General features: G+C 71.4%; 47 protein-coding genes, 1 tRNA gene, 2 pseudogenes and 2 riboswitches (2 of these 52 only partly in view). Of the genes and pseudogenes, 24 read left to right on the forward strand and 26 right to left on the reverse strand.

The window, feature by feature from the left end; genetic code table 11:
- The 4 genes from aceB to ABD259_RS19345 form a co-directional block, all read left to right on the forward strand.
- Window positions 1-792: the final stretch of a malate synthase A gene (aceB, locus tag ABD259_RS19330; RefSeq protein ID WP_344164344.1), read on the forward strand. The gene continues 813 nt to the left of window position 1, outside the view; the window shows 792 of its 1,605 coding nt (coding positions 814-1,605); the start codon falls outside the window, past its left edge; the stop codon is at window positions 790-792.
- 98 nt (window positions 793-890) lie between these two features.
- Complete coding sequence (locus ABD259_RS19335; RefSeq protein WP_344164347.1) at window positions 891-2,354, forward strand: FAD-linked oxidase C-terminal domain-containing protein; 1,464 nt, start codon at window positions 891-893, stop codon at window positions 2,352-2,354.
- Between the two features lie 108 nt (window positions 2,355-2,462).
- Complete coding sequence (locus ABD259_RS19340) at window positions 2,463-3,728, forward strand: FAD-binding oxidoreductase (RefSeq protein WP_344102613.1); 1,266 nt, start codon at window positions 2,463-2,465, stop codon at window positions 3,726-3,728.
- A gap of 220 nt (window positions 3,729-3,948) precedes the next feature.
- On the forward strand, window positions 3,949-5,319 hold the full coding sequence (locus ABD259_RS19345) for a (Fe-S)-binding protein (protein ID WP_344164351.1): 1,371 nt from the start codon (window positions 3,949-3,951) through the stop codon (window positions 5,317-5,319).
- A 106-nt stretch (window positions 5,320-5,425) separates the two neighbouring features.
- Here ABD259_RS19345 and ABD259_RS19350 read toward each other — a convergent pair whose 3' ends face one another.
- The 3 genes from ABD259_RS19350 to dapF all read right to left on the reverse strand — a co-directional run bounded on the left by ABD259_RS19350 (window position 5,426) and on the right by dapF (window position 9,300).
- Entirely contained in the window at window positions 5,426-7,132 is a 1,707-nt protein-coding gene (locus tag ABD259_RS19350) for an ABC transporter family substrate-binding protein (RefSeq protein WP_344164354.1), read from the reverse strand.
- Between the two features lie 354 nt (window positions 7,133-7,486).
- The gene (locus tag ABD259_RS19355; RefSeq protein ID WP_344102619.1) at window positions 7,487-8,479 is read right to left on the reverse strand and encodes an ABC transporter permease; all 993 of its coding nucleotides are present in this window, start codon (window positions 8,477-8,479) and stop codon (window positions 7,487-7,489) included.
- A complete protein-coding gene (gene dapF, locus ABD259_RS19360; RefSeq protein WP_344102621.1) occupies window positions 8,476-9,300 on the reverse strand; it encodes a diaminopimelate epimerase in 825 nt (274 codons plus the stop codon). The genes ABD259_RS19355 and dapF overlap by 4 nt, the downstream gene beginning before the upstream one ends.
- A gap of 49 nt (window positions 9,301-9,349) precedes the next feature.
- On the opposite strand from dapF, the gene miaA reads away from it, so the two are divergent.
- Complete coding sequence (miaA, locus tag ABD259_RS19365; protein ID WP_344102623.1) at window positions 9,350-10,342, forward strand: tRNA (adenosine(37)-N6)-dimethylallyltransferase MiaA; 993 nt, start codon at window positions 9,350-9,352, stop codon at window positions 10,340-10,342.
- 21 nt (window positions 10,343-10,363) lie between these two features.
- Here miaA and ABD259_RS19370 read toward each other — a convergent pair whose 3' ends face one another.
- Window positions 10,364-11,044, reverse strand: a complete 681-nt coding sequence (locus ABD259_RS19370; protein ID WP_344164357.1) for a class III extradiol dioxygenase subunit B-like domain-containing protein — start codon at window positions 11,042-11,044, stop codon at window positions 10,364-10,366.
- A gap of 147 nt (window positions 11,045-11,191) precedes the next feature.
- On the opposite strand from ABD259_RS19370, the gene ABD259_RS19375 reads away from it, so the two are divergent.
- Window positions 11,192-11,947: a TetR/AcrR family transcriptional regulator gene (locus tag ABD259_RS19375; RefSeq protein WP_344164360.1), complete on the forward strand. Its 756-nt coding sequence runs from the start codon at window positions 11,192-11,194 to the stop codon at window positions 11,945-11,947.
- A 19-nt stretch (window positions 11,948-11,966) separates the two neighbouring features.
- Window positions 11,967-13,238 carry a cytochrome P450 family protein gene (locus ABD259_RS19380; protein ID WP_344164363.1) on the forward strand — a complete coding sequence of 424 codons (1,272 nt, stop codon included), beginning with the start codon at window positions 11,967-11,969 and terminating at the stop codon, window positions 13,236-13,238.
- A 243-nt stretch (window positions 13,239-13,481) separates the two neighbouring features.
- On the opposite strand, the gene ABD259_RS19385 is transcribed toward ABD259_RS19380, so the two are convergent.
- The 4 genes from ABD259_RS19385 to ABD259_RS19400 form a co-directional block, all read right to left on the reverse strand.
- Complete coding sequence (locus tag ABD259_RS19385) at window positions 13,482-14,642, reverse strand: cobalt-precorrin-5B (C(1))-methyltransferase (RefSeq protein WP_344164366.1); 1,161 nt, start codon at window positions 14,640-14,642, stop codon at window positions 13,482-13,484.
- Window positions 14,639-15,535 (reverse strand): precorrin-4 C(11)-methyltransferase, encoded by an 897-nt coding sequence (gene cobM, locus ABD259_RS19390; RefSeq protein ID WP_344164369.1) that lies wholly within the window; start codon window positions 15,533-15,535, stop codon window positions 14,639-14,641. The genes ABD259_RS19385 and cobM overlap by 4 nt, the downstream gene beginning before the upstream one ends.
- Complete coding sequence (gene cobI, locus ABD259_RS19395) at window positions 15,532-16,389, reverse strand: precorrin-2 C(20)-methyltransferase (RefSeq protein WP_344164372.1); 858 nt, start codon at window positions 16,387-16,389, stop codon at window positions 15,532-15,534. The genes cobM and cobI overlap by 4 nt, the downstream gene beginning before the upstream one ends.
- Before the next feature lie 98 nt (window positions 16,390-16,487).
- Window positions 16,488-16,730, reverse strand: a complete 243-nt coding sequence (locus ABD259_RS19400) for a hypothetical protein (RefSeq protein ID WP_344164375.1) — start codon at window positions 16,728-16,730, stop codon at window positions 16,488-16,490.
- 1 nt (window position 16,731) lies between these two features.
- Here ABD259_RS19400 and ABD259_RS19405 point away from each other — a divergent pair.
- From ABD259_RS19405 to ABD259_RS19415, 3 genes and pseudogenes are all read left to right on the forward strand, one after another.
- A pseudogene (locus ABD259_RS19405) lies at window positions 16,732-17,142 on the forward strand (FAD-dependent oxidoreductase); the annotation flags it as partial.
- Between the two features lie 540 nt (window positions 17,143-17,682).
- A complete protein-coding gene (locus ABD259_RS19410) occupies window positions 17,683-19,110 on the forward strand; it encodes a cobyrinic acid a,c-diamide synthase CobB (protein ID WP_425573544.1) in 1,428 nt (475 codons plus the stop codon).
- A complete protein-coding gene (locus ABD259_RS19415) occupies window positions 19,092-19,718 on the forward strand; it encodes a GNAT family N-acetyltransferase (RefSeq protein ID WP_344102643.1) in 627 nt (208 codons plus the stop codon). The genes ABD259_RS19410 and ABD259_RS19415 overlap by 19 nt, the downstream gene beginning before the upstream one ends.
- A 24-nt stretch (window positions 19,719-19,742) precedes the next feature.
- Here the strand turns inward: ABD259_RS19415 and cobO are convergent, their stop codons facing one another.
- Together cobO and ABD259_RS19425 are read right to left on the reverse strand one after the other, a co-directional pair.
- The gene (gene cobO, locus ABD259_RS19420) at window positions 19,743-20,345 is read right to left on the reverse strand and encodes a cob(I)yrinic acid a,c-diamide adenosyltransferase (RefSeq protein ID WP_344102645.1); all 603 of its coding nucleotides are present in this window, start codon (window positions 20,343-20,345) and stop codon (window positions 19,743-19,745) included.
- Between the two features lie 48 nt (window positions 20,346-20,393).
- Window positions 20,394-22,439: a putative cobaltochelatase gene (locus tag ABD259_RS19425; RefSeq protein ID WP_344164377.1), complete on the reverse strand. Its 2,046-nt coding sequence runs from the start codon at window positions 22,437-22,439 to the stop codon at window positions 20,394-20,396.
- Window positions 22,440-22,495: 56 nt separating this feature from the next.
- Window positions 22,496-22,625: riboswitch (cobalamin riboswitch) on the reverse strand.
- A gap of 180 nt (window positions 22,626-22,805) precedes the next feature.
- On the opposite strand from ABD259_RS19425, the gene ABD259_RS19430 reads away from it, so the two are divergent.
- The gene (locus ABD259_RS19430) at window positions 22,806-23,825 is read left to right on the forward strand and encodes an LLM class F420-dependent oxidoreductase (protein WP_344102649.1); all 1,020 of its coding nucleotides are present in this window, start codon (window positions 22,806-22,808) and stop codon (window positions 23,823-23,825) included.
- A 61-nt stretch (window positions 23,826-23,886) separates the two neighbouring features.
- Here the strand turns inward: ABD259_RS19430 and ABD259_RS19435 are convergent, their stop codons facing one another.
- Window positions 23,887-24,084 (reverse strand): zinc ribbon domain-containing protein, encoded by a 198-nt coding sequence (locus ABD259_RS19435; RefSeq protein ID WP_344164422.1) that lies wholly within the window; start codon window positions 24,082-24,084, stop codon window positions 23,887-23,889.
- Entirely contained in the window at window positions 24,014-24,277 is a 264-nt protein-coding gene (locus ABD259_RS19440; protein WP_344164431.1) for a hypothetical protein, read from the reverse strand. The genes ABD259_RS19435 and ABD259_RS19440 overlap by 71 nt, the downstream gene beginning before the upstream one ends.
- Window positions 24,278-24,442: 165 nt before the next feature.
- Here ABD259_RS19440 and ABD259_RS19445 point away from each other — a divergent pair.
- A pseudogene (locus tag ABD259_RS19445) lies at window positions 24,443-24,706 on the forward strand (amino acid permease); the annotation flags it as partial.
- A gap of 24 nt (window positions 24,707-24,730) precedes the next feature.
- On the opposite strand, the gene ABD259_RS19450 reads toward ABD259_RS19445, so the two are convergent.
- Window positions 24,731-25,000 carry a DUF6504 family protein gene (locus ABD259_RS19450; protein ID WP_344100851.1) on the reverse strand — a complete coding sequence of 90 codons (270 nt, stop codon included), beginning with the start codon at window positions 24,998-25,000 and terminating at the stop codon, window positions 24,731-24,733.
- Window positions 25,001-25,274: 274 nt separating this feature from the next.
- Here ABD259_RS19450 and ABD259_RS19455 point away from each other — a divergent pair, with 274 nt between their 5' ends.
- Complete coding sequence (locus ABD259_RS19455; RefSeq protein WP_344164383.1) at window positions 25,275-27,548, forward strand: serine/threonine-protein kinase; 2,274 nt, start codon at window positions 25,275-25,277, stop codon at window positions 27,546-27,548.
- 94 nt (window positions 27,549-27,642) lie between these two features.
- Window positions 27,643-28,611 (forward strand): quinone oxidoreductase family protein, encoded by a 969-nt coding sequence (locus ABD259_RS19460; RefSeq protein ID WP_344164386.1) that lies wholly within the window; start codon window positions 27,643-27,645, stop codon window positions 28,609-28,611.
- A 4-nt stretch (window positions 28,612-28,615) separates the two neighbouring features.
- On the opposite strand, the gene ABD259_RS19465 is transcribed toward ABD259_RS19460, so the two are convergent.
- From ABD259_RS19465 to cobN, 4 genes are all read right to left on the reverse strand, one after another.
- A complete protein-coding gene (locus tag ABD259_RS19465; protein WP_344100855.1) occupies window positions 28,616-29,725 on the reverse strand; it encodes an SPFH domain-containing protein in 1,110 nt (369 codons plus the stop codon).
- Window positions 29,726-29,798: 73 nt separating this feature from the next.
- Window positions 29,799-30,239, reverse strand: a complete 441-nt coding sequence (locus tag ABD259_RS19470) for an NfeD family protein (protein WP_344100857.1) — start codon at window positions 30,237-30,239, stop codon at window positions 29,799-29,801.
- A 192-nt stretch (window positions 30,240-30,431) separates the two neighbouring features.
- Window positions 30,432-33,383 (reverse strand): penicillin acylase family protein, encoded by a 2,952-nt coding sequence (locus ABD259_RS19475; RefSeq protein WP_344164389.1) that lies wholly within the window; start codon window positions 33,381-33,383, stop codon window positions 30,432-30,434.
- Window positions 33,384-33,677: 294 nt separating this feature from the next.
- Entirely contained in the window at window positions 33,678-37,469 is a 3,792-nt protein-coding gene (gene cobN / locus ABD259_RS19480; RefSeq protein WP_344164392.1) for a cobaltochelatase subunit CobN, read from the reverse strand.
- 62 nt (window positions 37,470-37,531) lie between these two features.
- Window positions 37,532-37,674, reverse strand: a riboswitch (cobalamin riboswitch).
- A 134-nt stretch (window positions 37,675-37,808) separates the two neighbouring features.
- Here cobN and ABD259_RS19485 point away from each other — a divergent pair.
- The 5 genes from ABD259_RS19485 (at window position 37,809) to ABD259_RS19505 (ending at window position 42,455) form a co-directional block, all read left to right on the forward strand.
- Window positions 37,809-38,366 carry a hypothetical protein gene (locus tag ABD259_RS19485; protein ID WP_344100863.1) on the forward strand — a complete coding sequence of 186 codons (558 nt, stop codon included), beginning with the start codon at window positions 37,809-37,811 and terminating at the stop codon, window positions 38,364-38,366.
- 330 nt (window positions 38,367-38,696) lie between these two features.
- Window positions 38,697-39,353, forward strand: a complete 657-nt coding sequence (locus ABD259_RS19490) for an ABC transporter permease (protein ID WP_344100865.1) — start codon at window positions 38,697-38,699, stop codon at window positions 39,351-39,353.
- Window positions 39,346-40,665: an ABC transporter ATP-binding protein gene (locus ABD259_RS19495; protein WP_344164395.1), complete on the forward strand. Its 1,320-nt coding sequence runs from the start codon at window positions 39,346-39,348 to the stop codon at window positions 40,663-40,665. The genes ABD259_RS19490 and ABD259_RS19495 overlap by 8 nt, the downstream gene beginning before the upstream one ends.
- Window positions 40,662-41,477 (forward strand): ABC transporter permease, encoded by an 816-nt coding sequence (locus ABD259_RS19500; protein ID WP_344100869.1) that lies wholly within the window; start codon window positions 40,662-40,664, stop codon window positions 41,475-41,477. The genes ABD259_RS19495 and ABD259_RS19500 overlap by 4 nt, the downstream gene beginning before the upstream one ends.
- On the forward strand, window positions 41,478-42,455 hold the full coding sequence (locus ABD259_RS19505; RefSeq protein ID WP_344164398.1) for a glycine betaine ABC transporter substrate-binding protein: 978 nt from the start codon (window positions 41,478-41,480) through the stop codon (window positions 42,453-42,455). It begins immediately after the preceding gene.
- A 110-nt stretch (window positions 42,456-42,565) separates the two neighbouring features.
- On the opposite strand, the gene ABD259_RS19510 is transcribed toward ABD259_RS19505, so the two are convergent.
- From ABD259_RS19510 to ABD259_RS19520, 3 genes are all read right to left on the reverse strand, one after another.
- Window positions 42,566-43,054, reverse strand: coding sequence for a hypothetical protein (locus ABD259_RS19510; protein ID WP_344100873.1), 489 nt, complete (start codon window positions 43,052-43,054; stop codon window positions 42,566-42,568).
- 346 nt (window positions 43,055-43,400) lie between these two features.
- Entirely contained in the window at window positions 43,401-44,939 is a 1,539-nt protein-coding gene (locus ABD259_RS19515; RefSeq protein WP_344100875.1) for a cobyric acid synthase, read from the reverse strand.
- Complete coding sequence (locus ABD259_RS19520; protein WP_344100877.1) at window positions 44,936-45,964, reverse strand: cobalamin biosynthesis protein; 1,029 nt, start codon at window positions 45,962-45,964, stop codon at window positions 44,936-44,938. Before ABD259_RS19520 ends, ABD259_RS19515 begins: the two co-directional genes overlap by 4 nt.
- 639 nt (window positions 45,965-46,603) lie before the next feature.
- Here ABD259_RS19520 and ABD259_RS19525 point away from each other — a divergent pair.
- From ABD259_RS19525 to ABD259_RS19545, 5 genes are all read left to right on the forward strand, one after another.
- Window positions 46,604-46,676, forward strand: a tRNA-Arg gene (locus ABD259_RS19525).
- A 279-nt stretch (window positions 46,677-46,955) separates the two neighbouring features.
- Window positions 46,956-47,228 (forward strand): hypothetical protein, encoded by a 273-nt coding sequence (locus ABD259_RS19530; RefSeq protein ID WP_344100879.1) that lies wholly within the window; start codon window positions 46,956-46,958, stop codon window positions 47,226-47,228.
- A 387-nt stretch (window positions 47,229-47,615) separates the two neighbouring features.
- Window positions 47,616-47,954, forward strand: a complete 339-nt coding sequence (locus ABD259_RS19535) for an SdpI family protein (protein WP_344100882.1) — start codon at window positions 47,616-47,618, stop codon at window positions 47,952-47,954.
- A 486-nt stretch (window positions 47,955-48,440) separates the two neighbouring features.
- Window positions 48,441-50,099, forward strand: coding sequence for a BCCT family transporter (locus ABD259_RS19540; RefSeq protein ID WP_344164425.1), 1,659 nt, complete (start codon window positions 48,441-48,443; stop codon window positions 50,097-50,099).
- A 30-nt stretch (window positions 50,100-50,129) separates the two neighbouring features.
- The gene (locus ABD259_RS19545; protein ID WP_344100884.1) at window positions 50,130-50,597 is read left to right on the forward strand and encodes an Hsp20/alpha crystallin family protein; all 468 of its coding nucleotides are present in this window, start codon (window positions 50,130-50,132) and stop codon (window positions 50,595-50,597) included.
- Between the two features lie 105 nt (window positions 50,598-50,702).
- On the opposite strand, the gene ABD259_RS19550 is transcribed toward ABD259_RS19545, so the two are convergent.
- From ABD259_RS19550 to rbfA, 6 genes are all read right to left on the reverse strand, one after another.
- On the reverse strand, window positions 50,703-52,037 hold the full coding sequence (locus tag ABD259_RS19550) for a M16 family metallopeptidase (RefSeq protein WP_344100886.1): 1,335 nt from the start codon (window positions 52,035-52,037) through the stop codon (window positions 50,703-50,705).
- 111 nt (window positions 52,038-52,148) lie between these two features.
- Window positions 52,149-54,458: a polyribonucleotide nucleotidyltransferase gene (locus tag ABD259_RS19555; protein ID WP_344100888.1), complete on the reverse strand. Its 2,310-nt coding sequence runs from the start codon at window positions 54,456-54,458 to the stop codon at window positions 52,149-52,151.
- A gap of 399 nt (window positions 54,459-54,857) precedes the next feature.
- On the reverse strand, window positions 54,858-55,127 hold the full coding sequence (gene rpsO, locus ABD259_RS19560) for a 30S ribosomal protein S15 (protein ID WP_344100890.1): 270 nt from the start codon (window positions 55,125-55,127) through the stop codon (window positions 54,858-54,860).
- A 241-nt stretch (window positions 55,128-55,368) separates the two neighbouring features.
- Entirely contained in the window at window positions 55,369-56,343 is a 975-nt protein-coding gene (locus ABD259_RS19565; RefSeq protein WP_344100892.1) for a bifunctional riboflavin kinase/FAD synthetase, read from the reverse strand.
- A 219-nt stretch (window positions 56,344-56,562) separates the two neighbouring features.
- Window positions 56,563-57,456 carry a tRNA pseudouridine(55) synthase TruB gene (gene truB, locus ABD259_RS19570; RefSeq protein WP_344100894.1) on the reverse strand — a complete coding sequence of 298 codons (894 nt, stop codon included), beginning with the start codon at window positions 57,454-57,456 and terminating at the stop codon, window positions 56,563-56,565.
- A 97-nt stretch (window positions 57,457-57,553) separates the two neighbouring features.
- Window positions 57,554-57,671: the final stretch of a 30S ribosome-binding factor RbfA gene (gene rbfA, locus ABD259_RS19575; RefSeq protein WP_344100896.1), read on the reverse strand. The gene runs 329 nt beyond the window's last position; only the last 118 of its 447 coding nucleotides appear in the window; the start codon falls outside the window, past its right edge; the stop codon is at window positions 57,554-57,556.

Consider the following 57,671-nt stretch of genomic DNA (forward strand, 5'->3'; position numbering starts at 1 on the left):
AACGCCGGGCGCTGGGACTACCTCTTCAGCATGATCAAGGTCCACCGCACCCGCGGCCGCCGCTTCCTGCTGCCCGAGCGCAACGCCGTCACCATGACCGCCCCGTTCATGCGCGCCTACACCGAGCTGCTCGTCAGCACCTGCCACAAGCGCGGTGCCTTCGCCATCGGCGGCATGGCCGCCTTCATCCCCAGCCGCCGCGACCCCGAGGTCAACGAGCGCGCCCTGGCCAAGGTGCGCGACGACAAGGCCCGGGAGTCCGGCGACGGCTTCGACGGCTCCTGGGTGGCCCACCCCGACCTGGTCCCGGTCGCCATGGAGATCTTCGACGGCGTCCTGGGCGACCGCCCCAACCAGCTCGACCGGCTGCGCGACGACGTCAGTGTCAAGGCCGACGACCTCCTGGCGGTCGACGCCACGGAGGGCGGCATCACCGAGGCCGGGCTGCGCTCCAACATCGAGGTGGCGCTGCAGTACCTGGCCGCGTGGATCGGCGGGAACGGCGCCGTCGCCATCCACAACCTCATGGAAGACGCCGCCACCGCCGAGATCTCCCGCTCTCAGATCTGGCAGTGGCTGCACAACGACGTCACCCTCGACGACGGCCCCAAGGTCACCCGCGAGCTCGTCGACCGCATCATCGACGAGGAGCTGGCCAAGCTCCGCGAGGCGAGTGGGGCGGCGTTCGACGCCGAGCTCTACGAACGCGCCCGGGAGCTGTTCAAGGAGGTCGCCCTGGCCGACGATTACGCCGACTTCCTGACCCTTCCGGCCTACGAGCGGATGCCGTAACGTCAGGAGACATCCACCGTCGGTGGGGCGGCCGGACCTGTGGGTGACCGGCCGGCCCACCGGCACCCGGTGCCATCGGACGGGGAGGGGCGACCCCCATGCCGGAACCGGTTAACGCGCTGGTCCCGCGACTCCGCGCGATCTGCGGCGACGACGGTGTCATCAGCGACACCGCGCAGCGCCGCACCTACGAGAGCGACGCGCTCACCTACCACGCCGAGGTGCCGGGGGTGGTCGTCCTGCCCACCAGCGCCGAGCAGGTCGCCGACGTCGTACGGCTGTGCGCCGACTCGGGGGTGCCTTTCGTCCCCCGAGGCGCCGGCACCGGGCTTTCGGCGGGGGCGCTGCCGCGCGGCGACGGTGTCCTGATCACCACCTCCCGGATGCGCCGCATCATCGACATCGACATCGGCAACGAGTGCGCCGTCGTCGAGCCGGGCGTGGCCAACCTCGACATCACCAGGGCCGTGGCGCCGCACGGCTACTACTACGCGCCCGACCCCTCCAGCCAGCAGGTGTGCTCGGTCGGCGGCAACGTCGCGGAGAACTCGGGTGGGGCGCACTGCCTCAAGTACGGCTTCACCGTCAACCACGTGCTCGGCCTGCGGATCGTCACCCCGCGGGGGGAGATCGTGCGGCTGGGAGGCACGGCCCCCGACACCCCCGGATACGACCTCATCGGCGCGTTCGTCGGCTCCGAGGGGACGCTGGGCATCGCCACCGAGATCACCGTGCGGCTCACGCGGGCGCCGCAGCGGGTGAACACCGTGCTGGCCGCCTTCGAGACCATGGACGCGGGGGGCGCCGCCGTGTCGGCGATCATCGCCGCCGGTGTGCTGCCCGCCGCCGTGGAGATGATGGACGCGCTGTCCATCGAGGCCGCCGAGCAGGCGGTGGCCTGCGACTACCCCCCGGGCGCCGGGGCCGTCCTGATCGTCGAGCTCGACGGCCCGGCCGCCGATGTGGAGGCCTACGCCACCGTGGTGGAGCGGCTGTGCCGGGAGGCCGGGGCGTTCGAGATCCGGGCCGCGGACGACCCCGCCGAGCGTGCCCGTATCTGGAAGGGCCGCAAGTCGGCGTTTGCCGCCGTGGGGCGCATCAGCCCCGCCTATATCGTCCAGGACGGCGTCGTGCCCCGCACCGCCCTCCCCGATGTGCTGCGCCGCATCGCCGAGCTGTCCGCGCGCTCCGGAATCCGGGTGGCCAATGTCTTCCACGCGGGGGACGGCAACCTGCACCCCCTCGTGCTGTTCGACGACGCCCAACCGGGCGCGGCCGAGCGCGCCGCCGAGGTGTCGGGCACCATCCTCGACCTGTGCATCGAGCACGGCGGCTCGATCACCGGCGAGCACGGCGTGGGCGTCGACAAGGCGTGCCAGATGCCGACCATGTTCGGCCCGGCCGACCTGGACACCTTCGACCGCTTCCGGCGGGCCTTCGATCCGCAGGGCATCGCCAACCCGGAGAAGCTGCTGCCCACGCCGCGCCTGTGCGGCGAGCGCCCGGCGGTCCGGAAGGGCGAACACCCGCTGGTTACCGAAGGGGCGGCCGAGCTGTTCTGACCCCTCCCCGTTGATCTCGGCGAAAAGTACCGGAAAACCGCTGGAATTCGGTCCGCTTCGCCGAGATCAACGGAGGGACCGACGGGGCGATGAGGAGGTAGCGAACCGGTGGAATCGCGACAGGACGCGCCTGCGGTGGCCGACGACCTCAGGGCGAGCGGGTCGGCACTGCGCGCGGGCGGCCCGGACGACGCCGTGGGCGGGCGCGTCCCGCGCTACCCCCGCTTCGTGGCCACACCGCCCGACCCCGAGTCAGTGTCGGCGCTGATGGCGGCCGCGGCCCGCCACGGCCTGGCGATGGTGCCGCGCGGCAACGCCACCAAGACGGGCTGGGGCGGCCCGCCCGAGCGCTGCGACCTGGTCATCGACACGCGGGAGTTGAACGGCGTCGAGCACGCCACCGGCGACCTGGTCGTTCAGGTCGGGGCCGGGACGCCAATGGCGGAGCTGGAGACGGCCCTGGCCAAGGCCGGACAGCGGTTGTCGGTGGACACCGTCGTGCCGGGGTCGACGGTGGGCGGCGTCGTGGCGACCGGGCTGTCGGGGCCGCTGCGGATGCTGCACGGACCGGTACGCGATCTGATCATCGGAATGACGATCGTGCGCTCTGACGGCGTCACCGCGTCGTCCGGCGGCCGGGTGGTGAAGAACGTTGCAGGATATGACCTGGGCAAACTGCACACTGGAGCGTTGGGGACGCTCGGCCTCATCACGTCGGTGACCTTCCGGCTGCATCCCATCCCCCCGGCCCGCCGTTTCGTGTGCCTGACCACCGCGGGGGACGACCCCGACGGCATCTGCGCCGGGGCGCGGGCACTGCGGGCGACCCAGGTCGTCCCCTCCGCTGTCGAGCTGGAGTGGCCGGTGGACGGCCCTCCCGTGCTCCAGGTGCTGCTGGAGGGGGCGGAGAACGGAGTCGAGCAGCGCGCCGCCGAGGTCGGGACGCTGTTCGGCGATCGCACCGAGGTCGCCGCTGAGCCGCCGGACGGCTGGGGGACGCTGCCCGGCGCGCCCGACGACCTCCTGCTCAAACTCGCCTACCCGGTCACCGGCCTGCCCGCGGCACTCGCCGCGCTGCGCTCCACCGCCGCACGCGCCGGAACAACGGTGGCCCTGCGCGGATCGCTCGGGTCGGGCGTCGTGTACGCGGCGCTGCCCGCCGCGGCCGAGGACGCCGCCGTCGATGCCGTCACCCGGCTGCGCGCCGCGCACGGCGACGGCTGGGTGACCTTCCCGGACGCCAGCCGGGCGCCGCGTGTGGATCGTCGGGAGTCACGGGGCGAGGTCCCCGGCCTGTCCCTCATGCGTGCCGTGAAGGACCGCTTCGACCCCGACCACCTGTTGGCGCCCGGCCGTATCGCGGGAGGTGTGTGACCGCCGGACGATCCCCGCCCGCACCCGAGTCACTCGCCCAGTGGTGGACGGGAAGCCCGTCACCCAGCCGGAAGGAGGACGGCGATGGGTCCGCACGTCGCGGCCGACTACCCCTCGGCGACAGCGCTAGACACCCCGATGCCACGCTGGCGCCACCTCGACTGATCACGGCCCCCCGCAGCTCGCTCACCACCGGCATCACGAGGAAGGTGGAGGAACCTTGAACAACGGTCACACCACCCATGGGACCCAGCCACCGCAGGGAGCCGGGGGCACCGCCGAGCGCTCGTTCTCAGAACTGCTGGGCGACTGCGTGCACTGCGGGTTCTGTCTCCCCACGTGCCCCACCCACGTGCTCTGGGGCCAGGAGATGGACTCACCGCGCGGACGCATCCACCTGATGGGGCAGGTCGAACACGACGACGTGCTGACGGACGCGGCCGTCCAGCACTTCGACAACTGCCTGGGCTGCCTGGCGTGCGTGTCGTCCTGCCCGTCGGGGGTGGCCTATGACGCGCTGCTGGAGTCCACGCGCGCCCGGGTCGAGCAGGAGTATCCGCGGAGCCGGGGCGAACGGCTGCTGCGCGCGGCGATTTTCGCGCTGTTCCCCTACCGTCGGCGGCTGAACCTGATGCGCGGCCCCCTGCGCGCCTACCAGGCGTCCGGCCTGTCCGGGCCGCTGCGGCGCTCGGGGCTGCTCGACCGGCTGTCACCGGTGCTCGCCACGATGGAGCGCGTCGCGCCGCCGCTGCGGGGCGGCGTCCCCCGCCTTCCGGAGTTCGTGTCGGCCCGGGGGCGGCGCCGGGCGGTGGTGGGGATGCTCACCGGATGCGTGCAGGGGTCGTTCTTTCCCCAGGTCAACACCGCGACAGCGCGGGTGTTGGCGAGCGAGGGCTGCGACGTCGTGATCCCCCGCGCGCAGGGCTGCTGCGGAGCGCTCTCGGCGCACGCGGGGCGGGCGGCGGAGGCCGCGGGGTTCGCCGCGGCCACGGTCGCGACGTTCGAGCGCGCCGGGGTGGAGGCAGTCGTGGTCAACTCCGCCGGGTGCGGCAGCACCATGAAGCACTACGGGCGGGTGCTGCGCGAGGTCGGCGCGCCCGACGCGCGGGTGGGCCAGGCCGAGGCGCTGGCGTCGCGGGTCGTGGACCTCACCGAGTTCCTGGCCGACCTCGGACCCCGTGCGCGGCGGCACCCGTTGCGCGTCCGCGCCGCCTACCACGACGCATGCCACCTCTCCCATGGGCAGGGCATCACCGCCGAGCCCCGGTCCCTGCTGAGCGCGATCCCGGAGCTGGACCTGTGCGACCTGCCCAACGCGGACATCTGCTGCGGCTCGGCGGGCGTGTACAACCTGCTGCGCCCTACGGCCGCGGCCGAGCTGGGCGACCGCAAGGGCGAGGATGTGCGCTCCACCGGGGCCGACCTGCTGATCGCGGGGAACCCCGGATGCTCGCTGCAGATCGCCTCGGCGGTGGAGCGCTCCGGCGCGTCGATCGCCGTGGCCCACACGGCCCAGGTCCTCGACGCCTCGATCCGCGGTCTCCCGGCCTCGGCGCTGATCGGCGACACCGCGAGCGGCGGACACCACTGACGGCGACCGACAGCGGAGGGAGGGACGCCGCGCCGCCCGGAGCGGGATAGCGCCGACCACCGCACGACCGGCGTCGGGCCGCGGTGGGCGGCGGTGGGCCCCGTGCCTAGGCCTGGCTGGTGAAGCCGATGTCGGCGTAGTCGAGGCTCCCGACGCCGGCCGCGCCGAGGTTGCCGATGTCGGTGCGCACGGCCACCAGGTCGGGCCGCTGGTAGAGGGGGAGGGTGTGTCCGGCCTCCCACAGGAGGCGGTCGGCCTCGTTGATCCGGTCGACGGCCTCGTCCGGGTCGAGCGTCTCCAGGGCCTCTTCCAGGGCGGCGTCGATCTCCGGGGTGGAGATGCGGCCCACGTTGGCCCGCCACCGCGGTGTCCCGTCGGGCCCGGTGACCGGGCCGGTCCACTGCTGCAGGGTCTCGGAGAGGGGGAACCCTCCGCCGGTGTTGACGAAGGCGACCATGTCATAGCGGCCGGGTAGCACGTAGTCGCTGAACAGCTTGTCGCCGGAGACCGCTTCGACGCGGACGTCGATCCCGATCTCGGCGAGCATCCCCTGCACCAGCTCGGCCTCGTCCTGGGCCGGGCGGTGGCCGCGCGGCACCAGGAAGTCGACGCGGAGCGGGGCGCCGTCCCTGGTGCGGGTGCCGCCGTCGGCCGGGGCCGTCCAGCCGGCCGCGTCCAGCAGCTTCTCGGCGTGGTCGGGGTCGTACTCGCCCCACGCGCCGCTGTTGTCGACGTAGCCGCGGCGCCCCTGCAGCAGCAGGTGGTTGCCGAGCGGCTCGCGCGGCGGGTCGATGGGCCCGAACGCGGCCTCGGCCAGGACCCGGCGGTCGATCCCCTGGAAGATGGCGTGCCGGACGGCGACATCGGAGAGCACGTCGCTGTCCCCGTTGAGGGTGATGTGCCGGTAGTCGGGCGCCGGTGCGGTACGGACCTCGCCGTCGGCGGCCGAGGACGCCCGCTCGTAGGAGGCGGGGTCGAGCGGCAGCGCGTAGGTGTCGATCCCGCCGTCGAGGAAGGCGCTGTCCAGCGCCTCGGGGGCCATGGCGCGGAAGATGATGCGGTCCAGCAGCGCCGGTGCGCCCCACCAGTCGTCGGAGCGCCGCAGGGTCACCGTCTGCGCGGCCGGGTCGATCCCGTCGAACGCGAAGGGCCCGGCGGTGACCGGGATGTCCTCGTGGTACCCCGCGTTGAACTTCTCCGGCGATGCGGTGTACTCGGCGGGGAGCAGCGGAGCGAAGAGCGAGCGGTACTCCGCGAAGGGCCGGTCGAAGGCGATGACGACCTCGAAGTCGTCGGACCCCGCCCGCACCGACGCGATCCGGTCATAACCGACGGAACCGAGGACGCGGTACCCGTGCTGCTCACCGGAGAGCGCCCGCGCCATGCTCTCGTAGTCGCGCCAGGTGATGGGGGTGCCGTCGGACCACTGGGCGTCCCGGTTCAGGCGGAGCGTGACGACCTGCGCTCCGCCGTCGTCGGGAGTGCGCACGTCAACGTCGTCGACGTAGTCGGAGTTGGGGACCGCGACGCCCTCCTCGTCGGTGTGGAAGGGGGCGGGCATCAGGGCCTCCATCACGGTGTCGACCGTGGCGAGGTTGCCGTCGGCGTGGTGCGGGTTCCACTGGGCTGGGAACTCGTTGAGCCCCCAGCGGAGGGTGCCGCCCTGGGCCAGGTCGCCGCGGTCGGTCGGGTTCAGCGCCGAGGCCGCCGTGGTCCCGGCCTCGCTGCGCGTGTTTCCGCTGGAACCTTGGCACGACGCCACCGTGACCGCGATCAGCAGCACGGACGCCGCGACGCCGACGGCCCTGCTCATCCCCGGTCGCACTCGTCATCCCCCAGCATGCTCTTCGGCGGCCGCCCCGTGGGAGGCCATGCGGCCGAGCGGGGGACGGCCGCGCGTGGTCATCGGTGTGGTCCGGTACAACTGACAGCCGACCGCGCCGGTACACACGCGCGACGGATGGGGTCATCAGCGCTATCGGAACAATTCGGAAATTCTACTCCGCGACGGGCCGCTACCGCCGCCCCCGCGGCAGGATGTCGGGCAGGTCATCGCCCGCGCGTGGTCGCCCCCGCAGCACCCCTTTCCCCCACCACCCGCGTCGAACGGAGCGTCCTCCCGGCGCCGTTCCCGGCCGACGCCGCCATCGCGCCCGGGCGGGGCACCCTATTCGGTCCGCAGCCGAGGATCGAGCACGACACGGACGACATCCAGCAGCGCTCCTGTCAGCAGGACGCACACAGCGCCGAAGCACAGGACGGCGGCCACGGCGTTCACGTCGCCGCGGCCGACCGAGTCGATGAGCAGCTCCCCCACCCCATGGGTGCCGAACACCTTCTCGACGATGACGGCCCCGGTGAACAGTGCCGCGACCGAGTATCCGAGATAGGTGGCGGCCGGGATGAGCGAGGAACGCAGCGCGTGCACGGTCAGTGCCCGACCGCGGGTCAGCCCCTTGGCGCGGGCGGTACGAACGTAGTCGGCCGAGGCCGCCTCCGCCATGACGCCCCGCTGGTAACGGCTGAAGACCGCGATCTGCGGCAGCGCCAGGGCGAGTGTGGGGAGCACGAGGTGGCGCGCCCGGTCGGCCAGACCGCCCCACACGCCGACGGACAACCCGGGGGTGGCCTCGCCCGTCGTCCTCAGCAGCTCGACCCCCGTCACCTGGTTGACCCACAGCGCGGCGGACTGCAGCAGCACCGCGATGACGACCACGGGGATCGAGATCAGCAGGACGGACGCGGCCGTGCTGATCCGGTCGGCCGCCCCGTACCTGCGGCTCCCCGTCCAGGCGCCCAGCAGCACGCCGGTCACACCGCCGAGGAGGGCGCCGAGCAGGAGGAGGCGCAGGCTCGTCCCCACGCGGCGGGCCATCTCCTCGCCGACCGGACGGCCGTCCCAGGTGGTGCCGAGATCACCGGCCACGACGCCCGACGCCCAGGTGAGATAGCGCTCGGCGAGGGGGACCTCGTCGCTCAGGTTGCGTTCGGCCAGCACCGCCTCGACGACCTGCGGGGGCGGGGGCGGACGCTGGCCCTCGTAGTTCTCCCGCGGGTTGAGGGAGACGGCAGCGAGCAGGTACGCACAGCTGCACACGACGGCCAGCAGCACCACGTGGCCGACCATCCTGCGCAGCAGGAAGCGCACCGCCGCGCTCACCCCAGGCGCGCCCCGTCGACCTCGCCCTCGGCGAGGACCACGGCCGGTCCCCGCAGGCGGGCGCCGTCGGCGTCCAGGTACACGATGCACTCGCCGCCCGGCACGCGCACCTTCCAGGTGGCGCCCTCACCGGGCGGTGTCGCGGCGGCGGCGACCGCCACGATGCCCGTGCCACACGACCTGGTCTCCGCGGAACCGCGTTCGTAGACCCGCATCTCCAGGGTGCCGGGAGCAACCTCGGTGAAGACTTCGACGTTGGCCCCCGCGGGGAACTCGGCGGCGTCCAGCCGCGGCTGCGCGCTGAGGTCGATCTCGCTCACCGGGCGGTCCACCGGGCAGGCGAGGTGGGGGTTGCCCACGGAGACGCGGGTGCCGTGCACCGTACCGTCGGCCAGGACCGCGGACCCCTTCCCGAGTACTTCGGCGCGTCCCATGTCGACGGTGATGTCGCCATTGGCCTCAACCGTCACGTGCCGCGCCCCGGCGCGGGTGCCCACACCGAAGGAGTCGCCATCGGCCAGCCCCGATTCGATCAGGTAGCGGGCGAAGACCCGGACCCCGTTGCCGCACATCTCGGCGATACCGCCGTCAGCGTTGCGGTAGTCCATGAACCACTCGCAGGAGGCGGACGAGGCGGCCGATTCCGGCAGCACCTCGCCCAGTGCCCGGGTGCGCACCACCCGAAGCACCCCGTCGCCCCCGATTCCGGCACGGCGGTCGCACAGTGCGGCCACCGTCTCGCGCGTGAGATCCAGCGAACCATCGGGGTCGGGGAGGATCACGAAGTCGTTCTCGGTGCCGTGACCTTTGGCGAATCGCATGACGATCATCCTAGGAGCAAACACGCCCAAGCGCTGTCAGACTGGACGGATGAGCAGTGTGAACAGAGTGCTCGCGGTCGTCGGCGCGACCGCGGCCGGCAAGTCCGACCTGGCCGTGGAACTCGCCCTGCGGCTGGCGGAGCGCGGGACTCCCGGTGAGATCGTCAACGCCGATTCCATGCAGCTGTACCGCGGTATGGACATCGGCACCGCCAAACTCACCGCGGCCGAACGGCGCGGCGTGCCGCACCACCTGCTCGACATCTGGGAGGTCACCGAGACCGCCGACGTGGCCCGCTACCAGCGCCTGGCGCGCGGCCTCATCGACGGCATCCGGGCGCGGGGCGGCGTGCCGATCCTGGTCGGCGGCTCGGGGCTGTACGTCCGGGGCGCCCTGGACAACCTGGACTTCCCCGGCACCGATCCGGGGGTCCGGGGGCGCCTGGAGGCCGAGCTGGCGGAGGTGGGCCCGGCCCCGCTGCACGCCCGGCTGGCCGAACGCGACCCCGCGGCGGCCGAGGCGATCCTGCCCAGCAACGGGCGCCGCATCGTACGCGCGCTGGAGGTCATCGAGGTCACTGGCCGCCCGTTCACCGCGAACCTGCCGCAGCACGTGTCGCGCTACCCGTGCGTGCAGATCGGCCTGTCGGTCCCCCGAGCCGACCTCGACGAGCGCATCGAGCTGCGCGTCGCCCGCATGTGGGAGGCCGGGCTGGTGGACGAGGTCCGCGATCTGGAAAAGCACGGCCTGCGCGAGGGCCGAACCGCGTCGCGGGCCCTCGGCTACGCGCAGGTGCTCCGCCTCCTCGCGGCGGAGCGGGGGCTGCCCAACGACGAGGGCGTTGTCGAGGACTACGACGAGGAGGACGCACGGACCGACACCGTCCGCTCCACGCGCCGCTTCGCCCGCCGCCAGGACTCCTGGTTCCGGCGCGACCCCCGGATCCACTGGCTGCCCTACGACGCCCCCGACCTGGCTGACCGGGCGATGGAGCTGGCGCTGGGCGAGGTCGGCGACGCGCGGGAGCAGCTGTCGGGCTGAGCTGTCACGCCCCAGGCCGCCTCATCCCCATGAGGCGACGAAGTACCCCACCCCATAGGGGGCTTCATGGGCGAGCAGCCGACCGCTCAGGCCCGCGCCGTCCGCGGCCCAGGCGAGCGTCTGCCACGCGGCGCGGCCCGCGGCCATGAGGTCCTCGGCCAACCGCGGGTCGAGGGCGGACAGCGCTTCCACATCGGCGTCGGCCAGAGCGGCGGCCACGGACGTGTCGAAGCCGATAGCACGGTCATCGACCCGCCCCGGCGAGGTGGTGGTGCGCCGGGCGCTGCCGTCGCCCACGGCCAGGACCGCCAACCGGGGAACCGACGCGGCCAGTTCGGCGCCGCGCACCAGGCACTCCTCGGGGCGAGCGTCGTGTGCCACCTCCACGTAGGACGAGGGCGCCGCTCCCCCACGCTCGGCCAGCCAGCGCCCGACGGTGAGCGAGAGCGGCAGCACCGCCGGGGCCGGACCGACCGGCATCGGCACGCCGTACCCCGCGAGGCTTCCCCCGGCGTCAGCGCCGTGGACACGGTTCCGCTCACCGGCCCCGATGACGACGATTTCGTCGGCTCCGGCGGCAACCAGCTCGGCGACGGCCCGGTCGCAGGCGGCGCGCAGCGGGTCGAGTTCGGCGGCGGCGCCGCCCGCGACGTCGGGGACGAGCAGGGGCGGGTGCGGGCACACGGCGGCACTGATCAACACAGGGCGAGGGTACCGGGTCGCTTCTTCACGAGTTCTTGACGCCTGTGAACCTTGCCACGCGGCACCGGTATACGTATGTTCATCTCATGACCAGATTTCACATCTGGTCATCGAGTCAAGATCAAGACGGGAGTGGCGGACGAAAACGTGGCACGCAACGAACTGAACGATCGCGGAACGGCGGCGGCCGAAGACTCCACGCCCGCCGGGCGCGACCGGCGGGCGGAGCGCATCCTCGACGCCGCCGGTGAACTCCTCGTGGCATGGGGGTACAAGCGCGTCACCATCGACGACGTCGCGCGGCGCGCGGGTGTCGGCAAGGGAACCGTCTACCTGCATTTCACCACCAAGGAGGCGCTGTTTCTGACGGTGCTGATGCGCTCGCAGGCGGCCCTGGGCGCCGCTTTCGTGCGGTCGACGCGCGAGGACCCCACCGCCCTCCTCCCCAGCCGACTGGCCGAGAGGTCCCTGCGGTCGATGACGGACGACCCGATCTTCCGGGCGGTCATGGTCGCGGACACCGACACCCTGGGCACGCTGGCACGCAGCGCGCCCAAGCTCGTCGGCGACCTGATCGAGTTCCGGGAGCACACCGTCACGGAGTACTTCCATGTGCTCCGCCAGCACGGCATCGTGCGGACCGACCTCTCGGCGGCATCCCAGCGCCACGCCTATTTCGCCGTCGTCACCGGCTTTCTGACCTTCGACAGACTGCGGTCAGGGGCGTCCGGGTTCCCCGACATCGACTCGAAGGCCGACGCGCTGGTCCGGACCGTGACCGCTGCGTTCGAAGCCGACACCCGGCCCGAGGTCCTGCGAGCCGCGGCGCCGCGGGTCATCGACCTCTTCCAGCGACTGGTGGATCGGGTCCGAGAAGAGATCGACCGGCAGAAGCTCACCTGACACCCAAGGAGAGGACACTATGACCGCCTCGGCCGACGACACCACCACCCACACGACTGACGACGCCGTCGACCTGATGGACCCCGAACTGATGCGCGCCCCCTACACCGCCTGGGGACGCGTCCGCGAACGAGGCCCCGTGGTCCGGGGCAGGTCCGTGGACGGATCACCGATGTGGATCATCACCCGCCACGACGACGTACGGTCCGTGCTGAACGACCCGCGCTTCGCCAACAACTCCACGTCGGTCCCCGGCGTCGAGACGAACGCCCGCGTGGAGCTACTCCGGCACTTCGGCATCCCCGAGCACTACATCCCCTACATCACCGAGTCCGTTCTGGACGCCGACGCGCCCGACCACACCCGGCTGCGCAAGCTCGTCTCCCGCGCCTTCACCGTGCGCCGCGTCAACGAACTGCGGCCACGCGTGGAGGAGATCACCGATCAGCTGCTCGACGAGCTCCCCCACAAGGCCGAGCACGGCGTCGTCGATCTCATCGAGCACTTCGCCTACCCCCTCCCCATCACCGTCATCTGCGAGATGGTCGGGGTGCCCGAGGAGGCTCGGCCGCTGTGGCTGCGGTGGAGCCACGACATGATGTCGCTGGACGCGGAGGCCATGAGCACCGCGGTTCGGGACCTCGTCGAGCACATCCACCGCATGGTCGAGCAGCGCCGGGCCGCACCATCCGGTGACCTGGTCGACGCCCTGATCCAGGTACGCGACGAGGACGGTTCCCGCCTGAGCCAGACGGAACTGGTCACCATGATCCTCTCGCTGGTCCTCGCCGGGCACGAGACCACCGCGCACCTGATCGGAAACGGCACGGTGGCCCTGCTGACCCACCCCGACCAGCTGGCGCTGCTGCGCGAGGACGACACCCTGCTCCCGGCGGCCATCCACGAACTGCTGCGGTGGTGCGGTCCGGTGCTGACCACCCGGCCCCGCTTCGCGATGGAGGATGTCACCGTCGCGGACACGCTGATCCGCCAGGGCGAGCAGGTCGAAGCGGTGATCGTGACGGCCAACCGCGACCCGCGGTACTTCGACGACCCGGACCGCCTCGACATCACCCGGCGCCCGGCCACGCGCGGGGAGCAGCACGTGGCGTTCGGGCACGGTGCGCACTACTGCCTCGGCGCCGCGCTGGCCCGACAGGAGGGCGAGGTCGCGTTCGGGCAGCTGTTCCGCCGCTACCCCGAGCTGGCCCTCGCTGTTCCGGAAGACGAACTAGAGTGGTCGATGCGTCCGGCCATGCGTCGACTCGACCGGCTACCGGTGCGGCTGTAAGCGGCGGTACGTCGCCCCGCCCCGCTCCCTGGACCGGGCCTGACCGGCCCAGGGTGACCGCCGTCCGGGCCCCGGATGGCGGCCACCCCGTCCTCCCCCAACCGCTGTCTCCCCCGAATCCGTCCACCACCTGCGCAGCCCCAACTTCCACGGTCTGTCCCAGCTGCCGGTCCGTCTGGAGTAGCGGTATCACGCAGAGCGGCTCGGCTCGCACCTCTTTCGCGCCGACCCGAGGGGTCCCGGTTACGCGTTGGACTCGGTTGGGCAGGCCGCCACCACGTTCTTGCCGGTGAAATCGACCATGGCGACCTCCGCCGTCATCGCGCCCTCGGTGAAGCGGGTGAGGACGTCGGCGACGCGGCGGCAGAGCTCGGTCCCCGCGGAGGGGAGCAGGCCCGCGCCCTCCCACAGTTCGTAGGCGTGGCGGCCGGTGTTGGCGGCGTCGACACGGGCGGACAGTTCCGCGCCGCCGCCCACCTGGCGGGTGATCTCGCCGAGGAGTTCGGTGGAGACCTTGGAACGCGTGTAGTGGGTCATCAGCACGCCCGATGCCAACTTGGTGAGCTTGCCCGCCATGCCGACGAAGACGACGCGGGTCAGGCCGTGGTCGACCGCGCGGCGCAGTGCGGCACCCGTGAAGTCGCCGACCTCGACGAAGCACACGTCCGGCAGTTCCGGGTGGCGCAGCATGGCGCCCTTCTCGGTGCGGCCTCCCGTGCACAGCACCAGGGTGTCCTCGCCCTGAGCCGCCATGACGGACACGGCCTGTTCCACGCTGGCGCGCCAGGAGGCCGTGGAAAAGGGGCGGACGATCCCGGTCGTGCCGAGGATGGAGATCCCGCCGAGGATGCCGAGTTTGGCGTTGGTGGTCTTGCGCGCCATCTTCTCGCCCTCCGGGACGCTGATGACGACGCGCAACCCCTCCCGGTCGACGTCGGCGGCCTCGCGGACGGCCTGGGTGATCATCTCGCGGGGGACGGGGTTGATGGCGGGGCCGCCGGGTTCCAGGCCGAGCCCCGGCTTGGTGACGACGCCGACGCCGATACCGCCGTCGAGTTCCAAACCGCTGCTCCGCGGCCTGCGGGTGACCGTGGCGGTGATGTGCGCGCCATGGGTGACGTCGGGGTCGTCCCCGGCGTCTTTCACCACCACGGCCTCCGCGCGGTCGGCGGAGAGGACGTCGCAGCGCTCGGTCGCGAAGGTGATCCGGCGCCCCGACGGCAGCGCCACCTCTACCACCTCCACCGGGCGCCCGCTGACCAGCGCCTCGGTGGCCGCCTTCGCCGCGGCCGAGGCGCACGTGCCCGTCGTCCAGCCGGTCCGCAGCGCCTTCTGCCGCACCTTCATCGTGCGGGGCAGGTCGGGTTCGCGCAGGTCCGGTCCGGGGTTGGGGCTGTCGGTCATGTCTGGGTTCCCTGCCGTTCCGCGCGCAGGGCGCGGCGTGCCGCACGGTCGGCGCGACGGTAACCGTGGAAGTGGCCGGGGTGGTAGAGGTGCGACCGCGTTCCACCGGCGGACAGCGCCGCCCCGATGAGCACGAGCGTGTGCTTCCAGAGTTTGTGTTCCTTGAGGGTGGCCTCCAGCTCGCCGAGCGTGCAGCGCAGCACCAGTTCGTCGGGCCAGGTGGCCTGGTAGGCGACCAGGCAGGGGGTGTCGGCCGGGTAGCCGCCCTCCAGCAGCTCCTGCTGCAGCTGCCCGGAGCGGGCCGCCGAGAGGAACAGCGCCATGGTGGTGCCGTGGCGGGCGAACTCGCGGACCTCCTCGCCCTCCGGCATCGGCGTCTTTCCGCCGCCGAGCCGGGTGAGGATCACCGACTGGGCCACCTCGGGGATGGTGAGCTCCCGCTGGGCGATGGCCGCCGCCGCGCTGAAGCTGGACACGCCCGGGATGATCTCGACCTCCAAGCCCAGCTCGACGCACTGGTCGAGCTGCTCCTGCACCGCGCCCCACAGGGCGGGGTCGCCGGAGTGGATCCGCGCGACGTGGATGCCCTCGCGCACCGCGCGCTCGTAGAACGGCAGCACGCCCTCCATGGGCAGTTTCGCGGAGTCGACGATCTCGGCGTCCGCGCGGGCATGCTGCAGCACGTCCTCGTGCACGAGGCTGGCGGCCCAGATGACCACGTCCGCGTCCTCGATCGCGCGCGCCGCCCGAATCGTCAGCAGGTCAGCCGCGCCCGGGCCCGCCCCGACGAACGTGACCTTGCCGGTCCGTCGATCCGGCGCGCTCTGCTCCCCGGAGGCGACCACCGCCTCCTGCGTCCCGAGATCGGTCGCCGCCACGTGGGCCTCGTTCACAGTTTCCCTCCGCGCTCGCTCCGGTGTGCCGGGGCGATCAGTGTCGACAGGTACGGGATCTCTTCACCCTCCAGCTTCGCAGCCGGGGCGATCCGTTCGTCGTCCAGCCCCAACCGAGATCCGTACACGGCGTCTTCCAGGCGGCCGGTCGCGCGCAGCGCCGCCATCACCTCGGGGGCGAACCGGCCGAACTTGTAGGCCACCACCGTGGCATCCCCCGACAGCGCTTCCTGGAGCCGGTCCACACCGCTGGTCACCGGCAGCAGCGTCAGCGGCTCGGTACCCTCGGCCAACACGCTGCACGAGCGAGCGGCCAGGTCCTGCATGGCGGTGATGCCGGCGACCGTCTCGACCTCGACGTCGGGGTCCAGGTCGCGCACGGTCTGCGCGAGGTAGCTAAACGTCGAGTAGACGTTGGGGTCGCCGATGGTGGCGAAGGCGACCGTCCGATCCCCGCTCTCGAAGTGCCGCACCACCGCCCGCGCGGCCTCGTCCCACGCCCGCACGCGACGTTCACTGCGACCCCCGCGATCGTTGAGCGCGAAGACGACGCGCTCGATGGACCGATCGTCCACATGCTCGCGGACCGTGGCCTCCGCCCGCCCCGGTTCGTCCAGGGCCATGACCGGCACCAGAACGACATCGGCCTCGCGCATCCGCCGGACGGCCTTGACCGTCACCAGTTCCGGGTCTCCCGGCCCCACACCGACCCCGACGAGCCGCCGCCTGCTCGCGCTCATGCCACCGCGCTTTCCGTCGTGCTCCGACTTCGACTGCTTCTCCTGGCAGATGCCGCCGCACAGCGTATCGGGGAAGCACGGACGCGCCGGAGCGCGGGCCACCGCGAAGGCCAACGGGACCGTGCTGGTATCGACGGCGCGCTTTCGCAGTAGGTGCCCGTGATCACCACGGGGCCTGCGGCGGCTTGTGTGCTTTCTCGCGAGGAAGAGGCTCAGGGGCCGGCCAGTCCGTGCAGGAGCAGGTCGGTGAGCGTGTCGACGGCCTCGTCGCCGACGACCGGGTCAGGGGCGGTGAGTGCGGAGTAGCCGAGTGTCCACAGCATCGCCCCCATCGCAGCGGCGACGAGCCGGGGATCGCCCGGGAGCGCGTGGCCCCGGTCGCGCAGGTACTCCAGGTGATCGCGCAGGACCGCCGTCTCGGTGAGCAGGTCGGACCACATCGGAGCCCAGGTCACCGTGTATGAGACTCACCCCGATCCCGGAGGCGACATCGGCTCCTTCGTCAGCCTGGCCACTAACGGGCTGCGCTGCCTGGACGCGCTGGGCTGCCTGGAGCAGGTGCGCGAGGCCGGATTCGAGGTCGACCGCCAGCGGGTGTGGTCGGCCTCCGGCGCCCTCCTCGGCGACGTCCCGCGCGGGCGTCTGGACGACGACCCGATGCGCGGCGTTACGATCATGCGCGGGCACCTCGTTCACGCCCTGCGGACACAAGCGGTCCGCGACGGCGCCGCCATCACCACCGGCCGACGGCTGACCGATGCCACCGCGAGCGCTGACGGCGTGATCGCGCGCTTCGCCGACGGCTCCCGCGCGCACGCCGGCCTACTCGTGGGTGCGGACGGGATCTGGTCGACGGCCCGTGCGCTCCTCAACCCCCGGGCCCCGCGCCCCCACTACGCGGGCCTGTACACCGTCTCGGGGACCTCAGCAGGAGTCGAGACCGATCCGGGGGCCTTCAACATGGTCCTCGCCAAGGCCGGGGCGTTCCTCCACGTCCGCGCACCGGACGGCCAGGTGTGGTGGGCGGCCCAGGTCGCTTCGCCCGCGGATCGCACGGCTGCTCGAAACCGCCAGGGACAACCGCGACCTGAAGACAGCGGGCCCCGTCAGGCGGTGGGTCAAGGCCAGGGTCCTGAAGGTGTTCTTCCGCTACTTCTACGCGCGGGCCACCGCCTGGCTTTACATCTACGACCCGGATCCCTCCGGCGGCTCCATCCCCGCTCCGCGTTCGACCAGATGACCATCTGTTCCGCGCCATCGAATTCCGCGGGGGACGCTCTGTGCGCGCCGGATGGGGCGTTGGGCACCGCTCCTTGGTGGACGCAGGGCGCCGCTGTGCACATAACCTGGACGGTCGTCGACGAGTCAGGCAGGAAGAGGGATACGCGCATGCCGCAGATACCGCGGGTGGTGATCGCGGCTCCGGCGTCGGGGAGTGGGAAGACCACGGTCGCCACCGGCCTCATGGCGGCGTTTGCGGCGCGCGGGACGCGGGTGTCCGGGCACAAGGTGGGGCCCGACTACATCGATCCCGGGTATCACGCCCTGGCGACCGGACGTCCGCCGCGGAACCTGGATCCGGTGCTCTGTGGCGAGGAGCGGATCGTGCCTCTGTTCGAGCACGGGGCCGCCGGGGCGGATATCGCCGTCATCGAGGGCGTGATGGGCCTGTTCGACGGTGCGTCCGAGCCGCGGCACTTCCACGGCCCCGGGGACTTCGCCTCGACCGCGCATGTCGCCGGGCTGCTCGGAGCGCCCGTGGTGCTCGTCGTGGACGCCGCCCGCACCAGCCGTTCTATAGCCGCTCTGGTCCACGGGTTCTGCACCTTCGAGACGCGGGTGCGCGTGGGCGGGGTGATCCTGAACCGGGTCGGCTCCGACCGCCACGAGGAGCTGCTGCGGGACGCGCTGGAGGACGTGGGCGTTCCCGTCCTCGGCGCCATTCGGCGGCACACCGCCATCGAGACCCCCGCGCGGCACCTCGGACTCATCCCGGCCGCCGAGCGCGCTGACGCCGCGCGCGCGGCCGTGGACGGGCTCGGTTCCCTAGTGGCCGGCTCCTGCGACCTGGACGCGATCGTCGCGCTGGCGCGTGCCGCCGCCCCGCTCCCCGGCTCTCCGTGGGACCCCGACGCCGAGATGGCGGAGCGCCTGACGGCCGAGGGCATCCCGACGGCGAGCGCGGCGGGCTCAGCCGCGCCTTCCCCGCGGATAGCGGTCGCCGGCGGGCCCGCGTTCACCTTCTCCTACACCGAGCAGACGGAACTGCTGCGGGCCGGTGGAGCGGAGGTGGTCGCGTTCGACCCTCTGCACGACGAGAAGCTCCCCCCGGACACCCGCGGGCTCATCATCGGCGGAGGGTTCCCCGAGATGCACGCCGCCGAGCTCTCCGGAAACGCCGCGCTGCGGTCCGCCGTCGCCGACCTGGCAGGGCGCGGCGCGCCCGTAGCCGCCGAATGCGCCGGGCTGCTCTACCTCGCGCGCGAGCTGGACGGGGCGCCGATGTGCGGGGTCATCCCCGCCGAAGCGCGGATGACCGACCGCCTCACCCTCGGCTACCGCGCCGCCGTCGCCGTGCGCGACTCCGTGCTGGCTCCCGCCGGGACCCGCGTCCACGGGCACGAGTTCCACCGCACCCGGCTCACCCCCGCCCACGGCGCCGACCCCGCCTGGCAGTGGAAATCCAGTGGCGGCGAGGGATTCGCGGGTGCCACCCTGAACGCCTCGTACCTCCATGTGCACTGGGCGGGGGCACCGGACCTGGCCGCTCGGTTCCTCCGCTCCGTGCACGCGTTCGACGAGTTGGAAGGACCGGAATGCAGCGCGAACCGATGACCTCTCCCACGAAGATGATGCCGATCGTCATCCTGCAGACGGAACGGTTGACACTGCGTGCCTTCACCGAAGCCGACATCGACGATGTCTTCGCCGCGGTGAACGACCCCCTGATCCAGCGGTGGCTGCCGCTCCCCGAACCCGGAGTGCCCTACACGCGCGCCGAAGCCGAAGAGTGGTGCCGGACGGTGGCACCGGAGTCCCGCGTCACCGGCGACGGACAGAAGTGGGCCATCACCGAACGCGACAGCGGCCGCTTCTACGGCTCCATCGGCTTCACGCGGACCATATGGCCGGCCCAGACGACCGAGATCGGCTACTGGTTGGCCCCCTGGGCACGCGGCCGGGGCCTGGCGGCCGAGGCGACGGTCGCCGCCTGCCGCTGGGCCATCGGCCAGGGCTTCCAGCGCATCGTGCTGAAGGCCGCGACCGGCAACGCCGGCTCGCGCCGCGTCGCCGAGAAGGCCGGGTTCGTCTTCGAGGGCATCGAGCGCAACGCGATGCGGCTGCACGAGGGCCGCTCCGATCTGGCGCTCTACAGCCTGATCCCGTCCGACCTGGATGGGCAGGCCGAAGGGGACGCGGCCGACGGCGCCCTGTCCCACTGACCGCGGTCCCCGCTCCGCGGGGTGTCACCACTCGATGCCGCGCTGGCCCTTCTGGCCGACGTCCATCGGGTGCTTGACCTTCGTCATCTCGGTGACGAGGTCGGCCGCGTCCAGCAACCGCGGGTCGGCGCCGCGGCCGGTGATGATGACGTGCTGGTTCCCGGGCCTGTTCCGCAGGGTCTCCACGACGTCGTCGACGTCCACCCATCCCCACTTCATCGGGTAGGTGAACTCGTCGAGCACGTAGAGCCGGTAGGTCTCGGCGGTCAGGTCGCGCTTGATCTGGTTCCAGCCCTCGGCCGCGTCGGCGGCGTGGTCCTGCTCGGTGCCGGGGCGCTGGATCCAGGACCAGCCCTCGCCCATCTTGTTCCAGGTGACCCTGCCGCCCTCGGACGTGTCGCCCAGGACGCGCAACGCCTTCTCCTCGCCGATCCGCCACTTCGCGGACTTCACGAACTGGAACACCCCGATGTCCCAGCCCTGCGCCCACCCGCGGGTAGCCAGGCCGAAGGCGGCAGTGGACTTGCCCTTTCCCGCGCCGGTGTGCACGATCAGCAGCGGCCGGTTGCGCCGCTGCCGGGTGGTGAGTCCGTCGTCGGGGACGTAGGAGGGTTTGCCCTGCGGCATCTGTTGGGTCCTTGTCTGTCGCGGTGATCGTCTGTCGGTGGCGCGGCGCTACGCCGCCCGGTGCCGGGTGTGCCGGACCAGTCCGCTCAGCGCGTCGGCCCCCAGTTCCTCCAGCCGGACCGCGGTCCCGCCCATGGCGGCGGCCAGCCGCCCGGCCAGCCCCAGGCGCACCGCGCCCGACTCGCAGTCGACGACGACGCTCTGCACGCCCTGGGACCCGATCCACGCCCCGGCGCGCAGGGCGTCGTCGAGGCCGCCCTGCGTGGCGCGGCCGTCGGTGACGACGACCAGCAGGGGGCGGCGCCGCGGGTCGCGCAGGCGCTCGACGCGCAGCACGTAGGCCGAGCGCAGCAGCCCCGCCGCCAGGGGCGTGCGCCCGCCGGTCCGCAGCTCGCGCAGGCGGCGCGCGCCCGCCTCGACCGACGAGGTGGGCGGCAGGTCGAGTTCGGCGCCCCGGCCGCGGAAGGTGACCAGCCCGACCTTGTCGCGCCGCTGGTAGGCGTCGAGCAGGAGGCTGAGCACCGCTCCCTTGACGGCCCGCATGCGCTGCCGGGCGGCCATCGAGCCGCTGGCGTCCACACAGAACAGCACGAGGTTGCCTTCGCGCCCCTCGCGGACGGCCTCCCGCAGGTCCGAGCTTTGCAGCCGGAGCCCGGGACCGGTGCGGCCCCGGGCCCGCTGGTGGGGGGCCGCCGCGCGCAGCGTCTCGGTCAGGTGCAGCGTCCCGACGCGTTCCCGCGGAGGGCGGGCCCCCGATGTCCTGCCATACGGTGTTTCGGCGCGGGAGCGGCGGCCGGGGGTCCCCTGTCCGATCCCGGAGACGCTCAGCAGCCGGGGCCGGTAGGGCTCCCCCGCCTCACTCGTGGTGTCGCCCGTCTGCTGCCCCGGCCCCGCACCGGAGGTCTCCTGCTGTTCTTCCTGCTGGTGGCCGGTGTCAGACGACGGCGGGGGCGACGTCGTGGCGTCGTCGGGGGCCGCGGACTCCGGGCTCTCCTGCGGGCTGCTGTCCGACCCGGCGCTGTCGTCGGGACCCCCCGGCTCCTCCGGGGCGTCCTCAGGGCCTTTTGGGTCGTCATCACCCGCCTGGTCCAGCGCCTCCTGCAGCCGGTCCTCGTCGAGGTCGGGGGCGTCGAAGGGGTCGCGGCGGCGCCGGTGCGGCAGGGCGAGCCGGGCGGCGTCGCGCACGTCGTCGGAGGTCACCTCGGTGTGGTCCCGCCAGGCGGCGAGCGCCATGGCCGCGCGGGCCGTGACGATGTCCGCGCGCAGGCCGTCCACCTCGAAGGCCGCGCACACGGCCGTCACCTGACGCAGGGCGGCGTCGGTGAGGACGACCCCGGGCAGCCGTTTGCGGGCCGCGCGGATGTGGTCGGCGAGTTCGGCGTCCTCCCGCGCGTAGCCGGCGGCGAAGGCCTCGGGGGCGGTCTCGAAGGCGAGGCGGCGGCGGACCACCTCGGCGCGTTCGGTCGGCTCCCGCGTGGCCGCGACCTCGACCGTGAGGCCGAACCGGTCCAGCAGCTGCGGGCGCAGCTCGCCCTCCTCCGGGTTCATCGTGCCGACCAGCAGGAACCGGGCGGCGTGCGCGACCGAGACGCCTTCGCGCTCGACGTGCGACCTGCCCATTGCCGCCGCGTCCAGCAGAAGGTCCACGAGGTGGTCGTGGAGCAGGTTGACCTCGTCGACGTAGAGCACGCCGCGGTGGGCCGCGGCGAGCAGTCCCGGCTCGAAGGCCTTGACGCCCTCCGTGAGCGCCCGTTCGATGTCGAGCGAGCCCACCAGGCGGTCCTCGCTCGCGCCGACCGGCAGCTCCACGAGGCGGGCGGAGCGCTCGGCGGGGACGGCGTCCTCCGGGTGCGGTCCGTCGGGGCAGCGGGGGTCGGGGTCAGCGGGATCGCAGGCGAAGCGGCAGCCGTCGACGACGTCGAGGTCGGGCAGGAGCGTCGCGAGGGCGCGCACGACGGTCGATTTCGCGGTGCCCTTCTCGCCTCGGACCAGGACACCGCCGACCGCCGGGGACACGGCGTTGATCAGCAGCGCCAGTTTCAGGTCGTCCATGCCGACGACCGCGCTGAAGGGGTAGCGAGCGGAAGCGCTCACGCGGGTCAGTCCTTCCTCGGGAGTCCACGCCCATAGGGGTCGGTCCTGGTGCCGAGCAGTGTCCTGGCTCCCAGATCGCCGCGTCCCCGCCGCCTTCCCACCGGTCGTGTCCGGCAGTGGCGTTGGTCGCGGGTCCGCTCCCTGGTCACAGTGGCGGGACCGCCCCGGATTCACACCGGGTTCCTGCGTGCGGCGGCAAACCCGCGCGGGGGCGCACCGCCGACGTCGGCACCGCCCACCAGAATGGCACACGCGGGTTGAGTGCCGTCCCGGAGCCGGGCTTCCGGGCGCCCCTATCCAGAAACTGAAACCGGTTCTACCATGCGCCCCAGACGCCGAATTCCTCCAGCGACCGACGGAGCACGCGTGACCACAGACCTGAAACTGGGAATCGCGGTGGGGTACTGGGGCGCCGCCTCCGATGACGCCACCGCGACGGTGCGGGCCGCCGAAGCCCTCGGATATGACTCGGTGTGGACCGCCGAAGCCTACGGATCCGACGCGTTCACCCCGCTGACCTGGTACGGCGCCCGGACCGAACGGATCGGGCTGGGGACCGGGATCGTGCAGCTCTCCGCGCGCACCCCGGTCGCCACCGCCATGCACGCGCTGACCCTTGACCACCTCTCCGGCGGACGCCTGCGGCTCGGGATCGGGGTGTCCGGCCCGCAGGTGGTCGAGGGCTGGTACGGGCAGCCGTTCCCCCGCCCGCTGGAGCGGACCCGGGAATACCTGGACATCATGCGCCAGGTCTGGCACCGCGAGGCGCCGGTCACCTCCGACGGGCCGCACTACCCGCTGCCCTACCCCGGCGGCACCAGGCTGGGCAAGCCCCTCAAACCCATCACCCACCCCCTGCGCCCGGACATCCCCGTCTACCTGGGCGCCGAGGGACCGAAGAACGTCGCCCTGGCCGCCGAGATCGCCGATGGCTGGACGCCCCTCTTCTACCACCCGGAGATCAGCCCCCGCGTGTACGCCGACGCGCTCGCCGACGCGCCGGACGGCTTCGACATCGCCTGCACGGTCACCGTGCTCCCGCATGAGGACACCGCCGAAGCGCTGCGCACCGCCAAGATGCCCCTCGCCTTCTACATCGGCGGCATGGGCGCCCAGGAGGAGAACTTCCATCTCAACGTGTTCGTGCGGATGGGGTTCGCCGAAGCCGCGTACAAGGTGCAGGAGCTGTTCTTGGCCGGGCGCCGCGAGGAGGCCATCGACGCCGTCCCCGACGAGCTGGCCGACGGCCTCTCCCTGGTCGGCCCGCTGCCGCGCATCGCCGAGCGCCTCCAGGCGTGGCGCGACAGCCCCGTCACCACCCTCCTCGTCGCCGGGGTGCGCGACGAACCCGGCCTGCGTGCCCTGCGCGACATGGTGCTCGGTTGACTGCTCCCCCGCCTGAAGGCGGGGGATTCCCGCCTTCATAGCCTAGGTGGGGATCCATGGCTCAGGCAGCCAGGTCAGGCAGCGCCTGACCTGGTCTCACACCCTCAACACCATCCGGGTTCCAACCTGCCCGGATCAGCATGACCCGCGCGGAGTTCTTGTCCCTCGGGGACACCACACCGCACGCGCTACACGCGTAGGTTCGCTCGGAAAGCAGAAGTGCGTGCTTGGCTCTCGCTCCGCACCATGCGCAATCCATCGTGGTGTGCGCGGGATGAAGTGGTGTGCGCGGGATGCACCAGGCGCACATCGCGCCCGTGCTTGCGGCCCATCTCCACCAGGGCCTTCTTGGTCGCGCTGATCGCGGCGTCCGCCGCTTTGCGCGCCATGGTCGACGTGGCCAGGAACCTGGGCCGGAAATCCTCTACCGCCACCCGGTCGTGGTCGCGCACTACGGCCTTGGCCCACGTGCGGCCGGTGTCGGTGCGCTGCCGCGCGACCTTCTTTTGCAGTCTGGCCGATTGCCGTTGGGCTTTTCGGTATCCCCTGGTCTGGGATTTCCCCCGGGGTTGGCGGCGCCGCGCCATCATCCGCTGATACCGGGCAAGCTTCGCCGCCGCGCCCCAGCCGGTCGCGCCATCGGGGCGGCGGCGCTCGTCCTCAGCGCCGGGCTGGCCGTGCTCTACCTGCCCGGTATGCCGGCGGCGCTGGTCTGGCCGTACGAGTGGGCGATCGTCGGGGCGTGGTGGCTGGCGGGCGCGGTCTTCCTGTGGCGGCTCCCCCGCGTCAGTCCCGGCGCCGATGCCGAGGAGCGGCTCATCGCCGCTGTGGCGCGCGACCGGCGCCACCAGGGTTCCGCGGGTTCGGACACCGGCGGCTGAGCGGGCTCTTGGCGTCGGCGCGGGTCAATCCCAGACCCGCGCCAGCAGCCACTGGCCGCTGTCGGAGTCGTGCCGGAGCTCATAGACGCCCGGACCGCGACCGGATCCCGCCTCCACGCGCCAGAACGTGCGCCGGGGCAGCCGATCGCGCGCCCCGGCCGCCCAGTCGGTACGCAGGGTGACCCAGTGGTCGATGATCCGCCGCACCGTGTAGATCCGCCGTTCCCAGGTGAAGCGCTGCGGCCGCCCCTCCCGCTCGACCACCGTGATGGGCACACCGTAGACACGTGCCACCGGGCCACTCCCCTCATCGCGTGCGCGCCCGCACCGGCGGCGCGCGAATGCCGTCGGCCCGCGGGGAAGAGCAGGCACTCATTCGAACTGGTGTTCTAATCCTATCGAGGTCGGCTACTGACCGGAACCGCGGAGGGCGCGATGCGTGTCTAAAATCTGCGACACCCCCGTCACAGCGGAGGTCGCCCCGGCGACCGCACTCGCGCGACGCCCGCATCGCGTCGGTACGCTATGAGTCGCGAACCCCCGTGAGCCATAAAGGAAAACCACAACTGTGACGTCGAACGAGCACGAGCGCGCCAAACCCCTCCGCACCGGCGACCCCCACGAGCTCGGGGACTACCGCATCGTGGGACGACTCGGCCGCGGCGGCATGGGCACCGTCTACCTCGCCAAAGACGCCTCTGAGCGACTCGTCGCGGTCAAGCTCATCCACCCCGACCTCACCGACGACGAGGACTTCCGCCGCCGCTTCGCCCGCGAGGTGCAGTCGGCACGCCGGGTCGCGCGCTTCTCGACCGCCGGCGTCATCGACGCGGAGCTGGAGAGCGACCCGCTCTACATCGTCTCGGAGTACGTTCCCGGACCTAACCTCTCCGAGGCGGTCACCACCGAGGGCCCCATGCATGGCGGGACCCTGGAGAGCCTGGCCATGGGGGTGGCGGCCGCGCTGACCGCGATCCACGGCGCCGGGGTGATCCACCGCGACCTCAAACCCGCCAACGTCCTGCTGTCGACGGTGGGGCCGAAGGTGATCGACTTCGGCATCGCCCGCGCCATGGACGACGACGGCTCGGTGACCCGGTCCAGCCAGCTCATGGGGACCCCCGCCTACCTCGCTCCCGAACTCGTCACGGGCGGGGAGATCACCGCGGCCTCCGACATCTTCTCCTGGGGCTGCCTGATCGCCTTCGCCGGAACCGGCAGAGCCCCCTTCGACGCGCAGAGCGTCCCGGCGGTGCTCCACCTCATCAGCTCGGCACCCCCGAACCTGGAGGGGCTGGACCCGAGCCTGGAGGAGGTGGTCCGCCAGGCGCTGGAGAAGGATCCGGCGCACCGGCCCACCGCCCAGCAGCTGCTCAACCACCTGGTCGGGCAGGAGAACCCCACCGAGTCCGTTGTCGACCGGACCGTGGTGCGCTCGTGGACGCCGCCGTCCACCCCGCGCCCGGACGGCGCGGCGGCGGGTGCCGCGGGGATCGCCGGAGCCACCGCTGGTGCGGCCGCCGCCAACGGCCAACTCGACGCCGAAACCACCGCCCACGCGCCCGCCCCGGCCGAGGCGCCGCCCGAGGGGGCGTCGGGCCCGACAGCGGCGATGCACCCGACCAACGACCAAGCCGTCCGCGCCATGCCGACCGAGGCCGGGCAGCAGCCCCCGGCCCATCCCTCCGGGCCCTACGCCTCGGCCCACGGACAGGTCGCGTCCGGTCCGCAGCAGCCGCCCTACGGCCCGCCACCCTCCGAGGCGCCCGTCCCCGGCCCGCCGCCCGGACCGGGATTCGGCGCACAGCAGCCCTATGGTCCGCCGTCGGGTCCGCAGGCGCCGTCCTACGGCACGCCGCCGCAGCCGGGCGCTCAGCCGGTGGGCGCCCAACCTCCCGGGTACCCCTCCCCCGGCATGCAGTCGCCGCCCTACGGGCAGCAGTCGTACGCCCCGATGGGGCCGGGCGGTCCCGGCGGCCCGAGCGGGCCGGGGCAGCCGCCGACCGGCGCGAACCCCTCGGCCTCGCCCGCTCCCGCGCCCGGCGGGAGCCGGAAGAAGAAAATGATGACGATCGGCGGGGGCGTCGGCGCCGCGGTCCTGCTAATGACCAGCGGCATCGTCGGCTCCTACCTGCTCAGCGGCCCGGAGTTCCCGACCGGGACGAACATCTACACCGACGAGTTCGGCAGCAGCGACTCCGGCTGGAAGACCGACGACAGCGACGTCCCCTTCGACGCGGGCGAGCACCGCCGCGGCTACACCGACGACGGCCAGTACGCGCTGCGCGCCACCACGGACGACACGCTCACCCGGGCGATCTCGGGTTTTCCCGGGGACTACCCCGAGCAGCTCGCTATCAGCGTCGACACCAGCGTGCAGAACGGCCCCGCCTACGGCGAGACCGAGGTGTACTGCTTCTACAACAACGACGATGACACCCGGTACTCGGTCACCGTCCGCTTCGACGGCAGCGAGGCGCGGATCCGGCGCATCGGCGGCGAGGCGGGCATCTCCACCCTCGAACAGGTCACCGAAGGCGTCCCCGGGTATGAGGTGGCTGAGGACGGTCAGGACGACGCCGAGAAGCCGGTCAACACCCTGCAGGTGACCTGCGAGCGGCAGGAGGAGGAGACCGGCGGCACGACCGAGAAGAGTATCGCCGTCCGCCTGTGGGTCAACGGCTCGCACGTGATGGACGCCGTCGACACACAGCCGATCCAGAACGGCGTCACCGGCCTGGGCGTGGCCCGCGAGGGCGGGGGCAGCGGCGGCGACGCCATCGTGTACTTCGACAACTTCCGCATGAACAAACTGGAGCCGGAGGCGGAGGCCACGGAGTAGGCGGAGCCGGGCGCGGTCGCGCGCCCGGGGTTACCCGTCCGCTTCGACGGCACCCGCGGCCGAGGCCCGAACACCACTGAGGAGCGTGTTGAGTATGCGTGCCATCGTCATCGAGCAGCCGGGTGGGCCCGAGGTCCTGCAGCCGCGTGAGGTCGCGGACCCCCGCCCCGGTCCCGGCCAGGTGGTGGTCGACGTCGAGGCCGCCGGGGTCAACTTCATCGACATCTACCAGCGCACCGGCGTCTACCCGGTGCCCACGCCCTACACCCCGGGCCTGGAGGGGGCCGGAACGGTGTCCGCGGTCGGGGCGGGCGTGACCGACTTGGCCGAGGGGCAGCGTGTCGCGTGGGTGTCGGCGCCCGGCGGCTATGCCGAGCGCGCGGCCGTCCCCGTGGAGCGGGTCGTGCCGGTCCCGGACGGCGTCGCCACCGAGCAGGCCGCCGCGGTGATGCTCCAGGGCCTGACCGCGCACTATCTGACCCACGCGACCTACCCCGTGCGTTCGGGCGACACCGTGCTGGTGCACGCCGCGGCCGGGGGCACCGGGCTGCTGCTGGTGCAGCTGGCCAAGGCGCGCGGCGCCCGCGTCATCGGAACGGTGTCCACCGAGGCCAAGGAGCGACAGGCCCGCGCGGCCGGGGCCGACGAGATCATCCGCTACACCGAGGTCGACGACGTGGCCGCCGCCGTGCGCGAGCTGACCGCCGGAGCGGGCGTGGCGGCCGTCTTCGACGGCGTGGGCGCCGACACCTTCGACGCCAGCCTCGCCTCCCTGCGGCGCCGCGGTGTGCTGGCGCTGTTCGGGCAGTCCAGCGGGGTGGTGCCGCCGGTCGACCCGCAGCGCCTGAACAGCGCCGGGTCGGTCTTCCTGGCCCGGCCGAACCTCGCCGACCACATCGTGGACCGCGCCGAACTGCTGGAGCGGGCCGACGACATCCTCGGGCTTGTGGCGGCCGGGAAGCTGCGGGTGGAGATCAGCGGCCGCTACCCGCTGCCCGATGCCGCACGGGCCCACGACGACCTGGCAGCCCGCCGCACCACCGGCAAGCTGCTGCTGGTCTGAGGGCTCACTCTCCTTCTTCGGAGCGCTGCCCGGGCAGTTTCTGTCCCGGCGTGCCGGCGGCGGCCGCCGCCTCCTTGCGCGCGTTGGCGACCGCCTGGGCGGCGCTCTCCGCCGCCTCGACCGCGGCCTGGGCCGCCGCCGGGCGGGGGCGCGGCTCGCCCTCGGTGATCCGCCGGGCCTCGCCTTCCTCCACCCCGGCGGTTTCGGACGGGGCCTCATGTTCACCGGCGGGACGCGCACCCTCTGCGGTGTCTCCGGCGAAGGCCTTGGTGACGTTCTGCACCGCCTGCGTCAGCTCGCCGGGGATGACCCAGAAGGTGTTGCCCTCGCCCTGGGCCAGGTGCGGCAGCGTCTCCAGGTACTTGTAGGCGAGCAGCTTGGAGTCGGCGTCGTTGGCGTGCACGGCCTGGAAGACGCGCTCCACCGCCTGGGCCTCGCCGTCGGCGCGCAGGATCCGGGCCTGCTGGTCGCCCTGGGCCTCCAGAATGGCCTGCTGGCGGGCGCCCTCCGCGGTCAGGATGCGGGACTGCCGCTCGCCCTCGGCGTGCAGGATCACGGCGCGCTTGTCGCGCTCGGCCCGCATCTGCTTCTCCATCGCCTCCTTGATCGTCGGCGGCGGGTCGATGGCCTTGATCTCGACGCGGTTGGCGCGGATCCCCCACTTCCCGGTGGCGTCGTCAAGCACACCGCGCAGCCGCGAGTTGATGGTCTCGCGGGAGGTCAGGGTCTGTTCCAGGTCCATGCCGCCGATCACGTTGCGCAGCGTGGTGACCGTGAGCTGGTCGATGGCCTGGAGGTAGTTCGCCACCTCATAGGCGGCGGCGCGGGGGTCGGTGATCTGGTAGTAGAGCACGGTGTCGATGTTGACGACCAGGTTGTCCTCGGTGATCACGGGCTGCGGCCGCGACGAGAACACCTGCTCGCGCAGGTCGTACTTGGTGTTGACGCGGTCGACGCCCGGGATGATGAAGTTCAGGCCGGGTTGGAGCGTCCGCAGGTAGCGGCCGAATCTCTCGATGTTGTAGGCGCGTGCCTGCGGCACGATCCGCACCGTGGAGACGACCAGGAGGACGGCGATGACCGCGAGAACGATGAACAGAATGTCGAGCCCCATTTGTGATCTCCTGCCTGCCGAATGATTCGGATGTCGGAGGACGAGGCGGTGGTGACGCCCGCGTCGGCGGGTGTCAGGGCAGTGCTTCGCGCGGATAGACGACGGCCGTCGCGCCCTCGATCTCCATGACGTCGACGTGGATCCCCGGGGGGATGATCTGGTCCTCGTCGAGGGCGCGGGCCGACCACTCCTCACCGACGAGCTTGATGCGGCCGCTCTCCCCGGTGACCTCTTCGACGACCACCGCGGACCGTCCGACGAGGGCGTCCGTTCCGGAGCGGAGCACGGGTGGCTGTTGGAGGTGGCGCTGCGCGATCGGGCGCACGACGATGAGTCCGGCGGCGGAGGTGACCACGAACGCCACCACCTGCACCACGACACCCATCCCCAGCGCACCGGCGATCCCGGCGACGAGGGCGGCGATGGCGAGCAGTCCCAGGGACAGGGTCAGCGTGAAGACCTCCGCGACGCCCAGAGCGACGGCGGCGATCAACCACAGGATCCACAGCGGCATATCTTCCTGCCTCCCGTCCACAGTGGCGGGTATCACTTCGAAAATACCCCTCCGACCGCAATCAAGCACCAGATCCCCCCACAGGTTGCCCCCGGGAGGGGTATTGGGCGCCGGACGCCGCGGATGGCGGGAGCACCGCGCGGACGCGGGGACCGGCCGTACCGACCGGTCCCCGGCGTGTTCTAGGGCGGGTCAGGACCTGCCCTCGGTGAATTGCAGGGCCATCTGGTAGGTGGGGCGGTTCTGCCAGGCGATCGGCCACATGCCGATGCCTCCCAGCGGCGCGTGGATGTTGGTGTCGGCGCACACCTGGTCCCCGGCCGAGCAGTACGCGTCTCCGGGGTAGACGTCCGCGGCGGGCGCCGCGGCGGCCGTGGCCAGGGAGTCCAGCAGCACGGTGCGGCAGGCGTCGAGGTCGCCGCCGCCGCAGTAGGCCTGGCCGAGGGGCGCCCGGACGTCATCGCCGAGCACGGCCCGCAGGTCCTTGTCCACATACGACCACCAGCCGAACTGGAAGCTGGAGCCCCTGTGGGTCTGGCCCTGCTTCACGTTGCCGGGAGGGCCGCCGAGGTTGCCCGAGGGCGACTCGTCGACCTGCAGGACCCCGGTGAGGTCGCCGTAGAGGCCCGCGCCGAGCCCGGGTTCGAACTGCTCCTTGACGAGCAGCGGCCACCAGGCGTCCATAACCCGGATGGCGTCAGCGTGCGCGTAGTGCCCGGCGTCCCGCTCGGGTTCGCGGCGCGGCGCGCCGTCCTCCGTCCAGGCCCGTAGGCGGTCGACCGTCGCGGCGAGCTCCGGGTCCTCGACCGGCGCGCTCTCCACGACCCGGAGCAGCTCGGGCAGCACCTGCTCGCCGCGCAGGTCGGCGCTGCCCGCCTCGGCCATCACCCGGGTGAGCGAGGCGACGGTGAACTTGTGCCCGTCGTCGATCAGTCCGGCGACGCGGGCGTCGAGCAGGTCGCCCCGGTGGACCGACCCGGTGCCGTAGCCGGAGGTGTATCCGGCGGCCACCTTGTTGTTCCAGTTGACGTAGTAGTCGGCGTTGACGGAGGTGGGGTGCTCTTCGAGGGGGGTGTAGTCGGCGCTGTTGTCCGTCGGGTCCCACCCCGACCATCCGGCGGCGGAGTCGGCCGCGATGGGCATGTTGGGGTCGGTGCCCGGCGTGCGCACCGGGTTGGCGCCGGAGTTGACGAAGGCGATGTCGTCGGCGTCGGCGTAGTGCCAGTTGAAGGCGTAGCCGATGTCCATGGCGGCCTTCTGGAACGCCGCCGCCGAGGTGATGGTGTCGGGCTCGTTGAATTTCTGGAAGCCGATGAGGGAGTCGACCTCGCGCATGTAGGTGGAGCGGCGGGTCGCGAACGCCACGGGGGTGCCGTCGACCGTGCCGAAGCTGTCGACCAGGCCGTGGGGCGAGCGCAGCGCGGTGAGGGTGTAGGAGCCCGCGGGCGTCTGATCGGCCACGGTCGGCGACCACTCGTTGCGCACGCTCAGCCTCTCGAACTCCACGCAGGCGCCGTCGCCGCCGACGTAGGCGCGGGAGTCGACGCTCGGCGCAGAGCCGTCGGGTTCGCACAGTTCGAGGGCGAAGGTGTCGGTGATGTCCTGCCCGGCGGAGGTGGCGCTCCACGCGTAGTCGGTGCCGCGGCCCATCTGCACGTAGAAGCTCACGCCGGGGAAGGACGCGCCGCGAGCGCTGATGCCCGGGCCCTGCAGTTCCTGCACCATCAGCAGCTGCGGGGAGAAGTACCCGGTCTGCGGCCCCATGACGGCGACGGGGTGGCCGTTCTCGGTGTGCTCACCGGCGACGAGCAGGGCGTTGGACATGCCGGGCTCGCCCTGGAGGAAGTCCTCGGGCAAGACGCCCTCGTTGAGGACGCCCTCGGCGGCGCTGAGGTCACCCCGCCGGATCAGCAGCTGGATCCGCGCCCGGTCGCTCGCGGACAGGGTGTCGACGGTGGGGGTGGCGGCGTCGGCGTCGGCCGGTGCGTCGGCCGCCGGGGACGGCGGTGGCGGCGGTGGCGGTGGCGGCGCCTCGGCCGCGCTCACGTCGGCGTCGCGCACGATGTCGTAGGGGACCACCGATCCCGGGTCGGGCGCCGCGACACCGACGGGGTCATCGGGGGTCCGCGTATAGGGGAAGTCCCCATCGACCGTGGTCACGGCCTCCGGGTCGTTCTCCATGCGCCAGGTGCGCCACAGCTCCGCGCCCTTCCGGGCACCGTACTCCCGCTCGAAGGCCGCCTTGAGCAGGGCGGAGTGGACTTCGCCGCCGCCTCCGCCGCCGAAGAGGAGGCCGACCATGGCGGCGATGCCGACGATGTCGGTCGTGGTGAAGTGCTCGATCCCGCCTTCCTGGGTGATGGCGTTCTTGTGCCCGGTGAGCACGTACTCGCCGGGGTAGTCGTTCCGCCGCTGGGAGCGGTCGATGTAGGCGTTGATGCCCTGGATGTAGGCCTGGACGTCCCTCAGGCCCTGGCGGCCGCGCTCGCCGCTGGCGGCCAGCCGGTCGATCTGGGCCTGCTTGTCGGCCTCGGTGTAGGGGGCGCCGCGCCACAGGCTCTGCTCCAGCCCGCGGTTGCTCGGCGCGCCTCCGGCGAAGGGGGTGAGCTGGCCGCGACCGAGGTTGCGCAGCACGTCCATCAGGAAGAGCCGGTCTTCGGCGGCGGCGTATCCGGCACCGTACATGGTGCCCTCGCGGGTGGTCCCGTGGATGCGGGGGATGCCGTGGGCGGCGTCGCGGGTGATCGTGACGTCCGCGCGCGGCTGGTACTGGCGGTCGACGCCGGCGTCGCCGACGCCGAAGGAGGCGTCGGCGAAGTAGTCGTCCAGCGTGGCGTCGGTGAGGCCGTCGTAGTCGTGCACCAGGTTGTCGTACATGTCCAGCTGTGAGGACGCGTACTTGGGGCGGGTTCCGAACAGCTGGTGGCCGATGATCTCGACGAGGGTGGCGTTGCCGTTCTGGCCGGGCGGGACGATGTCGTGGCACCCGCTGTCGGCGCAGTAGTCGTCGACGGCCGCCCGGAGCCGGGCGGCCTCCACTGCCGCTGAGGCCGCGGCGGGGGCGGACGCCATTCCGGTGAGGAGGCACGCGAGCGCGGTGCCAGCGGCTGCGGTGCCGAGGTATCGGGGGAGGGGGATGATCATGTCGTACACCTCGTTCACGCGGGGCTGACGGCAGAGTACGCATCGGAACCTCATTCCTGAAAGAGATTCATATTTGTCCGAATGCCGCCCCCGCGTGGCGGCGCCGCAGCCGCTCGGCCGGCCCGATTTCCCCGCCACCAACACGACCTGCACAGAAAACAAGCGACCGCTTGTTCAGACACGCATGGCCCGTAAAACACAAGAGATGAGGGTGGCCGGTAGTGGCCACCCTCATCTCCCCGCGGTTCCGGACCCGTGGTGCCCGTGGTCGTCCCTCAGCCGACGCGCCGCTCCTCAGCGTCCGCTGCCGGAGTCCGTGTCCGGGTCGTCCTCCAGATCGCCCTCCAGCTTGAGGTAGGTCTCCCGCAACCGGTCCAGCGTCTCGGGATCGGGCCGCTCCCACAGCTCGCGGTCGGCCGCCTCCAACAGGCGCTCGGTCATGCCGCGCAGCGCCCAGGGGTTGGAATCCTCCAGGAACTCCCGGTTCTCCGGGTCGAAGACATAGGTCTCGGCGAGCTTGGTGTACATCCAGTCGTCGACCACACCGGCGGTGGCGTCGTAGCCGAAGAGGTAGTCCACGGTCGCGGCCAGCTCGAACGCGCCCTTGTAGCCGTGTCGGCGCATGGCGGCGATCCACCTCGGGTTGACCACGCGGGCACGGAACACCCGGCGCGTCTCCTCACCCAGGGTCCTGGTCTTCACCTGGTCGGGAACCGCGGAGTCACCGACATAGGCGGCCGGGTTGCGGCCGGTCAGGCGGCGCACCATCGCCACCATGCCCCCGTGGTACTGGAAGTAGTCGTCGGAGTCGACGATGTCGTGCTCACGGGTGTCCTGGTTCTTCGCGGCCACCGAGATCCGGCGGAACGACGCCTCCATGTCGGCGCGCGCCTCCCGGCCGTCCAGCCCCCGCCCGTAGGCGTAGCCGCCCCACACCGCGTACACCTCGGCCAGGTCGGCGTCGTCGCGCCAGTTGCGCGCGTCGATCAGCGGCAGCAGCCCGGCGCCGTACGCGCCCGGCTTGGAGCCGAAGATCCGCGTCGTGGAGCGCCGCCAGTCGCCGTGCTCGGCGTGGTCGGCCAGGGCGTGGGCGCGCGGATAGTTGTCCTCCGGGGCCTCCTCCAGCTCGGTGACCGCCCGGATCGCGTCATCGACGAGTCCGATGACGTGCGGGAACGCGTCCCGGAAGAAGCCGGAGACGCGCACGGTGACGTCGATGCGCGGACGCCCGAGCTCCTCCAACGGGACGATCTCGAACCCGGTGACGCGGCGTGAGGCGTCGTCCCAGGTCGGGCGGACCCCCAGCAGGGAGAGCACCTCGGCGATGTCGTCGCCCTGCGTGCGCATCGCGGCGGTCCCCCAGACGGTGAGGCCGACGGACTTCGGGTAGGCCCCGGTGTCGTCGAGGTGCCGCTGGATCAGCGAGTCGGCCAGCGCCTGCCCGACGTCCCAGGAGTTGCGCGCGGGGATCGCCTTGGGGTCCACCGAGTAGAAGTTGCGGCCGGTGGGCAGCACGTTGACCAGCCCGCGGGTCGGCGAACCGGAGGGCCCGGCCGGGATGTGGCCGCCGTCGAGCGCGTGCAGGACGGCGTCGATCTCGTCGCTGGTCGCGGCCAGACGCGGCACCACCTCCTCGGCGGCGAAAGTGAGCACGCGCTCGGCGTCGGGCAGCGGGCGGCCCAGAACGTCTGCGACGACCTGCTTCGCGCACGCGGATGCCTCGCTCGCGTCGCCGCACCCGGCCTCGTCGCCCCGCCACCCGCGCTCTTCCATGGCCTCGACCATGCGCCGGGCCAGCGTGTCGATCAGGTCGAGCGCGTCGGAGGCGCGGCGCGACGGCCCCTCCACCAGGTCGGTCAGGGCGGCGGGGACCTCGGCCCGCGCCCCCGGCTCGGCCAGCAGGGTCTTCTCCTCCAGCCCGAAGGCCTCCGCCAGGGCCGCCCGCAGGCCGGGCAGCGCGCCCACCTGCCCCGCCCAGACCTGCGAGGCGCGCAGCACGGCCAGCACGAGGTTGACGCGCGCCTCCCCCTCCGGCGCGGCGCCGAGGATGTGCAGACCGTCGCGGATCTGCACGTCCTTGATCTCGCACAGGTACCCGTCGACGTGCATGACGAAATCGTCGAAGTCGTCCTCGCCGGGCATCTCGTCCTGGTGCAGGTCGTGGTGGAGCTCGGCCGCCTTGATGAGCGTCCAGATCTGCGCGCGCAGCGCCGGGGCCTTGTCCGGGTCGAGGTCGCTCACCAGGGCATACTCGTCCAGGAGCTGTTCGAGCTTGGCGATGTCGCCGTAGGTGTCGGCGCGCGCCATCGGCGGGACGAGATGGTCGACCACGGTGGCGTGCGCGCGGCGCTTGGCCTGCGTGCCCTCGCCGGGGTCATTGACGATGAACGGGTAGACGAAGGGGAGATCACCGAGCACCGCGTCGGGGGCGTCCTCGGCCGCCAGCCCCAACCCCTTGCCCGGAAGCCACTCCAGAGTGCCGTGTTTGCCAAGGTGAACGACGGCGTCGGCGCCGAAACCGCCGTCCTCCCGGGCGGTCTCCAGCCAGCGGTAGGCCGCCAGGTAGTGGTGCGAGGGCGGCAGGTCCGGGTCGTGGTAGATCGCGATCGGGTTCTCGCCGAAGCCCCGCGGCGGCTGGATCATCAGCACGACGTTGCCGAACCGGAGCGACGCCAGCACGATCTCGGGGCGGCCGGAGGAGTCGTCGACGTAGAGCTCGCCCGGCGGCTCGCCCCACTGCTCCCGGATGCCCGCGGTCAGCTCGGCGGGCAGGGCGTCGAACCAGCGGCGGTAGTCGTCCAGCGGGACGCGGGCGTCGGCGCGGGCGAGCTGCTCCTCGCTGAGCCACTCGACGTCGTGCCCCCCGGCGCTGATCAGGGCGTGGATCAGCGGGTCGCCGTCGTCCTCGCGGCGGCCCTCCTCCGGACCGGGTACCCGCCACAGGGTGTCGTCGGGGCCGAGGTCGTAGCCGCGCTCGGCCAGGAGGCGGAACAGCCGCACCGCCGAGGCCGGGGTGTCCAGGCCGACGGCGTTGCCCACCCGGGAGTGCTTGGTGGGGTAGGACGACAGCACCACGGCCAGGCGGCGCTGTTCCGGCGGCACGGCGTGCAGGCGGGCGTGGCGCACGGCGACCCCGGCGATGCGCGCGGCGCGCTCGGGGTCGGCCGCGTAGACCGGGATCTGGCCATCCTCCCCGGTCTCCTTGAACGAGAACGGGACGGTGATCAGCCGCCCGTCGAACTCCGGGATCGCGACCTGCATTCCGGCGTCCATCGGGGTCAGGGCGGCGTCGGAGGCCTGCCAGCTCTCGCGGCTGGAGGTGAGCACCAGCCCCTGGAGGATGGGCACGTCGAGCGCGGCCAGCGCCCCGGCGTCCCAGGCGTCCTCGTCGCCGCCCCCGCTGGCGTCGGCGGCCACCGCGCCACCGGCCGCCAGCACCGTGGTGATGACGGCGTCGGCGCGGCCGAGCAGCTCGAACAGGCCCGGGTGGGTCTCGGCGGTCAGGCCGCGCAGCGAGCCGGAGAACACCGGCAGGGCGTTGCCCCCGGCGGCCTCGATCGCCTCGCACAGCACGTCGATGAAGGAGGTGTTCCCCGACAGCTCGTGCGCGCGGTAGAACACCACGGCCACCGTCGGGCGCTGGGGGTCGGAGGCGTAGGAGCCGTGCACGCCGTAGTCGGGCATGCGTTCCGGCGGCTCGAAGCCCTCTCCGGTGAGCAGCACCGTGTCGGAGAGGAAGCGGGCCAGCTGGCGGAGGTTGCCGATGCCGCCCTCGCGCAGGTAGGCGTGGGCGTCGGTGGCGACGCCGGAGGGCACCGTGGAGAGCGCGATGAGCTCGGCGTCGGGGGCCGCCTCGCCGCCGAGCGCGACGAGCGGAACACCGCTCGCCCGGAGGGTGTCCAGGCCCTGCGGCCACGCCTCGCGCCCGCCGAGCAGCCGCACGACCGCGACGTCAACGCCGTCCAGCAGGGCGGGGAGGTCGTCGGGGCCGGTGCGGGCCGGGTTGGCGGTCCGGTAGCCCGCGTCGGCGGCGCGTGCCGCCAGCAACTCGGTATCGGCCGTGGACAGCAGCAGGATCGTTGCCACTCGTGGTCCTTCGTCTTCGCCGGGGTCCGCGCCCCGTGACCGAACAGATGCGTGTCGGCGCGCAGTCTCCTGACTCCCAGATCGCCGCTCCCCGCTGCCTTCCCACCGCGCTCGCGCCCGCGAGCCGCCGCGGCAGTGGCGTGTGTGGCGGGTCCACTCCCTGGTCACAGTGGCGGGACCGCCCCGGATTCGCACCGGGTTCCTGCGCACCGCCGTCGCCCATCCTCGCAGAAGCGGATGGCGCGCCCGCAGCGGACCGCGGCACCTGGCCGCGAACGGCCACAGCGCCGGGAGCTGCGGGGTTTTGGGACGGTCGCCCGGTAGGCAAGAATCTCGGGCATGACACACGATCCCTACCCCTCGCCCGGCCCGAACGACCCCTACGGGCAGCAGCCACCCGACGCCCCGTTCGGGCAGCACCTTCCGGGCGGCGCGCCGTACCCGCCGGACGGGCGGCCGCATCCGGGCGAGGTGTCCCCCTACGGCGGGCCACCGCAGGCAGGAGGGTGGCAGGGCCCCTCGGACGTCTCCGGGGGCGAAAGCGCCAGCGTTCCGCTCACCACGATCGGCGACATCACCGTGACCCGCACCGAGGTGATCACCCCTTCCGGGCGCTTTCCGGTCAAGGGCAGCATCTGGAACGTCACCGACATGACCCATCAGCACGAGAGCATTCCGCCCGTCGCGATCGTGCTGGCCATCCTGTTCTTCGTCTTCTGCCTTCTCGGGCTCTTGTTTCTCCTCATGAAAGAGCGCAAGATTACCGGGAGCATTCAGGTGACCGTGCAGGGAAACGGGGTCGTGCATTCGACGCTCATCCCGGCCCGCGACCCGTCGACGATGATGCAGGTGATGCAGCACGTTAATTACGCGCGTTCCCTGGCGGCCATGCCGTAAGGACGCGGACAGCAGCCGCGGAGGGGCAGCCAGCGACGGTCGCCCTGTGACCCGCCCCTGACACGAGGGGCGGGCGGGGACCGAAAGACGCACCGCCGACCGCCGAATTCGGGCGGAAAAGCGCAGGCCAGAGCCTATTCCCGCGGCGCAGGCAACACGGCGGCGCAATCCGGAGTCAAGTACCGCGGCGTTGCGGTTCAATTCTGATCCGACAACGGAACGATCACCTTATTCGCCTGGACGCGTACTTCGCCTACACGCGGCAAGGTTGCCGCTCATGACCGAATCCGTTCAAGGCGTGTGCTCCCCTGCCCGGGAGGGGCGCGCATCGTGACCGACTTCTTGGCGTACGTCGACCAGCATTCCGACACCATCATGATGCAGGCGACCCAGCACGCCAGCCTGATCGCGCAGTGCATTCTGATCGCGGCCGTTCTGGGGGTGGGAATCGGCCTGCTGGTATTCCGGAACGAGACGGCCACCGCGCTGACCACCGGCACCACCAGCATCATCTTCACCATCCCCTCGCTGGCCATGCTCGGGTTGCTGATCACGCCACTCGGGCTGGGCGTTGCGCCCACGGTGACGGCGATCGTGCTCTACTCGCTGCTGCCCATCCTGCGCAACACGATCTCCGGGCTGAACAGCGTCGACCCGGCGCTGGTGGACGCCGCCCACGGCATCGGCATGGGCCGCACCCGGGCCCTGTTCCGCGTCCAGCTCCCGCTGGCCTGGCCGGCGATCCTGGCCGGGTTGCGCGTTTCCACCCAGCTCGCGATGGGGATCGGCGCCATCGCCGCGTTCGTCAACGGGCCCGGTCTGGGCCAGCTGATCTTCAGCGCCCAGGGCCGCCTCGGCACGGTCAACGCGCCGAACATGGCGCTGGCGGGCACGCTGGGCATCGTCGTGCTGGCTCTGCTGTTCGACCTCATCTTCGTCCTGATCGGCAAGTTGACCACCTCACGAGGAATTCGAATCCATGCCTGAGAGCACCACCGCCCCGCGCACGCCGGCCGGCCCCGCCGCGAGCGGTGACCGTGCCGGGGGTGTCCCCATCCGCCTCATCGAGGTGACCAAGCGGTTCGGCGCCTCCGCGGAGACCGCCGTCGAGAACCTGACCATGACGATCCCGGCCGGAGAGATCGTCGTCCTCCTCGGCCCCTCCGGGTGCGGCAAGACCACGACGATGCGGATGATCAACCGGCTGATCGAGCCGACGACGGGCCGCATCATGATCGGCGACAGCGATGCCAAGGCGCAGCGCCCCGACGAGCTCCGCCGCCACATCGGCTACGTCATCCAACAGGCCGGGCTGTTCCCGCACATGACCGTGGCGCAGAACATCGCGCAGGTCCCCATGATGCTCGGCTGGGCCAAGCAGCGCATCACCAAGCGCGTGGACGAGCTGCTCGACCTCGTGGGGCTGGACCCGGCGGAGTACCGCACGCGTTACCCGCGCCAGCTATCGGGCGGGCAGCAGCAGCGCGTGGGCGTCGCGCGGGCCCTGGCCGCCGACCCGCCGGTGCTGCTGATGGACGAGCCGTTCGGCGCGCTCGACCCGATCACCCGGGAGAACCTGCAGGACGAGCTGCTCCGGTTGCAGCGGGAGCTGTCCAAGACCATCGTCTTCGTGACCCACGACGTGGATGAGGCGCTCAAGCTCGGCGACCGCATCGCCATCCTGGACACCGGCTCCACGATCGTCCAGTACGCGCCGGCCGAGGAGATCCTGACCAACCCGGCAAACTCGTATGTGGAGCAGTTCGTCGGCGGCGAGAGCTCGATGCGGCTGCTGAAGCTCACCCCGGTCACGAGCATCACGTCGGAGAGCGTCGTGCGGGCGCGGTTGGCGGACGGCGTCTCCGACGTCCGGCACAGGCTCACCGAGCACGCGGCCGACCGGGCCATCGTGCTCGACGAGCTCGACCGGCCGCTGCGCTGGACCGGCCCCGCCGAACTGGCGTCCGCCTCGGGCACCGTCGCCGACCTGATCGGCGCGGACGACGACCGGCTCAGCACCGTCGTTCGCGAGGACGCCACCCTCCGCGAGGCAATGGAGGCGCTGCTCAACTGCCCCGAGGACATCGTTCCGATCGTCGACGGGAGCGGCGCCTACACCGGCGCCGTCACCCTGGCGGCCGTGCAGCGCCACGTCTCCGAGCTCTACGAGCGGCAGAGGGAGCTGCGCCGCCAGCGGCTGGCCAAGGGCTTGGCCCCGGTGTCGCTGACCGCCGAGCCGGAGGACGAGGAAGAGCAGGCGGCCCCTGAAACGGCCGTCGGGGCGGGTGAGGTCGCATGACCGCACCGCCCAACGCCGCTCCCGCCCCCGACGACGCCGCCCCCACCTCGGAGCGCGCGGAGACGGCGAGCTCACCGCTGGGTAGCGGGTGGCGGCTCTTCCTGACGCCCGCCGTGATCCTGCTGCTGGCCGCGGGGGCGCTGCTCTACACGTGGCTCGGCGACGGCAGTGGGTACCTCGACAACACCGAGCTGCGCTCGCTCAACCTGGACAACATCGCCCGCCGCACCTCCGAGCACCTCCAGCTCGCCGCGGTCTCCACGGCGATCGTCCTGCTCATCGCGATCCCGATGGGAATCCTCGTCAGCCGGGACAAGATGCGCTGGTCGACACCGATCGTGCTGGGCATCGCCAACATCGGGCAGTCGGCACCGCCCATCGGCGTGCTCGTGCTGCTGGCCGTCAGTGTCGGTATCGGCTTCTGGCCGGCGGTCATCGGGCTGGTCATCTACGCCGTCCTGCCCGCGCTGCGCAACACCATGGTCGGCTTGCAGCAGGTGGACCCCGCGCTGATCGACGCCGCCCGCGGCATCGGCATGCCGGCGTGGCGGGTGCTGTTCAAGGTCGAGCTCCCCCTCGCGCTTCCGCTCATCCTCGCTGGAATCCGCACCACGCTGGTGCTCCTCGTCGGCATGGTGGGCCTGGCGATCTTCATGAACGCCGGCGGCCTGGGGCAGCTCGTCGTCGCCGGAAACAGCACCAGCCGCGACGCCACCCTCTTCATCGGATCGCTGCTGATCGCCCTGCTGGCCCTCCTCGTCGACTGGATCGCCGGAGTGGTCAACCGACTCGTTCAACCGAAGGGACTCTAAATGCGCAACCGCACGACCGGCCTCGCCGCCGCTACCGTCGGGCTGGCCCTGCTGGCCACCGGATGCGGACTGGAATCCGGCGGCGGTGGAAGCGTCGACGTCGAGGCCGGTTCCATCCCGACGTTCGAGGAGCTGGAAGGGCAGACCATCGCCGTCGGCTCCAAGGAGCTCACCGAGCAGCTCATCCTCGGCCAGATCGCCGTCCAGGCGCTGACCGCGGCCGGGGCCGACGTCCAAGACGAGACCAACATCGCCGGCAGCGAGAACGCGCGGCGCGCCATACTCAACGGCGACATCGACCTGATGTGGGAGTACACCGGTACGGCGTGGCTGATCTACGAGGGCCAGGAAGAGGTCATCAAGGACCCGCGCGAGCAGTACGAGGCGATCCGCGACCGCGACCTCGAAGAGAACGACATGGTGTGGCTTGACCCGCCCGCCCCGATGAACAACACCTACGCGCTCGTGGTCACCCCGGAGACCGCCAAGAAGTACGACCTCACGGGGATCTCCGACTTCCTCAACATCCCCGAGGACGAGCGGTCGCTGTGCGTCGACACCGAGTACCACGACCGCTCCGACGGCCTCGCCCAGACGCGCGAGGACTACGAGATCTCCACCAAGGACCTCCCCAACGCTGACGTGCAGACCATGGACTCGGGCGTGGTGTACACCTCCGTGGCCGAGGGCAAATGCACGGTCGGCTCCGCCTACTCCACCGACGGCCGGATCAAGGCACTGGGCCTGAAGATGCTGGAGGACGACAAGAACGTCTTCCCGATCTACAACCCGGCGATCACCGTCAAGAAGGACTTCGCCGAGAAGTACCCGATGCTGGAGGAGATCTTCGGCCCCATCGCGGAGAAACTCGACACCGAGACGGTGATGGAGCTCAACGCCCAAGCCGACCAGGAGGGTGACGCCCCCGCCACCGTGGCCAAGGAATGGCTGACCAAGGAGGGCTTCCTCAAGGAGTAGCGCACGTCGGGTCGCGGGCGGCATCCCCCCGCGACCGCGGATCGGAGGGGGTGCCCGCACGCGCCGGCTGGCACTGAGGGACGCCGACGGCGCGCGGGCACCCCGCTGCGTCACCCAGACGCCCCGACCGGTTCCCGTGGCTCCTCCGCGCGCTCCGGCCCGGGCGGCGCCAGGGCGCTCTCGCCGCCCCCGGCATCGGCCTCCGGTGCGGTCAGGCGGTCGGTGAGCAGCTCGCGCACGTACGACGCGATCGGCCGCTCACCCGCCGCCGCGCCGAGGGCCGCGAACTCCTCGGCGCTGAACGCGACCGTGAGGCGGCGCATGCCATCGGGCGTGCGCCGGGACAGCCCCAGCATCCGGCGGTGCACACCCTCCAGCGCCTCGGGCGGGACCGGGCCGTAGGACTCCTCCAGCTGGGAGAGCCACTCGCGCAGCTCACTCCACCGGGCGTAGCGCCCGGCCAGGACGTAGAGGTAGGACTCGACATCCCGATGCCCGGCCGCCCGCTGCAGCTCGGCGTGGGTCACCGGGTCCAGGACGAGGACGACACGGCGCGCCGCCCCGGCCATGGCGGGGGCGACGGGGTCAGGGGTGGACATGCTCACCTGCATACCTCCGACGGGTGGATCGGCGCCCCCGACGACGGGGCCGGGGGCCGGTGAGCGGCCGTCGACACGGTGCGGGGTCCGCCGTTCTCCGGACAACCTCCGGGCATCGAACACGCCCCGCCCGTCGGCGAGCCGCGCCCCGCAACTCCACGTGACCGCGAGTTACCCAAGCCACGCTAGCCCGCGCCCGTACCCAGCCGCCGCGGTTGTCCACAGGGGCGGCGCCGAGCGACGCGGACGGTCCCGAACCTTCCGCCATCGGCGTCGGCACCACCCTCCGCCGGCCTCGGGGGATGTCACCCGTGGACCAGCGAGTATTCTGCCGGTTTCCCCGCGATCACCGGGGAGGGACGCCCGCCGGCGGAATCACGGGGAGCCCCTCCGGCGCCCCTTTTTCCAGCAGGCGCCACACGGCGTCGGTGTCCACGTGCTGTTCGACCAGGTCGCCGAGCGCGTCCAGGCGGGCGGTGCGCTCGGCGGCGAAGTCGGTGTCGGGAGCGGGGACGAAATCGCGCCCGGCCACCGCGGCGACATCGGCCAGGAAGGCGCGGCGGAAGGCGTCGTTCTCCAGGGCACCGTGCCAGGTCGTCCCGAACACCGGCCCCCTGCGGCAGCCGTCGAGGAAGGGCTCGGGGGCGCCATCGGCACGGTCCCAGTCCACCGTGGTCCGGCCGTGGTGGATCTCGTAGGCGGCGACGCGCTGCCCGTAGGCCGTGCCCTCGGGGCGGCCCAGGGTCTTCTCCCGCGCGAAGCGGACGGTCGTCGGGAGCAGGCCGAGTCCGGTGACCCGCCCCGCGCCGGACTCCACGTCGTCGTGGATCTCCTCGGCCAGCATCTGGTACCCGCCGCAGATGCCGAGCACCGGACCGCCGCGTTCGGCGTGGCCGGCCACGGCGTCGTGCAGCCCGCGCTCCCGCAGCCACGCCAGGTCGCCGACGGTAGCGCGGCTGCCCGGCAGGATGACCAGGTCGGCGTCGCCGAGCTCGTGCGGCGAGGTCACGAAGCGCACGTCGACCCCGGCTTCCACGGTCAGCGCGTCGATGTCGGTGAAGTTGCTGATCCGCGGGGTGCGGACGACAGCCACGCGCAGCGTCCGCCGCCCGATCGGGGCGCGCATCGGCCCGCGGTCGACACTCAGGGCGAGGGAGTCCTCTACATCCAGCCACAGCCCGTCGAGCCACGGCAGGACCCCGTGGACGGGGCGGCCGGTGAGGTCGCTGATCATCCGCAGTCCGGGTTCCAGCAGCTCGGGCGCCCCGCGGAACTTGTTGATCAGGAATCCGGCGATCAGCTCCTGGTCGGCGGGTTCCAGCAGGGCGAGCGTCCCGTGCAGCGCGGCGAACACGCCGCCGCGGTCGATGTCACCGACGACGAGCACGGGGAGGCGCGCCGCTCGGGCCAAGCCCATGTTGGCGATGTCGCCGGAGCGCAGGTTGATCTCGGCGGGGCTCCCTGCGCCCTCGCAGATCACCACCTCATAGCGGGAGCGGAGCTCCGCCAGGCCGCGCGCGGCCACGTCGCGCAGGCGCTCCTTGTAGTTCCGGTAGTTCACCGCGTCGGCCTCCCCGATGGGGCGGCCCTCCACCACGATCTGGCTGGTCCGGGCGCCGCCCGGCTTGAGCAGCACCGGGTTCATCAGCGCGCTGGGCTCGATGCCGCAAGCGGCGGCCTGCATCGCCTGGGCGCGCCCGATCTCCGCGCCGTCGGGTGTCACCACCGAGTTGAGCGACATGTTCTGCGCCTTGAACGGGGCGACCTTGACCCCCTGGCGGGCGAGCCAGCGGCACAGTCCCGCGGCGATGACGCTCTTCCCGGCGTCGGAGGTGGTTCCGGCAACAAGGAGCGCCGCGGCGGCGCTGGAGGGGGTCCGCGTCACGTCAGGCCTTTCACCGAGCGGGTCGCGCCGCGGGGGCCGCGGCTGTGCTTGTGTCCATCGGTCCGCCGGGAGGGGCGCGGCGCGGAGGGGAGCGCCGCGAGGAGGACGGCGGTGAGGGCGGCGGCGCCGTTGACCGCGCGGGCGAGCCGCACGGCGCGGCGGATGTCGTGGACCTCCGGGTGGCGGCCCACCCCAAGTTCGGGACGGTGGTCGATCCTGCCCCGGTAGCTGTTGGTCCCGCCCAAACGCAGGTCGAGTGCTCCGGCGAAGGCCGCCTCGCAGTGCCCGGCGTTGGGGCTGGGGTGGCACCGTCCGTAGCGCGCTCGGATCCGCAGTGTCCGCCGAACGTCGCCGGAGACGAGCGGTGCGGCGGCGGCCGCAAGGAGGGCGGTGAGCCGGGCGGGCGCCCAGTTGGCGACATCGTCGAGGCGGGCGGAGGCCCATCCGAACCGCTCGTAGCGGTCCGATCGGTGTCCGACCATGGCGTCCAGGGTGTTGACCGCCCGGTAGCCCAGGAGTCCGGGGAGACCGAGAAGGCCGCCCCACACCAGGGGGGCGACAACGGCGTCGGAGGTGTTCTCCGCGACCGACTCCACGGTCGCGCGGGCGATCCCCTTCTCGTCGAGGGACTCCGGGTCACGCCCGCACAGGTGGGGCAGTCGGCGCCGGGCGGCGTCGATGTCGCCCGCCTCCAGCGCGTCGGCGATCCGCTCGGCCTCGCGCCCGAGCATGTCCCCGCCGACGACCGCCCAGGTGGCACCCGCGGTGAGGGCGGCGCGGAGGGCGGGGTTCCGCACGCGTTCGCCCAGCGTGCCCAGCATGGCCACGGAGCCGACGGCGAGCGCGGTGAAGGCGGCGCCCCGGGCCCGGGACGGCCGGTAGGCCCACCGTTCGAGACGGGCGGCGGCCGCGCCGAAGAGGGCGACGGGGTGGCCCCGCCGCGGGTCAGGCACGGCACGGTCCAGAGCGGCCCCGAGGAGGAGTCCGAGCGCTCGGGCGCGGACGTGGCGGTGCTGAGTTGTCACGGGGTCCACCGTAGTGGCGCCGGGCACCAGGCTTTTACGGTTGACCAATGAAACAATAATCCCGCTTTGTGACCATCCGTAATTAATCGTCTACCATGGGCACACCCCCTCCCCAATCGAGGCGCCCGGACCGACACGGGCGCCCGGCGAATAAGGAGGGATCAGGCGTGTACAGCATCGCGATGATCGCGACGTTCCTGATGAATGCGGGTGGCTGGTGGGTGTTCTAGGACACGCCCGCCTACAGCCGTGGGGCCGCCCTGGCAGGGCGGCCCCACGATCGAACCGAACCGAGTTCGCGAAACGCGACGGTCGCTCACCTCTCCCAGGGTTAATCGCGGGTAACGTGGCTTGGGACGCCGATAGCAACCGGTTTGGTGGAACCCGCGTGGTAACGAGACGCAACTACGAATCTCTGTAGTTGTTATTATTTTGCCCGGCGATAGGCGACATCACCCGAATGCCCTAGAATGTCTCCCCGAAGCTTCGGGGGTCCCCCACGTCACGGTGGAGGGTCACATCGACCGCAGGTCGCACGCCACCGGCGCTTCACCCCGCTCACCCCGGCGCTGACCCCTCTGCGCAGCCGCAGGCCACAGTGGTGCCAGTGGGCACCTGCGCGGAACACAACTGAATCGAGCACCCGTAGCTCAGTGGATAGAGCACCGGACTTCTAATCCGACGGTCGCAGGTTCGAATCCTGCCGGGTGCGCCCCTTCTGACCTGGCACTTCTCCCCCACGGTGAGTGCCAGGACCTGTATTCGGACACCTTTCTCGACACCCCGCGCGCTTCGCTGCCCCCACCCACCGACGGACGCCGCACGCCGGAGCGCCGCCTCGCGCATAGCGGCCGCCGCAGCGACTGACCAGTTCCGGCCACCGGTCGCCGTCCGGGGAGGGCGGGCTCGGGTCAGGCCGCACCGCCACCGCCCCCTGACCGTCCACAGCCTGCCGGGCTCGTCGGATTCACCGCTCACGATGGATCTCACGGTGAACAGAAACGTGTGCACCGGCACATGGACCGAGCAGACGGCCGAGGGGGGCTACTACCGGAGCGCGCGCAACCTCGGCGCGATACAGCTCCTGATCGATCCGACCGGGCGCCGCATGTCCGGGAAATGGGCCGGGTTCAGCAAGGACTCCGACATCAACACCGGGCCGTGGGACCTGATCTTCCTGGACCAGGCGGCGTCGAAGACCACGCCGTACAAGTACGACCGGAAGCCCTCCGATTCACCCGACGGGTCGATGGCCATGGCCTGAATAAGGGGCCCCACGAGGTGCGGCCCTTCGTGTTGGGCGCCGCCACCGCTCGTGACCCGACGCGCTTCCAGGTGGGCACAGGAGTGAATCTCCTCGGGGGTGATTCACTCCCTGGTATCTCCCCCATCATGTTGGGGGGCACTGGTCCTCTCTACCGTACGACTGGGCGACCCACTGCCCCGCTGGGTATGCGAAAAGCTACTCGGTCGGCAGGGGCGGCGGGGATCGGATACTTCTGCTCCGGAGAAAACCCGGCGACAAGAGGCCGTCACAAACGGGAAGAAGGTAGAGGCGTGAACCCCAGGAACCTCGCTGACACGCCCGGCGACCTTGTTCCCGCTGTGTCCGAGCCCCTCGCAGGGGGGTGCACTCCTATGGACCTCAATCGTGATCCTGGTGACCGCGGCCCTACTCCTCGTCGCTGCCTATATGGGAGCCAAAGGGAAACTGCGACCCAACTCCTTCTTCGGTATCCGAACCAACCTGACCTTGAGCGATGACGAGGCGTGGTACGCGGTCCATCGAAAGTCCGCTCCCTGGATGGCGGCCTCGGGCGCCGCAACAGCGATCGGGGGAGCCTCCCTCATCCTCGTCAAAGACGGGCAGATGCAGGTGATCCTGCTGCTCGCCGCCCTGGGGCTGGCGCGGGGCGCTCGCATGGGCGGTGTGTCGTGTGGCGGCCGGTTGCGGCCAACCGCGGGCTCGGGCGGCGGGGGTATGGCGTAGGGCTCCGCGGCGCGGTGGGCGGGGGCGCGGGCCGAGCGCGAATTCCCCGGCCCGGCCCGCCGTCACACCGGGTGCGGGCATGGCCGATGCCCGTTGTCCGCGGCCGAGCGGTGTTCCGCTCGGATACTGACGAAGGGCGACAAGGCATGCACACCTGGTTCGCAATGCACGAGCCAACTACAAATATGCCTACACTCGGATTAATTTACGATAACCACCTGCGGACGATAAGTGTGATGAGGGCCCTTCAGTATTAGGATCTTCTTGCGAAGGCAGACTGCGAATAGCGGAAACGAATTCGTTATCCGGCACGGATGGGAGGCCTGGACCGAAGGGTGGCCGAACCGGGCGCGCGAAGTGCGGCGGAGTGATGCACGCGGCCCTGAACGCTCTGCATCGGCCCAGGACACCCGGTGACCGGTACACGAGGTTGGAGTCGTCATCAATCGCTTGAAGTCATACATCCAGGAGCACACAAACCCACCGGTGTTCTTCATCTCCGGTGCTGTCGTCCTCGTCTTCCTCGTCGTCGGCGTGGCGATTCCCGAGCAGTTTGGTGAGGCCGCATCGAACATCCGCAATTGGATCGGGTTGAACTTCGGCTGGTTCTACATCATCTCGACCACGTTCTTCTTGATCCTCTCCGCGGCGCTCATGCTCAGCCGCTATGGGAACATCCGATTGGGGCCGGACTCCTCACGGCCGGAGTTCAGCACCCTCGCGTGGTTCGCCATGCTGTTCACCGCCGGTATGGGTATCGGCCTGGTGTTCTGGGGCGTGGCCGAACCCGCCTACCACGCGGCGAACGACTACATCGCCCAGACCGCCGGCGTCCCGGCGGACCCCACCCAGCGGACCCCGGCGGACGATGCCGCCAACGCCAGCACGGCGATGCAGTTCACACTGTTCCACTGGGGCTTCCATCCCTGGGCCGTCTACATCATCCTCGGCCTGTCCCTGGGCTACTTCTGCTTCCGCAAGGGCCTGCCCATGCGGCCGGCCTCGGCGCTGTACCCGCTGATCGGCAACCGCATCTACGGCTGGCTCGGCAACCTGATCGACATCCTCGCCGTCTTCGGCACGCTGTTCGGCCTGGCGACATCGCTGGGTCTGGGCACGATGCAGGTCAACACCGGCCTGAACCAGGAGTTCGGCGTCCCCGTCAGCCCGTTCGTGCAGACGCTGATCATCATCCTGATCACCTCGGTCGCGGTGGTCAGCGTGGTGGCCGGCATCGACAAGGGCATCCGGCGGCTGTCGGTGATCAACCTGTGGCTGGCGGCGGCCCTGCTGCTCATCATGTTCCTGATCGGGCCGAAGCTGTGGATCCTGAGCATGATGTACACCGGGGCGGGTGACTACCTGCAGAACCTGGTGCAGATGAGTCTGGACTTCGCGGTCAACAGTCCCGCCGGAACGGTCCCGGCGGCCGACTTCGCCAACACCTGGACCATCTTCTACTGGGGCTGGTGGATCTCCTGGTCGCCGTTTGTCGGCATGTTCCTCGCCCGCATCTCCTACGGCCGCACCATCCGCCAGTTCGTCGTCGGTACCCTGTTCGCCCCGGTCGGCGTCAGCGTCCTGTGGTTCGGTGTCTTCGGCGGCACCGGCATCTTCTACGACCTGTTCCGCCTCGGGGACAAGGAGCAGATCAGCGACCTCGCCAGCGAGGCCGAGGCGACCTTCCACCTGATCGACGCCTTCCCGCTGCCCGGTATCTTCCTGTCCCTCCTGGCGCTGCTGACCATGGTCGTCGTGGTGGTCTTCTTCATCACCTCGTCCGACTCCGGTTCGCTCGTCGTGGACATGCTGACCAACGGCGGCGACCCGCACCCGGTCCGCATCCAGCGGATCTTCTGGGCCACGATGGAGGGTGTCATCACCATCGTGCTGCTGGTCATCGGCGGCAGTAAGGCCCTGGAGGCACTCCAGGCGGCCGCCGTGTCCACTGGTCTGCCCTTCGCGGTCGTGCTCGTCATCATCGGCTTCAGCCTGCTCAAGGCGCTGCGCTCGGAGGATCCGATCTCGATGCTGCCCCAAAGCCTCAAACCGAGCAGCTCGCCCAGTCGTCCCGACGCCGCGGCGAGCGGGGAGCGGGTGCCCGTGGCCGCCCCCGACAACGTTGACAAGCCCACCGCCGAATAGGCACCGACGAGCAGTGAAGGGAGGAATGTGATGGCGCCGCAGAAGAAGAGTCGGGGCAACCCGTTCCGCGGGGTGCTCGACATGATGAGCGAGATGAACCGCATCTCCGACACGATGGCCAACCTGGAGAGCGGGACCTCGCAGCCCCGGGGGTACTCCGACGCGTGGAGTCCCGCGACCGATATCTTCGCGCGCGGATCCGACCTGTTCATCCGCTGCGAGTTGCCCGGGGTGGACCTGGATGACGTGGAGGTGTCGTTCTCGCACGGCTCTCTGACCATCGCCGGGGAGCGCAAGCGCGATGACGACGAGGTCGTCTACTACGCCTCAGAGCGCTTCCTGGGTGCGTTCCGCCGGGAGATCACCCTGCCCGAGGGGGTCAAGGAGGCCGACATCTCGGCACGGTTCGACGACGGGCTGCTGGAGGTCAAGGTCGCCAACGCGGTCGACGCTGACGGACCCCGGCAGATCGCGATCCAGAGCCGCAAGCGCCGCTAGTCTCCGATCTCGCCGAACCACGCGAGGGCCCGGACGGATCGTCGGATCCGTCCGGGCCCTCTTTCGCAGCGGGGGACCCCGGCATGGCGCGTGCGAGCCCGGTGGCTAGAAGACCCGGCCCTCCTCGTAGGGGCCGATGACCGCGAGCGCCTGGGGCCGCTTGAGGAGGTCCGCGGCGACGGCCGCCACGTCGTCGAGCGTGACCGCGTCGAAGGCCGCCAGGTCGTCGTCGAGCGAGATGTGCCGCCGGTACCCGAGCTCGTGCCCGGTCAGCCGCGCCATACGGGCGTCGGTGCCCTCGGTGGCCAGCACCCACGTCCCCTTCAGCTGCCCCTTGGCGCGGGCCAGCTCCTCCTCGGTGATTCCGGAGGCCGCGACGTCCGCGAGCTCCTCCCGGCACACGCCCAGCACCTCGTCGATCTTCTCCGGCAGGCAGCCCGCGTACACCTGGAACAGCCCGGTGTCGGCGTACGCGCTGTGGTACGAGTGGACGGCGTAGGCCAGGCCGCGCTTCTCCCGCACCTCCTGGAACAGCCGCGACGACATACCGCCGCCCAGCGCTGCGCTCAGCACGCGCAGCGCGTACCGGCGCTCATCGGTCCGGGCCATGCCCTCGCAGCCCAGGATGAGGTGGGCCTGCTCGGTCTCGCGCGACAGCAGCGCCGTCCCGGGGGTCACCTCCACCCGCGCGCCGCCGACCCGCGGCCCGGCCGGACGGGCGTCCCCGGCGGCCGCCAGACGCTCGGAGAACGCGGCACGGACCGCCTCCACGACGTCGTCATGGTCGAGGTTGCCCGCGGCCGACACGATGAGCTGAGCGGGCCGGTAGGCCTCGCGGTACTGCTCCAGGATCCGCTCGCGCGGCAGCGCCCCGATCGTGTCGTTGGTCCCCAGGATGGGACGGCCCAACGGGGATCCGGCGTACACGTGCGCGGCGATGACGTCGTCGACCAGGTCGCCCGGCTCGTCCTCGTACATCGCGATCTCTTCGAGGATGACCCCCCGCTCGGTCTCCACCTCGCCGGGGTCGAGCACCGAGTTGGCCACCATGTCCGACACGACGTCGATGGCCAGCGGCAGGTCCCGGTCCAGCACCTTGGCGTGGTAGGTCGTCTGCTCCTTGGTGGTGTAGGCGTTGTGGTCGGCACCGACACTGTCGAGCAGCGCCGAGATCCGCATCGCGTCGCGCCGCTCGGTGCCCTTGAACAGCAGGTGTTCGAGGAAGTGCGCGGCACCGGCGTGCGCGTCGTCCTCGTCGCGGGATCCGGTCGTCGCGGAGATGCCGAAGGCGGCCGACCGCACGCCCGGCATCGCCTCGGTGAGGACGCGCAACCCGCCGGGCAGCACGGTGCGCCGCACGAGGCCCGAGCCGTCGCCCGGCTCCAGCAGGGTGACGGTGCTCCCGGGGTCCTGCTCGGCTGCGATGGGGGCAGAGCTCATGCTTCCTTCTTCACGTCGTCGGGGGCGATGTGTCAGGGATCGCGTGAGCGAACGCGACGGGGCGGCCGCACCCTGTGGTGCGGCCGCCCCGGTCATGCGTTCGTCACGGAATCAGGTGTTCTCGCTGCGGGCACCGCGGGTGCGGCGGCGACGGCGCGGCGCGCCGTTGTCACCCTCGGACTCGTCCTTCTCCGGTTCGGTGTCCTTGGCCTCCGCGGTGTCGGGACCGTCAGCCGCGGCGGCTTCGGCCTCCACGACCTCCACCGGGATCAGCGACAGCTTGCCGCGGTCGTCGATCTCGCGGATCTCCACCTGGATCTTCTCGCCGATGCTGATGACATCGTCGAGGTTCTCGATGCGCTTGCCGCCGTGCAGCTTGCGGATCTGCGAGATGTGCAGCAGGCCGTCCTTGCCCGGGAGCAGGGAGACGAACGCGCCGAACGCGGTGGTCTTGACGACCGTACCGAGGTAGCGGTCGCCGACCTCCGGCATCGTCGGGTTGGCGATGCTGTTGACCGTGTCCCGCGCGGCCTCGGCCGACGGGCCGTCGACGGCGCCGATGTAGATGGTGCCGTCGTCCTCGATCGTGATGTCGGCGCCGGTGTCCTCCTGGATCGAGTTGATCATCTTGCCCTTCGGGCCGATGACCTCGCCGATCTTGTCCACCGGGATCTTGACGGTGAGGATGCGCGGCGCGTGCGGGCTCATCTCGGCCGGGCGGTTGATGGCCTCCTGCATGACGTCCAGGATGGCCAGCCGCGCGCCGCGGGCCTGCTGCAGCGCCTTGGCCAGCTGCTCGGCGGGGATGCCGTCGAGCTTGGTGTCGAGCTGGAGTGCGGTGATGAGCTCACGGGTCCCGGCGACCTTGAAGTCCATGTCGCCGAACGCGTCCTCGGCGCCGAGGATGTCAGTCAGCGTGACGAACTTGTCGCCCTCGCTGATCAGACCCATGGCGATACCGGACACCATTTCCTTGAGCGGGACGCCCGCCGCCATCAGCGACATGGTGGAGGCGCAGACCGAGCCCATGGACGTGGAGCCATTGGAGCCGACCGCCTCCGACACCTGCCGGATGGCGTACGGGAACTCCTCGCGGGACGGCAGAACGGGCAGCAGCGCCCGCTCCGCCAGCGCGCCGTGGCCGATTTCGCGGCGCTTGGGCGAGCCGACGCGGCCGGTCTCCCCGGTGGAGTACGGCGGGAAGTTGTAGTTGTGCATGTAGCGCTTGGTCCGCTCGGGGTTGAGCGTGTCGACCGTCTGCTCCATGCGCAGCATGTTCAGCGTGCTGACACCCAGGATCTGGGTCTCACCGCGCTCGAACAGCGCCGAGCCGTGCGCCCGCGGGACCACGCCGACCTCGGCGCTGAGCGGGCGGATGTCCTTGGGGCCGCGGCCGTCGATGCGGACGTTGTCGCGCAGCACGCGCTCCCGCATCAGCTGCTTGGTGAGCGAGCGGAAGGCCGCACCGACCTCCTTCTCGCGCCCCTCGAAGTCCTCGGCGAGCTTCTCCCCGGCCAGCGCCTTGACGCGGTCGAGCTCGGTCTCGCGCTCCTGCTTGTCGGCGATGGTCAGCGCCTGTGTCAGCTGCTCGCGGACCGCGCTGTCGACGGCGGCGTAGACGTCGTCCTCGTAGTCGAGGAAGATCGGGAACTCGGCTGCGATCTCGGTCGGCGGGACCTGGTCGGCCAGCGCCTGCTGGGCCCGGCACAGCACCTTGATGAACGGCTTGGCGGCCTCAAGGCCCTCGGCGACCGTCTGCTCGTTGGGGCCGACAGCACCGTCGGCGACGAGCTTCAGGGTGTGCACCGTGGACTCGGCCTCGACCATCATGATCGCGACGTCCCCGTCGTCGAGCACGCGGCCCGCCACCACCATGTCGAAGGTGGCGTTCTCCAGCTCGCTGTGGGTCGGGAACGCGACCCACTGGCCCTCGATCAGTGCCACGCGGACGCCGCCGATCGGGCCGGAGAACGGCAGCTCGGCGAGCTGGGTGGACATCGACGCGGCGTTGATGGCGACGACGTCGTAGAGGTGGTCCGGGTGGAGCGACATGATCGTCTCGACCACCTGGATCTCGTTGCGCAGGCCGTGCCGGAACGACGGGCGCAGCGGCCGGTCGATCAGGCGGCAGGTGAGGATGGCGTCCTCGGACGGACGGCCCTCACGCCGGAAGAACGAGCCGGGAATGCGGCCCGCGGCGTACATGCGCTCCTCGACGTCCACCGTCAGCGGGAAGAAGTCGAGGTTCTCCTTGGGCCGCTTCGAAGCCGTGGTGGCCGACAGGACCATGGTCTCGTCGTCGAGGTAGGCGACGGCGGAGCCGGCGGCCTGACGAGCGAGACGGCCCGTCTCGAAGCGGATGGTACGGGTGCCGAAGCGACCGTTGTCGATGACGGCTTCGGCGGAATACGCGCCCTCCATGGGCGACCTCCTACTACAGGTTTGTTCCAAGAGGTCCCGCGTCCGTACCCCGAAGAGTGTGGTGATCGTCGTCGAGATGACGTCTCAGCCGCTCGGCGCTGTGTGCGCGGAGGGCCCTGACGACCGGTCATCGATCGAAGCCCTCGGCGCGCCTCCGCTGGGGGGCGAGCCGAAGACCACTACCGAGGACCGGCCTCGACGCGGCAGTCGAGGGTGAGGACCGCGGGAACACTTCAATTGCGATGGAGTTATCACGTGTGGATGCGACAGAGCCGCGAAGGGCGAACGCATTCACACAGCCACCACTGCGGACGATACTCCCTGGCCACAGCGGCGGGTGCCACACCCACACACTACTAAGAAAGGGAGCGGCCGAGGCCACTCCCCCACGTCACCTGCCTAGCGGCGCAAGCCGAGGCGCTCGATGAGCTTCCGGTAACGGTTGATGTCCTTCTTCGCGATGTACTTGAGAAGGCGGCGACGGCGGCCGACCATCAGCAGCAGGCCACGGCGGCTGTGGTGGTCGTGCTTGTGCGTCTTCAGGTGCTCGGTGAGCTCGGTGATCCGGTGCGTCAGCAGCGCGACCTGAACGTCGGGCGAACCGGTGTCGCCCTCGGCGGTGCCGTACTCGGCGATGATCTTTTCCTTGGTGGCGGCGTCGATCGACACGTCGCTCCATTCTTCTTTTTCGTCAGTACGCGGGCATGGGAATGCTCCGCACATAGCAGGCGGGGCGCAGCCGCGGTGACCGCGCGTACGAACAGTCACCGTCAATGGAGGATCGAGGCACCGGCCCCGCGTGAACCCGCGGGACGGTGATCGGCCTGATCGGCGCTGCCCGCCCCCGCGACGGCGGCGAGCACGATCTCGATCCTTGTGTACTCGTCGCAGTCTACCGCAAACAGCGAGGTCACCCGACATCCGACGGATCGCCGTCGGTACCGGCCATCAGTTCGCGGGCCTGGTCGACGTCGCGCCGCATCGCTTCGATCAGCTCGTCGACGCTGTCGAAGCGCAGCTGACCGCGGATGTGGTGGACGAACTCGATGGCCATGGCCTCGCCGTACAGGTCGAGGTCGTCGCGGTCCAGCGCGTACGCCTCCACGGTCCGCGGGCTGCCCTCGAAGGTGGGGTTGGTGCCCACGGAGATCGCCGCCGGCCAGCATGATTCCGCGTGCTCCCCCGGCGCGGTCCGCAGCAGCCACCCCGCGTACACGCCGTCGGCCGGGATCGCGGCGTGCGCCGGGCAGTCGAGGTTGGCCGTGGGAAAACCGAGCAACTCGCGCCCGCGCGCCGCGCCGTGCACGATCCGGCCCTCGACCCGGTGCGGACGCCCCAGCTCGACCCGTGCCTCGGCGACGTTCCCCTCGCTGAGGTAGCGGCGGATCAGCGTCGAGGTGATGGTGTCGGCATCCGCCACCAGCCGCACCCCTTCGGTGGTGAAGTCGTACTTCTCGCCGAGCGTCCGCAGCACGTCCACATCGCCCGCCGCCTTGTGTCCGAACCGGAAGTTCTCCCCCACGACCACCGCCGCCGTGTGCAGCCGGTCCACCAGGACGTGCTGCACGAACTCCTCCGCGGAAAGCCGGGACAGCTCCACGGTGAACGGCAGCACGCACACCGCGTCGGCCCCGTGCTCGGCCAGCAGCTCGGCCTTGCGGTCCGGCGGGGTGAGCACGGCCGGGTGCGGCAGGTCGCGCACGACCGAGTCGGGATGCGGTTCGAACGTGACGACCACGACCGGCAGATCGAGCCGTCTGGCCTGGTCGACCGCTGTGCGCAGGATGGTCTGGTGGCCGCGGTGCACACCGTCGAACACCCCGATGGTCACAACGGACCGGCCCCAGTCCCGGGGTATCTCCTCCAGCCCGCCCCAACGCCGCACGTCCAACAGCTCCCCTCAGACGAATGTCCGCTCGAAATCTCGGCGAAAAGTCCCGGATCAACGGTACCGTTCCCGCCACGGCTGCGATCACCATGCCGCCTCCGCGTCGGTTTCCGCCCCACCCCTCCGTTGATCTCGGCGATATCGACCTAATTCTGGCGGACATTCGGTCGATATCGCCGAGATCAACGGAGGGACCGGGAGTTCCGCGGCCGCGGTTCAGCTTCCCGCGGGCTCGAACACGACAATGGGCTTGCTGTAGCGGGCGGTGTCCTCGGCCAGAGCGACCACGGTCCCGTCTGGCGCGAACAGGCCGATCGGTCCGGCACCCAGCTCGCCCGGCGCGATGCGGTTGCCGTGCGCGATCTTGCGGGTCTCCGCCTCGTTGAGGACACGGACCGGGAAGGCGGCCGCCACCGCCTGGGCGAGCGGCAACGCGGTGAACTCCTCGGCCAGCTGGTCCAGGGTGCGGGCCTGGGACACGTCATACGGGCCCACCCGCGTGCGGCGCAGCGCCGTGAGGTGGCCGCCCACCCCCAGCGCCGCCCCCAGGTCGCGGGCTAGGGCGCGAATGTAGGTGCCGCTGGAGCAGGTGACGCGGGCGTCGATGTCGATCATGGTGCCCTCGGCGTCGACCACGCGCCGGATGTCGCCGACGGCGAACTCCGACACGGTCACCGGGCGCGCCTTGAGCTCGACCGTCTCCCCGGCGCGGGCCGACTTGTAGGCCCTCTTTCCGTTCACCTTGATCGCGCTGACCTGGGGCGGGACCTGCTCGATGGTGCCGGTCAGCGCCGCAGCCCCGGCGCGGATGCGCTCGTCGTCGACCTGTGCCGCGTCCACCCGCGGGCCGAGCTCTCCTTCGGCGTCGTCGGTGGTGGTGGCCAGCCCCAGACGGAGGGTGGCCTCGTAGACCTTCTCCGTCAGGGCGAGGTGGCCGAGGAGCTTGGTGCCCTTCTCGATCCCGAGGACCAGCACGCCGGTGGCCATGGGGTCGAGGGTGCCGGCGTGGCCGACCTTCCGGGTTCCGGCGAGCCGCCGGACCCGCGCGACGACGTCGTGCGACGTCCAGTCGGCGGGCTTGTCGACGATGACGACGCCATTGTCTGCCATGGGAAAAGCTGGTCCCTCGTGTTCTGGGTCGCTGGGAAAAGACGACGCACCGGGCGCCGATGGGCGCCCGGTGCGGCCCCGCGCCGCGCGGCGCGGATCAGACGCCGTGTTCGTCCTCGTCGTACTCGCGCGGCGTCTTGTAGGGGTCGGCCTCGCCGGCGGGCGTGGCCGTGGAGGCGGCGCGCGCCACCTCGGCGTCGGACTGCCGGGCCTGG

Origin of the sequence: Nocardiopsis rhodophaea, from assembly GCF_039530945.1 — a bacterium.
GTDB lineage: Bacteria > Actinomycetota > Actinomycetes > Streptosporangiales > Streptosporangiaceae > Nocardiopsis_C > Nocardiopsis_C rhodophaea.

Bases quoted from the DNA above. Each gene is read 5' to 3' on its own strand.
- ABD259_RS19415 (WP_344102643.1), top strand. From the start codon at position 19,092: ATGCAGCGCGAACCGATGACCTCTCCCACGAAGATGATGCCGATCGTC.
- ABD259_RS19550 (WP_344100886.1), bottom strand. From the start codon at position 52,037: ATGAGCTCTGCCCCCATCGCAGCCGAGCAGGACCCCGGGAGCACCGTC.
- miaA (WP_344102623.1), top strand. From the start codon at position 9,350: ATGAGCAGTGTGAACAGAGTGCTCGCGGTCGTCGGCGCGACCGCGGCC.
- ABD259_RS19470 (WP_344100857.1), bottom strand. From the start codon at position 30,239: ATGCCGCTGTGGATCCTGTGGTTGATCGCCGCCGTCGCTCTGGGCGTC.
- ABD259_RS19495 (WP_344164395.1), top strand. From the start codon at position 39,346: ATGCCTGAGAGCACCACCGCCCCGCGCACGCCGGCCGGCCCCGCCGCG.
- ABD259_RS19505 (WP_344164398.1), top strand. From the start codon at position 41,478: ATGCGCAACCGCACGACCGGCCTCGCCGCCGCTACCGTCGGGCTGGCC.
- ABD259_RS19335 (WP_344164347.1), top strand. From the start codon at position 891: ATGCCGGAACCGGTTAACGCGCTGGTCCCGCGACTCCGCGCGATCTGC.
- ABD259_RS19510 (WP_344100873.1), bottom strand. From the start codon at position 43,054: ATGTCCACCCCTGACCCCGTCGCCCCCGCCATGGCCGGGGCGGCGCGC.
- ABD259_RS19485 (WP_344100863.1), top strand. From the start codon at position 37,809: ATGACACACGATCCCTACCCCTCGCCCGGCCCGAACGACCCCTACGGG.
- ABD259_RS19475 (WP_344164389.1), bottom strand. From the start codon at position 33,383: ATGATCATCCCCCTCCCCCGATACCTCGGCACCGCAGCCGCTGGCACC.
- ABD259_RS19435 (WP_344164422.1), bottom strand. From the start codon at position 24,084: ATGGATTGCGCATGGTGCGGAGCGAGAGCCAAGCACGCACTTCTGCTT.
- truB (WP_344100894.1), bottom strand. From the start codon at position 57,456: ATGGCAGACAATGGCGTCGTCATCGTCGACAAGCCCGCCGACTGGACG.
- ABD259_RS19460 (WP_344164386.1), top strand. From the start codon at position 27,643: ATGCGTGCCATCGTCATCGAGCAGCCGGGTGGGCCCGAGGTCCTGCAG.
- ABD259_RS19350 (WP_344164354.1), bottom strand. From the start codon at position 7,132: ATGAGCAGGGCCGTCGGCGTCGCGGCGTCCGTGCTGCTGATCGCGGTC.
- ABD259_RS19555 (WP_344100888.1), bottom strand. From the start codon at position 54,458: ATGGAGGGCGCGTATTCCGCCGAAGCCGTCATCGACAACGGTCGCTTC.
- ABD259_RS19385 (WP_344164366.1), bottom strand. From the start codon at position 14,642: ATGACCGACAGCCCCAACCCCGGACCGGACCTGCGCGAACCCGACCTG.
- ABD259_RS19545 (WP_344100884.1), top strand. From the start codon at position 50,130: ATGGCGCCGCAGAAGAAGAGTCGGGGCAACCCGTTCCGCGGGGTGCTC.
- cobO (WP_344102645.1), bottom strand. From the start codon at position 20,345: ATGCCGCAGGGCAAACCCTCCTACGTCCCCGACGACGGACTCACCACC.
- dapF (WP_344102621.1), bottom strand. From the start codon at position 9,300: ATGCGATTCGCCAAAGGTCACGGCACCGAGAACGACTTCGTGATCCTC.
- ABD259_RS19500 (WP_344100869.1), top strand. From the start codon at position 40,662: ATGACCGCACCGCCCAACGCCGCTCCCGCCCCCGACGACGCCGCCCCC.
- ABD259_RS19465 (WP_344100855.1), bottom strand. From the start codon at position 29,725: ATGGGGCTCGACATTCTGTTCATCGTTCTCGCGGTCATCGCCGTCCTC.
- ABD259_RS19380 (WP_344164363.1), top strand. From the start codon at position 11,967: ATGACCGCCTCGGCCGACGACACCACCACCCACACGACTGACGACGCC.